Source organism: Finegoldia sp. BIOML-A4 (genome assembly GCF_009679635.1).
GTDB lineage: Bacteria > Bacillota > Clostridia > Tissierellales > Peptoniphilaceae > Finegoldia > Finegoldia magna.
Genome location: NZ_WKZC01000001.1, coordinates 1 through 57,671 on the forward strand (window position 1 = coordinate 1; position 57,671 = coordinate 57,671).

Sequence of the window (57,671 nt, forward strand, 5' to 3'; positions counted from 1 at the left end):
AAAGATGAATTAAAAAGATTACAAGATGAAAATGCAAAACTAAAAGAAGATTATTCATCTACAAAATGGGAGTTAGAGGCTGAGAAAGAAAAGACCGATAAAAACGAAAATAAAATCAAAGAAATGCAAGAAAAGCTTGAGTCTTTAGAAGTGGAACTAGCAAAGAAGACTAAAGAAATTGAGGATAAAGATAATAAAATTAAGGGTTTGGAAAAAGCTCTTGATGAAAAAGATACTAAGATAAAAGACCTAGAGTCTAAAAAGAAAGAGACAGAAAATTCTAAGTCAGAATGCTGTAAAAAAATTGAAGAGCTTCAAAAGACTATTGATAGTTTAAAAGAAACTTCTGAAAATACAAAAAAAGAATTAGAAGAGAAAATTAAAGAACTAGAAGAAAAACAAAAAGCTTCTGAAGAAGAAATTAAAAAGCTAAAAGAAGAATTAGATAAGAAAATTGAAGAAGCAAAGAAGTTAATCGAGGAAGCAAATAAAAAAGCGAAAGAAGAACTTGAAAAGCAAGCTAAAGATGAAAAAGATAAAAATATAAATCAAGACTTATCTAAAAAATTAGATGAACTTCTAAAACTTCAAAAAGAAAACAAAGAGAATAAAGAAGATAAGAAATCTCAAGATAAGAAGTGGGATGAACTTTTGAAAGCTGATGACAAGAATATCCTAAATCAATTTGATCTTAACAAGATGAGAGAGCAAGAGGAACAACAGGACAAAAAACAAGTTAAAGATGAAAAAGAATTTGCAGTTTTTCAAGTAGACAAAAACTTTTATAACATTATAAAAGATGGAAAGAAAACTACTGTGTATATGGATGTAAAAGCATATATTAAGGATAATCGCATTATGCTACCTGTTAGATATGCAGCCTATACTCTTGGGTTTAATGTAGAATATGATGATAGTAAGAGAGAGGCTATCTTTTCAAATAAAGAAAATACAGCCTTACCTAAAAAAACTCTAAGATTAAATATAGATACTGGTGTTATGAAAGATAGTCAAGGAAACATTTATCATTCTGACACTAAACCTGTAATTATAAATGGAAGAATTCACGCATCTATTTCCAATATAGCTAAAGCTTTTAATGCAAGCTGTGGGGATATAAGAGATGAAAAAGATCAAAGTATAGAATGGGATAATAGCAGAAAGGCAGTTTATGTCTTTAAGAATATAAAGTAAGAAAAGGAGATAACTATGAAGAAAAAAAGATTAGGGGTAGCCTTAGTGCTACTCCTTTTACTATTCAGTATGCCAAGCATATCCATAGCTAAGAGCAATGAAAATGAAATAAAAAATCAGTCAAATGATATTTATTTGCCAGAAAAAAGTAAAGAATTAGAAAGCTTATTTGATGAAGATGTATATAAACCATCCAATGAGAGTCAAAAAATTCCTTATCAGGAAGTGCCGAAAATACAAGAAAATAACATAAAAAATGAGCAAGTAGATAAAAAAGAAAAGCCATCTAAGCTTGTTAAAGGTGGCAATACTAAAGCAATTAATCCATTAGCCACAAAAGAAAATAAGGCAAGAGGAACAGTTATAGAAAATGTAGATAAAAATGGACAGGATATTACACCGAAAGTAGAAGATCAAACATCAAGAGATGAAAAAAAGGAAAATCCAATAGATGTCAGACAATTTTTAACCTTTCAAACAAAGAGTGGAAAAACTATGCACCTCATTGTAGATCATTCGGAAAATCAAGAAAATGTACAATTATTAACAGAAGTTGGAGAACAAGATCTACTAAATATGATTGAAGGAGAAAGTGAAGTAAAGCCAAAAGAAGAAGTAGTGAAAAAAGAAGAACCGGTGGAGGAAAAACCGAAGAAAGAGGAGAAAGAAGAAAAGAAATCAGGGATAGGACTTTATTTATTTATGGGTTTAATTATTGTTGGTGTAATGGGTGCAGGATATTACTTCAAAATCTATAAAAAAAATGAAGAAGCAAGTTTTGAAGATGAGCAAGATTATAATGAATTAGAAGATGATTATGAATCTGAAGGGGAGGATTATGATCTTGAAGATAAGGAAGATACAGAAATTATTCCAGATGAAGATGAATTTTAATCTTCTCAATGATTTAAGCGGTAGATTAAGAACAACAATAAACTCAATTATCGTGTAAATTTATAAACATACGATAGAAAAGTACAATTAGAATTCTAGAACTTTAATAAAAAAACGACGAACAAAACAACACCCAAACTTAACATATAAAAGGGAAGCTAAGTAGAAATGATTGATTGTATAATTAAGAATTCGATGATATGAAATTTCTTGATAAATTTTGAAATAAATTGGGATAGGAATTTAAAGCTTTGTTGCATACACACTCGCAAAAGTATATAATATAAGTGTAAATACAACAAGGAGATGAATATAATGAATTATAGAAAGCAAATTGAAATACATCTAAAAAAATCAGGTGGCATTATAACATCTGCTTATTGCAGAGAAAATAACATACCTACAGTATACTTAAGTAGACTAGCAAAAGAAGGAAAATTGTTTAGAGTTCAAAAAGGAATATATATTATTGAAGATGGTGACTTCGATGAGTACTATTTTTTCCAATATCAGTATAGAAAGGCGATATTTTCCTATGAGACAGCTTTGTTTCTACTTGGGGTAACGGACAAAATTCCATGGAGAATAGATGTTACAGTATACAATGGATATAAATTTAATGAGAAGCAAAATACACTTAATATCAATTATGTAAAAAAATCTATTTATAATCTAGGAATTATACAGAAAAAGACAATGTTTGGAAACATTGTGAATGTTTACTCCTACGAAAGAATACTTTGTGATTTTATTTCCAACAAAGAAAAAATGGATACTGAAGTTTATATAAAACTCATTCGTTCCTATTTTAAATATAAGGATAAGGATATACATTCTCTATATGAAATAGCAAGAAAAATGGGAATAGAAGATAAAGTAAGGGAAGTTATGGAGGTGGTATATGAATAAAACAAAGTTAACCGCCATTTGTCATAATATAAGCAAAGAATCAGGACTCCCATTTAATTCAGTAATGTTATATTATTTTTTGGAAAGCATATTAAAAAAATTAGCACAGAGTAAGTATCATGAAAAATTTATTTTTAAAGGAGGTTTTCTTTTATCTAATGTAGTAGGCATAGATTCAAGAAGTACAGTAGATATAGATCTTCTTTTAAGAAATATGCATTTATCAGAAGAAAATGTATTAAAAATAATACAAGAATTACTAGAAGCAAGTCATTCAGATGATATATCCTATAAAGTACATGGAATAAGTACAATCAAGGAAGATGACCAGTATGGAGGGTTTCGTGTAAGTATACTTTGTAGGATGGAGAATATAAGACAAATTGTACCTCTTGATATTGCAACAGGTGATGTTATCACACCACATCCCATAGATTATAAATATATAAGTGCTTTTGGGCAAGAAGATATTTTAATTAAAGCCTATCCTATTGAAACAATTGTGGCAGAAAAAATTCAAACAATATACTCTAGGGGGTTTTTAAATAGTAGAAGTAAGGATTACTATGATCTTTATATAATTTATAAATTAAAAGATAAAGAAATTGATACCAAGATATTAAAAGAAGCATGTATTAGAACTTTTGATTATAGAAAAACGGAATTTGATATAGATAAAATCATCAGTTTAATGAGAATGTTAAAAACGGATCAAGCTTTTTTAGACAGATGGAATTCTTATTCGAAGAAAAATCTTTATGCTAGAGACATAAAGTTTGAAGATGTAATAGATAATGGAATAAATATTATAGAAAAAATAAAAAATCGGTAGAGCTATAAAAAAGATGAGGGATTGAAAATTTAATCTCTCATTTTTTTATTAAAAAACTAAAGGAGGAAAAATGAAATTAGTAATCGCAGAAAAACCAAGTGTTGCAGCATCAATAGCAAAAGTTATAGGAGCAAAAAATAGAAATAATGGATATTATGAGGGGAATGGATACATTGTTTCATGGTGTGTTGGGCATTTAGTACAAATGGCAAATCCTGATGTGTATGATGAAAGATATAAGAAGTGGAGAATTGAAGATTTACCTATTATCCCAAAAGAATACAAGTATGAGGTAACGAAGACAACTAAAAAACAGTTTAATATTCTTAAAAGACTAATGAATAGTAATGAAGTTGACACCATTATTAATGCTTGTGATGCTGGTAGAGAAGGAGAAGCTATCTTTAGACTTGTATATATGATGGCAAATTGTAAGAAGAAAATGAAACGTCTTTGGATTTCCTCAATGGAAGACTCTTCCATAAAAGAAGGATTTAGCAACTTAAAAGATGGAAGTAACTATGATAATCTTTTTGATTCAGCTAAGGCTCGTGCCATAGCTGATTGGCTTGTTGGAATGAACATAAGTAGACTTTACTCCTGTCTATATAATGAAAATTATAGTGTAGGCAGAGTACAAACACCAACTTTATCAATGATTGTGAATAGAGATGATGAGATAAATAGTTTTAAAAAAGAAAAATATTATACAGTGGAGATTTCCATGAATGGATTTACACTGTCGACAGATAGAATTGATGACAAGATAGTGGCAGAGCAGCTTAAAAATTTAATCGAAGAAAAAATTGAAATAACTGATTTAATTAAAAAAGAAAAGATTACAAAGCCTAATCTGCCCTTTGACCTAACAACACTTCAAAGAGAATGCAATAAGTATTTTGGATACAGTGCAAAACAAACCCTAGATTATGCCCAAAGCCTGTATGAAAAGAAGTATATTACCTATCCACGAACAGATTCAAGATATTTGACAGTAGACATGATAGAAAGCACTGTAAATAATATTATAGGAAAAAATGATTTTGACACAGAAAGAATTAAGGTAGTTTTTAATTCTGAAAAAGTTACAGATCATCATGCAATAATTCCAACGATAAGTTCATTAAATAAGGATATTTCAAATCTCCCGGAAAGTGAAGCCAAAGTATATAGACTTATAACAAATAAACTCTATGCAAGTTTTGGATATCCTCTTGTAGAAAATACAACAAAGATAGTGGCTGAATTTGACGGGTTTGAATTTATAAACACTTATAAAATAATTGCTGAAGAAGGATTTACAAAATATTTAGAAGAATATAAATCAAAGAAGAAAGAAGATATACAACTTCCTGATGTAAAAATAGGAGATTTTTTATATATTGAAAATAAAGATATAAAAGAGAAGTATACAAATCCACCTAAACACTTCACTGAAGACACACTCTTAAAAGCTATGGAAATAGCTGGAAATGATGAATTAGTTAAGGATGTCGAAGTTGAAAGAAAAGGACTTGGTACTCCTGCTACAAGAGCGGGAATAATAGAAAATTTGATATACAAAGGTTATATAAAAAGAGAAAAGAAAAACCTAATATCAACTAGGAAGGGATTAAACCTAGTTACTATAGTTATAGATGAGTTTAAATCTCCAAAGACAACAGCAAAATGGGAAATGAGATTAAGTGATATAGCAAAGGGTAAGGAAAATAAAGAGAATTTTTTAAAAGAAATTGAAGAAGAAATAGAAAATACTATAGATAAATATTATAAGTAAATTGATTATAAAAAATTGAATACGGTTATAGGAATGAAGAAAGGAGTGATTTATGAAAGAAATAGGGTATAATATAAGTGATAAAAGAGTAGCAATTAGGAAATTTACTGATTTGACATAACTATAAATATACGTTATACTCTTATCGGATAAAGATGGTGTCCCGCTACCGTTAAAGGTGGAACATTAAAGAAGGTGTCTCACTACCTATATCCCAAAGGTGAAGCATTAAAGAAAACAGAGAGGATAAAACCTCTCTGTTTTTTTAGGATAAAACAATGCTAGAAGTTATTAAATATGGATTTTATACTGTAAATTCCGATTACCTTGAATGGCTAAATAAAGTAGATTCAGAAGTTTATTATAATCCATCGTATAGAAACAGTATAAAACCATTTGTTGGTATAGAAAATTATAATTATTTTATTCCAATTTCTTCTGCAAAGGAAAAACATAAAAAATGCAAGAATGTTTCTGATGAGCATTTTTTGATTTATGAAGTGATCGATAATAGTATTACTATAGATGGAGATATTTACAAATATTATTCTGATAGAGAAAAAATGCACATATTATCTATATTGGATATTAAGAAAATGATTCCTGTACCGACTGATTGTTATGAAAGAATTGATTTTAACGAACTTGAGGATATTAGATATAAAGACTTATTTCAAAAAGAATACGCTTTTTGTTTAAAAATAAAAACAAAGGTCTTGATAAAGGTAGAAAAAATATACAAAAAGCAAAAGAAAACAGGAATTATAAGAAGAGCAAATTGAAATTTTTCAAAGTTAGAAAAAGCAATGTTGGATTGGAAGCAATAGAATAAAGGCAGTTAAAGCGATTAGAAAAGTAAAAAATTCCAATCGTTTTTTATTGCAATAAAAAGATAGAGTAAATGACATGTTAAAGTTATCTTTTGCTTACAGAAATTTAAAAAATAGAAAGAAATAAAGTTTAATAAATAAATATATAAAAATTTAGTTCATTTTTATCACTATAATGAGGAGGGATAAAATGCCAAGATATGATATAGTAGATTTAAGCAGAACAATCTATCTTGCAAAAGAAGAATTTAAGAAAGATATAAAAAAATATGAGGAATATTTAAAGGTATCAGGCAATAACTATAAGTATCCATATATACATCAAATATCTATATACAATATGGATCCAAAAGCAACAGCCTGTGCAGAATTTGATTATTGGAAAAGTATAGGTAGAAGCGTTAAAAGAGGCGAAAAAGGAATACCACTTTTAGATATAGATAGTGGAAGGATAAAATATATCTTCGACATAAGGCAAACAGTAAGTATTAATCATAATATTTCTGAGGTAAAGTTATGGAAATATGATAGCAAAAAGCATTTAAACTTACTAGATGACCTGATAGATAAGTTTAAAGAAAAAGATAGTAAGCTTCTATTAAGCCAAGAAGATAAAATTGATGCCTTAGTAGAAAGTAATGTTAGAGGAAAATTCAATAAAATTTTAGAAAGTCTATCTGATGAAAGTTTAAAAAGCATTCAAAAGGTAGACCTTTTTAATTTGTTAAAAGAATCCGTAAAAATTTCCATAAGCGAGAGAATGGAGGTCTCATATCAGCTAAAAGAAGAAAACTTATCTTTACTGTCTAAAATATCAAGTTCGGACATAGACAAAGTATTAAGTATAAGTGCTAATATAAGTAAAAATATCTTACTTGATTTGGGAAGTGAAATAAAAAGATTAGAAATTTTAGAGAAAATTCAAGAAAGAAAAGATTTGGAGCAGACAAAAGAGCTTAAGGAGCGTTATAATAAATTAAGTTCTGATATAAACGGTGAAATAAATTTTAAAGGAGGCTTGGAAGATGAAAGAGAAATTAACATTGGCAGGCAAGGAATACCTCATGGAGGAGGGGATTTACACACCAATCGTCAAGGAGAATTCCTTCGAGAGACAGGGAGGGGCATACAAGATGGAAGAATTGGAGGAAGGAATGGAAGTCCTAGTACCCAATATGGCAATTCCCAAGGAAATAGATTTAAAGAAACTCAACAGATGGGGAAGGATGAGATTGAACTTTCTCAAGGAGAACAAAGAAGAGGATTATCAGATAATGTATTTGCAAGGGACATTGATGGATCATCTTCTATCAAAGGAAAAAGAGATAGAGGACTTTATCACGAGGGAAGAAGTCAAAATGATGGAAACTTGGGGTCTGACAGAAGAACTGAAAGAAGAAGACTATCTGAAATATCTGAGATTGAAGAAGAACATGGATATGACCCTACAAGAAATAGGGGAAAGGGAGATAATCCTAATCTAAAAAATGAGGAAGTAGAGTCTACTTCCTTTTTTTCTGCTAAAAATCAGGGAGAGCAAATATCCTTCTCAAATCCAATAAGTCAAAGAGAAATAGATACATTTTTAATACATGGAGGAAATCATGAAGATGGAAGATTAGCAGTAATAGCAGAATTTTCTAAGGGTAAATCTTTAGAAGAACAGGCAAACTTTTTGAAAGAAATATATAAGGGAGCCAATGGTCTTGAAATTGAAGGAAGAAAGATATCTGCATGGTTTGGAAAGGAAGGAGCAATTTTTAAAGATGGAGATGAGGCAAGATATAGAGAAGGGCAAATAGTTTCTTGGAAAGATTTAGCTAATAATATTAATAATTTATTAGATAGAGGAGAATTTGCTAGCAATGTGGAGGTTATAGAAAGTGCCACATATGAAAGAGAAAAAATAGCAGAAAAATTATTGTATTTAAAGAGAGATCTTACTGATGAAACTAAGGATAGATATCTATCGAGTCTTAATGATATAAAAGGAAGAGGCTTCCCAGATGAAAAAGAAAATCTCGGGAAAAAACTTGAAGATAAAAATTTTATAAATAAACTTAGAAAAGAATACGAGGTATTTTTAGAAGAATATAAGATTAATCCTGATATTTTAAGATTTCATCATTATAAATTATCTAGAATCTACAATGATATCAATGATCTAGAAATAGAAAGAAAATTATATAGGTCAAATTTAAAGGATATTGCACCTATTCAGAGTTTTATAACACAAGATGAAATAGATGAAAGCCTAAAAAGAGGAAGCGGGTTTTCTGATGGAAAGAAAAGAATATATGAATTTTTTACTAAAAAGCATGATTTGAAAGAACAAGCAGACTTCTTGAAAAATGAATATGGCGTAGGTGGAAGTTCTCATGCACTATCTGCTGCAAGAGAAAGTGGTGAGTGGCACGATGCGAAGGGAATAAAATATAATAAAGGTAATGCAAAAGAAATACTACTATCTTGGTCTAATGTTGCAATAAGAATTAATGACCTTATTAAAAAGAATAGATATATAGATGAAGAAAGTTTTGAAGAAAATAGGGAGAAAAAAACAGATCAGGAAATAAATAAAACAGAAAAAGAAAGCCAGGAGTATATAAATTATCAAGATGATTTGCCTCCAACTGATAATGATGTATATATAGAAAGAACAAATAATGGTTCTATATATTATTATCAAGGACAGTCTGTAGCAAGTATAGGTGATGATGGAAAACTTATCATTTATGATGAATTTATACCAAACTTTTTAAAAGAAGATATATATTCCATAGCCTTTGAAAAACAATTAGATATACCATTAGACCAGTTAGACGATGGAATTATTCTTGAGGGAATACATGACACTTTTTATATTAAAGAAAAGGAAGAAATAGAAGGAAGAGAATATTACCTTTTAGAAAGTCAAAGTCGATATGATGATATTCCAAATATTGTAGTTAATTCTAACAAAGAAGTTATAGATGATGATATAGTAAATGGTTTTGAAGAATTTAAGGAATTTTATACTAATAAAAATAAAGAGAATATAGATTTTGATTTAGATAGCCATATAAAAGATGATTATTGGATAATTGAGTTTAATGAGGATTCAAGTCTAATAGAAAAAGATTATGCAGGACAAAGGCTGACTAAAGAACTATTAGATGAAATAAGGGAAATAGATGAAAAAATAAGACTTCATAATAAGACCTTAGGAGAAGATGAATATGGGCAGATGACTGATAAGTGGGAGGGGTATTCCAAATTCTATTTTAACCATATAGTAGATGGGAAAATAGTTGATCACTATAAGATAGACATAGGTGATGGAAACGAGCTTAACCAAAGAGACTTTGAATTTCTTTATGAACAAATAGGAAAAAGTCAGATAGAACTTAATCAAACTATAGAAGAAAATAAGATAGATGAAAAAATAATTTCAATAAATGAAATTGAAGATAGAATTTTTGATGTATTAGTTAAGGATAAAGTTTTAGAAAATGAAATTATAAAGGCAAGAGAAAACTTAGGAAATAATACCTTAGCAAGTTTTAACTCTGTATTCCAAAGAGAATATGCAAAAATCATGAGAGAAGTTGCCGATAAGCAGGGAAATCTTCCAGATGATATGAAGTCAATAGTTAAGGTTAAAGAATTAGGCATTAGAATAGAACATAGATATAGAGAATATTTAAATAATTCACTTGAAAACAATATAGAAGATGATAAGGAAATCCTCTCTATAAAAGTGGGAGATATAGTTAGAACAGAGGATAATAAATATTTAAAAATAAAAAATATTTCCAGTGGATATGATAATAACCATAATCAAATAACATATTATTCATATGATGCTTATTTTGATAAGGACTTAAAACTATTTTCACATTCCTTTAAAGAAAGCGATTTAAAAGCTTTAGAAGTATTAAGAAATGAAGTAGAAGAAAAATTAACAAAAGAGATTGTAGAAGATAAAATAGCAGTAAAAGTAGGATATTATTATGCTTTAGTAGATAAAGAGAAAACAAAGGATATAGAACTAGAAGAAACAGGAATTAGAGTTTATCCAAGAAAGGAAAACTCACAAGGAAAGATCTATACTTTATATAAAGGGAAATCTTTTGAAGATAGCAGAAAAATAGACAGTTTGTTTGATGAAATTACTGCCAAGATGAAAGAATCAAACCTTACAAATTTAAATGATGTATTAGAATTGGAAAGGGAAGGTTTATTTGAAATTACTGATGATAAAGTTACAAAATTTGAGGAAGGCTATGATATAGATGTTCAAAGCTTTAATCAACAATTTCCAGATTATTATAATGATATATATGTTTTTAATAAAAATCTTGAAATCAGTGGTGCATATCAAAATTTAGCACATATAAATGAAGAAAATAAAATTACTTTTAATATAAATTTATCGCAAGAAGAAAAATCAAAAATTGAAGAAATAAGAGATAAAAAAGAAGTTCTTTCCAAGTTAATAGATAAGGATATCAAAGAAAAAAGGGAATACTATTTTGATCCTCAAAATGAAGAATACTTACTACTATCAAAGAAAATAGAAGAAGGACTATTAAAAATCCCAGATAGTATTAAGGAGACAATCGATGGAAAAGAAGGCTTTGATGTAGAGCTAATCTTAGATATAAAAGAAAAAACTCTAAGACAAAATTTACGATACAATGGATATATTTTAAATTCTAATCAAGCTATAAAATATAAAAGTTATAAGGACATATTAAGTAACTTACCTTATTTACTTGATGACAAACATAGAGAAGTGCTTTTAAATGGATATTTAAATCAGCAAATAGAAAATGATAGAACAAGGCAAGAAGAAAATCCATTTAAAGAAGGTATGAGTGTTAGATTCAAAGGAAAAGAATACATTATAGCTAACATTAACGATACTACAAGTCCTAAAACTATAGAATTAGAGGATAATACTGGATTAATGAATGGTTTTATTACCGGAAGCGAAATAATTCTTTTTAATGACTACAAAGATCTTGATTTGGAAGTTATAAAAAAAGAGGAATTAATTCCGTTAGAAATAGAAGATTATAGTCTTTTAGGATTACCAGTTCAATTTAGAAATAAGGAATATTTAATTAAAGAAAATGAATTTAATGAAGCTGGAATGGGTAGATTAGCTTTAAGTACAATAGATAAGAGTGGTATTACTGAAGTAATATATAGTAGAGAAAGACCTGTTTCTAATATTTTTGTAAGAAAGGAAGATTTAGAAGAATATAAATCTAGTGAAAAAGATATATTAAGTAAAAAACAATCTATCGATAAAGAGGAATTAGTAGAACAAATTAGCTTTGAAGATATTGACAATAATAACGAAGAAAAAGTTAAAAAAGACAATTCAAGGCTTTTACATAAAAGCCTTGATGTAATAAATAATAAATCTTCTCTTGTTGCTGATCAGTTTATAGTAAGAGTTGATAATGAAAAGGAAGAATTTTTAGTATATAGTTCGTCTAATCCAAAAAATTATAGGGAATTTACTCTACCTTTTTCTTACCTCAAAGGAATCGACAAAATTGACGGAGATGGTAATTCATTGAAATTAACCACTCATAGAAAAGAAACTATTGATAAGAAGTTAGAAGAATATAAGGAATGGAAAGAAAATAATAATTTAATAAGGACTGATAGAGAAAATATAGAAGGGGTTTCTGAAGTTTCTTTAGAAAACTATAAAATTATTAATGAAGAAGAAAACCTACCACCTTCACAGAGATTAAAAAACAACATTGAAGCTATAAATGTTTTAAAGGCTTTAGAAAAAGAAAATAGAAGTGCAAGAAAAGATGAACAGGAAATTTTGGCAAAATATATCGGCTGGGGAGGACTTTCTGATATATTTGATGAAGAAAAGGAAGGTCAATGGCTTGATGCAAGAAACTTTTTAAAAGAAAATCTAACTGGGGAAGAATATAATAGGGCAAGAGAATCAACCTTAACAGCTTTTTATACGCCGAAAGTAGTTATAGACGCTATCTATGAAAGTCTTTCTAATCTTGGATTTGAAAAAGGAAATATATTAGAACCAAGTGCTGGGACAGGGAGATTTATAGGGAATCTACCTGAAGAAATGAAAGAGTCAAACTTTTATGGAGTTGAATTAGATAGCATTAGTGGACAAATTGCCAAAGAACTTTACCCTAATGCCAATATACAAATAAAAGGATTTGAAGAAACCAATTTTTCTAATAACCTATTTGATGTGGCCATAGGAAATATTCCTTTTGGAGAATTTAAAGTAGCAGATCGTGAGTATGAAAGAAATAACTTTCTAATTCACGATTATTTTTTTGCTAAAACTTTAGATAAGGTTAGGGATGGAGGCATAATTGCTTTTATAACATCTTCAGGAACAATGGATAAAAAAAGTGAAGATATTAGAAGATATATATCGGAAAGAGCAGAGTTCTTAGGAGCAATAAGACTACCAAATACTACATTTAAAGGGGTAGCTGGAACAGAAGTAACTTCAGATATAATCTTTTTAAAAAAGAGAGATAGGCTATTAAAGATAGATGAAGAGTGGATAAAGCTAGACAAAGATGCAAAAGGACTAATATATAATAAATACTTTGTAGATAATCCTCAGATGGTAATAGGGACTATGGAAGAAATACCGTCAAGATTTGGGACAAGCCTTGCATGTATTGAAAATAAAGATATTTCTTTAGAAGAAGGAATAAAAAAAGCCATTAAAAATATTCAAGGTAGGTATGAAGAAGCTCAAATAAATGATGATTTAGGAGAAGAAACAATACCAGCTGATGATAGTGTTAAAAACTATTCTTTTGCTTTAGTGGATGATGAAATATATTTTAGAGAAAATTCAATTATGCAAAAAATATCCTTAAACGAAAAGGATAAAGATAAGGTAAAAGAATATTTAAGATTAAATGAAAGTCTAAGGAAAGTTATAACCTATCAAAAAGAAGACTATTCAGATGAAGAGATAAAAAAAGAACAAGAAAGTCTCAATAAATTCTACGATGATTTCAATAGCAAACATGGAAGACTAAATTCAAAAACCAATAAAAAGTTATTTAGAGAAGATGCCAATTTTTCTTTAATTTCAACTTTGGAGAAATTAGATAAAGAAGGCAACTTTATAGGAAAATCTGATATCTTTAACAAGAGAACTATAAAAAAAGCTGTAATAATAGATCATACAGATAGGGCAATAGATGCTCTGGTACTCTCTATTAGTCAAAAAGGTAAAATAAATTTTGATTATATGGAAGAATTGACAGGAAAAACAAGAGATAAATTAATAGAAGAATTAAAGGGAGAAATATTTTTAAATTTAGATTCCTTTGAACCTAATGATATAAATCCATTTAAGTCTGCTAAGGATCTAGGAGATTTTTCAAGACCTTACGTAAGTGCTGATGAATACTTGTCAGGAAATATAAGAGATAAAATTGAAGTTGTAGACTCTTATATTAAAAACATCGAAAAAGAGTTAGGAAAGGAAGAAAATCTAGAGGATAGTAAACTCTTAAAAAAAGAATTAGAAGAGTTACATTTTCAAAAAGCAAAGCTAGTGGAAGTAATGCCTAAAGCACTAGATGCAAGTGAGATTACAGTTAGAATGGGTGCAACATGGATACCGGAACAAGATTACAAAAAATTTATGTTTGATTTGTTAAAAACACCAGTTTCATCAAGGTGGAATATAGATATTAAGTATTCTGACTTTACAGGAGAATATAGAGTTGAAGGAAAAAGCTCTGATAGGGACAATGACCTTGCTTCTTTTACCTATGGTACAAATAGGGTAAATGCCTACAAATTGATAGAAGATACTTTAAATTTAAGAGATACTAAGGTATTTGACCAAGTAAAAGACAGTGATGGAAAGAAAAAATCTGTGCTTAATCAAAAAGAAACAATGCTTGCAAGAAGTAAGCAAGAGATGATAAAAGAAGAATTTAAAAGCTGGATATTTGATGATGTGGAAAGAAGAAATAGATTAGTAGAAGATTATAACGAAAGATTCAATTCCATAAGACAAAGGGAATATGATGGATCTAATCTTACTTTTGAAGGAATGAATCCTGAAATAGAATTAAGAGCACATCAAAAAGATGCCATAGCAAGAGGTTTGTTTGGTGGAAATACTTTACTTGCCCATGAAGTAGGAGCAGGAAAAACCTTTGAAATGATAGGTATAGCCATGGAGTCAAAAAGACTTGGAATGAGTAATAAGTCAATGTTTGTTGTTCCTAACCACATCGTAGAGCAATTTGGAAGAGAATTTAATGAACTTTATCCAGGAGCTAATGTATTATGTGCCACAGAAAAAGACTTCACACCAGATAGACGAAAAAGATTTTGCAGTCGTATTGCTACAGGAAGTTTTGATGCTGTTATTATAGGACATAGTCAATTTGAAAAAATTCCTATATCAAAAGAAAGACAAGAATATGAATTGCAAGGTCAAATTGATGAGATCATTGACTATATAGATGAATACAAAAGAGAAAGGGATCAAAGATTTACTGTAAAGCAATTAGAAAAAACAAAGAAAAAATTAGAGACAAAGTTAGAAAAACTAAATGCTGATTATAAGAAAGATGACGTTGTAACCTTTGAGGAACTGGGAGTAGATAAGTTATTTGTAGATGAAGCCCATGCCTACAAAAACCTCTATCTATTTTCTAAAATGAGGAATGTAGCAGGAATTACTTCTACAGATTCACAAAAATCATCAGATATGCTTATGAAATGCCGCTATATGGATGAAATAACCAATAATAAAGGATTGGTATTTGCCACAGGTACACCAGTAAGCAACAGTATGGCTGAACTTTATACCATGCAGAGATATTTACAGTATGATGAATTAAAAAAGATGAAATTGCAACATTTTGATTCTTGGGCGTCTACTTTTGGAGAAACAATAACGGCAATAGAATTAAATCCTGAGGGTAATGGTTATAGGAGCAAAACCAGATTTGCAAAATTTTATAATCTTCCTGAACTTATGAATACTGTAAAAGGATTTATGGATATTAAAACAGCTGATGTTTTAAATCTTCCTACACCAATTGCCCATTATGAAACTATAAAAACAAAGCCTACCGAAGAGCAAAAAGAAATTCTTGAAACTTTTTCCGAGAGAGCAGATAAGGTTCGTGATAAGCAGGTAGATTCAAGTGTTGATAATATGCTATTAATAACAAATGATGGGAAGAAGATGGCATTAGATCAAAGATTAATCAATCCTTTACTTCCTGATGATCCTAATAGTAAGGTAAATACCTGTATAAAAAATGTATTTAGCATTTGGGATAAATATAAAGATAAAAAATCTGCTCAATTAATATTTTGTGATATGTCTACCCCAAGTAGTGATTTTAATATCTATGATGATATTAAAACAAAACTTATAGATATGGGAGTGCCTGAAAATGAAATAGAATTTATTCATAAGGCAAAAAACAATATGGAAAAAGATGCTATCTTTGATAAGGTAAGAAAGGGAGAAATAAGAGTCTTACTTGGTTCAACACAGAAAATGGGAGCAGGTACTAATGCTCAAGACAAACTAATTGCAATCCACGATCTTGATATACCATGGAGACCGGCTGATCTTTCTCAAAGGGCAGGAAGGATTGTGAGGCAGGGAAATGAGAATAAGGAAGTCCATATATTTAGATATGTAACAGAAAATACTTTTGATGCCTATCTTTTCCAAACCTTAGAGAATAAACAAAAATATATTTCTCAAATTATGACTTCAAAGACACCTGTAAGAGTTGCAGAAGATGTAGACGAAGCCACATTAAACTATGCCGAAATCAAAGCTCTTGCAACAGGAAATCCATTAATAAAGGAGAAGATGGACCTTGATGTTGAAGTTTCTAAACTTAAAATGCTAGAGTCCAATTTTAAATCAAATCTTTACAAGCTGGAAGATAAAGTAGTTAAATTTTATCCAAAGGAAATAGAAAGATTAAAAGAAAGGATAGAGAACTTAAAGGAAGATATTAAAAATGTTGAGCCTTATAGAGAAGTAGATAAAAATTTAAAAGAAGATAATAAATTTACCTCTCTAATTATTGACGGAAAGAAGTATATAGATAAAAAAATAGCTGGAGAGTTTTTGTTGAACAAAATTAAGGGAGTTAAAATATATAGGGAAATGGATAAAGATGGAGAAAAAATAGGTGAATATAGAAATTTTGATTTATCCATAAAATATGATTCTTTTTTCAATAAATATAACTTTATATTAAAAGGTAAGGGAGAATATAGAGGAGAGTTTGGAACAGATGAAATAGGTAATATCACAAGAATGGATAATGTATTAGATAAATTACCAGAAAGATTAGAAAATACAATTTCAAAACTAAAAGATACAGAAGAGCAATTTCAAACAGCCAAAATTGAAATACAAAAGACATTTCCACAAGCTGAACTTTTAAAGGATAAGACACTAAGACTTGCAGAAGTAAATAATTTACTAGATATGGGAAAAAGTGAAGATATAAGCCAAGATAATCCATTACTAGAAGAAGTAAAGGAAGAATTGATAGACTTCCTTAACAGAGAATATGATGAAGAAAACAGGTTAGAGGACTTTGATACTATATTTCCTGACTTAACAGATATAGGAATAGCTTATACAACTACACCAGATGAAAAACATGAGATACAAATCAGTTTAGATTTGATAAATTACAAGATGAACACCTATGTAGATAAGAACCTAATTGACAGCTTTCAATACACCTATGATCCCTTAGATGCAAGTGATTTAAAAGAGCTAGTACAGATAAAGACATCTATTGGATTTTGGGATTTTAGTGAGCTTGTATCAGTAAATGAAGAAAAACTGAGAGAAGTAATGGGACTTGAGATAGATGATGATGGCAACTTCTATGATCCATTATCTAAAGATATGGATTTAGACGGAATAATAGATAGAAATGATGCTGATTTTAGAGATAGTAAAGTGCAGGAAATAGGAGATTTTGAAATGAAAGAAAAAACATCTATTATGGATAAATTAAAGGGATATAGGGAGAATTTAGCAGTAAATAATAATATAAAAGAAATAAATAATAGTGAACCATGTGGCAGATAAAACTTTAAATGATATTATTAGAGGAAAAAGAATATGGAATTTGATAGATATAGCTTTAATGAATTTATTCGAGAAAATTTTTCTTTTGATGGTGCTACTCAGAGAATAATTAACAATATAGTTGAATATGGAATTAAAAATTTTGCCACTTCAGAAGATAAATTAGTTGAATTTATTCAGACTACAATCGATGATCCAACAGTTGAAGAAATAAAACAATTTATTATTAGTGATGAGAAGGAAGAAGAAATAAAAGATTTCACAGATGAGATGGATAAAAAAATAAAAGGAGGAACAGCAATGAATATAAAAAAGGGAAATGTAATTGAAACTGAATTTGGAGACACTATGGTATTGGATGTGAAAGATAATCAAGCTACCTTATTTGACGGGAAGCAATTTATTTTAGCCACAGGAGTAGAGTTTAACAAAGAAAGTGGAAAGTATGAATGGGATTCTGTTAGATACGCAAGTGATATAAAAACAATAGCAAATATGGAAAATACAAATTTTGAAAGCATGAAAAATACAATAGATTTTTTAGCGGAATATAATCATAAAGAATTTGTAAAAGGTATTATATCTCTTGAAACAGGAGTGGAAAATGAAAATGTTCTTAATAATGCCTATGATAATTATATGAACGATTCAGTTATGGGTCTTATTGATGAAAAGTTTATTGAATATATAGACGAAGAAGAGTTAAAAGAAAACTTAGAAGTTAATCAAGAACAAGGAGATAAAGAGATGAAAGATATAGATAATAAAGAGAAGGATACATTAAATATAGATGGAAATATAGCAACTGATATAGAAATTAAAGATTTAAAATCAAAAGATGGGAGGGACTTTAAAGTAGCCTCCTTTTCTATTGCTGAAAATGACAAGGAAGGAAATGCAAAATTCATCAGCTGCTACGCCTATAATGATAAAATCAATCAAGTAAAAAATTTGAAAAAAGGAGATTTTGTACACCTATTTGGCAAAGAAAAGAAAAGTATGGGAAAGGATAATAAGGAATACACAAGTCTAAAAGTATACTCTGCAAAGTTATTAAAAGCTAAAGAGCATACTAAAGCAAAAGCATCAACAATAGGGAAATTAAAGGAATTTAAGACTAAAGGGAATATGAAAGTGGATGAAAAGAAGAAAAAGGATAATAGCATAGAAAGGTAAAAGATTATAGGGGGCAGGTTTTAGTCTGCCTCCTGTATTTTTTTTTATTGGTTGTCTTTAAGGTAAAATGATGGGTTATATTGAAAAAATATCAGCCACATCCTATCAGGAGGGCTGATACACAAAATTTTATACAGTCTCCCCTAAACAAAACTTTTCAAACTACTGGAGAATCTGATACACCAGATCCTTACTTATACAATTCATTATAAATATACTTATCAGTATTCTTTCTTAATTGGGTCAATTCATTTATCAATATATTCTCGTTGGCGTAGTCATCCATAAGAATATCTTTTTTATTTTTGTATTCATCATATAATTTTGACAACTCTTTTATACTTAGATTTTTATATTGACACTTTTCTAAAGTATTTATTGCTTTTTCATATGCGATAATTTGAGGCTTATATTCACTATAAAAATCTTTATCATTTGTGTTTTCTTTATAGGTTTTATAAATAACCTTATTTATTTTTATAGTGTTAATGTCTTCAATAACTGTGTAAATTTCACTCATAACTTTTTCAACATCTTTAATCTTATTTAAGATTTCTTGCCTATTAACAGCCTCTTCTTGGAGTTTAGTTTCCAAATCCATACTAGATGATAGACCGTATTTTCTAAGCTGATTTAAGGTCTTCGCCATAGTATTCATATTATGTTTTCTAGCCCATATTTCATAACCTTTAGAAGATTTAACATTTTCATTATTTTCTATGTCTATTATATTATCAAATTTCTTATAAGATTTCTTAGCATAATATACTTCACTATTTTTGTAATTTTCATTTGCCTTATTTTCAATTCTTTCTTTTATTTTCTCTTTTGTATAATCTTTTCCAAGAGTAGTTTCCTTCGCACGAATGAATCGCCCCTTTTCTCCTTGTTTTTTATGTCTGAAAGAAAGATATTTTCCAAGTTTAATTTCATAGCCATATTCTTCCATAAGCTTTAAGAAATTCTCATAGCTATTTGCTTTATTAATAGCATGATCAATAGAAATTTGAAGTTTATGTTTCCAAGATTTTCCTTTATTAAATTCAATATATTCTTTGTAGGATTTACCATTGGTTTTATACTTTTCTTTAAATTTTACATAATCTTCATCTATAACAGAGAGCTTATATTTTCTACATAAATCATCACTATGATTTCTAATTTGGTGGTAAGTTTTTTTGTTACTTTGATATGCTTTACCAGTTTCAAAAGAAACATTATTAAATAGTATATGGTTGTGAATATGACCCTTATCTATATGGGTAGTAAGAACATATTCATATTTTCCTTTTAAGATTTTATCGCATAGTTCTATGCCTATTTTATGAGCCTCTTCAGCAGTAGTTTCTCCAGGGAAAAAAGATTGAATTAAATGTCTTGCCAAAATTTTTGCTTTAGAATTACATTCTATTTTTGTTTGTTCAAATTCTAAATGAGCAGTTATAGGGTTACAGTTTAGGGAGGAAATTAGAATTTTTTCATCTGTTTTATCACTATTCATAATATAATCAAGCGCTGCTTTTAAAGTGGATTTTATAGGATGAATTTTAGTAATTGCCATTATTTTTTCTCGGTATTTATGCTATTAGAATTAGTAAGAGAGTATATTTTTTTACGTATAGAGAAAATATCTTTTGCCTGATTTTCTAATAAGCTTTTTAAATCTTCTACATCATCTTTATATATAATTGATGTAGTATTTATCCTTTTAGCAATTTGATTTATATTATTTGAAGTACGACTTATATTTGTTGACATTTCACGAAAGACATCCATATCTAATACATAAATATCTTTTTCTAAAATACATTTCATAATAAATTGCCTAAGAGTTTTACACTTAGATGCTTTATATTTTTCATCTAGCAATTCTAACTCCTCATCAGATAACATTAAATAGATTCCGTTATTTCTAAATCTACTTGTCATAATTTAACCTCCTCGTATATTGTAGTTGTAATAATAAATAATACATTTTGTTCTCAATCCCTCTTTATTATGTGATAATAATTATATAGATAGAGCTCGTAGTAAACTTCCTTGAAGTTCCTCTTCCTAATAAATTTATTAATGGAAATAAAAAAGAAAAACCTGCAAATTCAAGTAGGATAACTTGACTTACAGGTTTAATTTATTCTATATATTTCGTTTGGAAATCTCCTGATTTAAATTTTTATTATTCATATTTTATCACTTTTTGAGATAATATTCAAGTTTACGTTGAAGCTATTATAAGAGTTTGTTGCTGAATTTAATCATTATAAATTTAGGGGTTTGGGGATATTCCCCAACAAGTAAAATGGAAAAAATAAGCGATATAATCGTAGTATTCTTATTCCATTTTTAGTAAGTGCATATGCACTTACTGTGCTTGCTATTTTTACTATTTTTGCTATAATACACTATTTTATGATAACTTAAATTTTAAAAAATTAAAAAAATTACTTTGAAATAGATACTTTTACAACTATAATAATATGTATGATATTAAAAAATATTTTAAATTATCATATTTAAAGATATTTGATTAAATTATTAGTTAATAACAATTTAAGAGGGGGAGTAATTTATTTTACACAGGGAATTTGCTGAAGAAAATTATTTAGAAGCCATATATATTTTATCTTTGGAAAATGAAGAGGTTAGAAATATAGACATTGCTAACTATTTGGATTACAAAAGACCGACGGTTACAAGAATGCTAAAAAAACTTGACAATAAAGGCAGGATAACTTATGGAGATGATAAAATAATTCGTTTAACAGAAGAATCAAAAAAATTTTGTGAAAAGATGTATAAAAAACATATGTATCTTACTAGCGTATTCATTAAACTTGGAGTTAATCCTAAACAAGCAGAAAGTGAAGCTTGTCTTATAGAACACGTTATATCAGATGAAACGTTTAAAAAATTAAAAAAACATTTTAATGAAACCTTATAATTAATAGCATAGATAACTTTTAAATAAGTTTTTTATGCTATTTTTTTTAATTATTTTACAAAAAAGTTCAAAAACTCATTGATAAATGTTATCAAATGGTATATAATGAATAAAAGTTAGCTATTGCTAACAAAAAATATATTAAAAGGTGAATTTATGTCAAAAAATTTTGAAATGCTAAATAAAGAATTAGACGAAAACAATATTAAAGCTAGTCTTGTTATATTTCCGTTTGCAGGAGGTGGAGTATCTGCATTTAGAAATTGGAAATATGAATTTGAAGATGTAAGGATATTTGTTGCTCAATATCCAGGAAGAGAAAATAGATTTTCTGAAAAAGCTATAAGTGATATTAATATTTTAGTTGAAACATTATTCAATGATATGGAAGAAAATTTTGATTTTGGAAAACCTTACTATTTATTTGGACATAGTATGGGAACAAAAATAGTTTATGAAATAGCCTTAAAGATCAAAAATTCAAGATATGAAAATCCAAGAGGAATAATAATTTCAGGTGGACGTGCTCCAGTGTATAAAGAACCAAACCCAATCTATTACCTTGATGACGAAGGTTTTATAGAAGGGCTAAGAAGATATGAGGGAACCCCGAAAGAGATATTAGATAATAAAGAATTGATTTCAATTTTTTTACCGACACTTAGAGCAGATTTTGTAATAGACGAAGACTATCAAGATACAAAACATGAAAAATTAGAAAGTCCCATACTTGGCCTTATGGGAGATAAAGATCAAGAAATGAAATTAGAAGAACTTAAAAAATGGCAAGATTATACAACAAAAGAATTCGTCTATAAATATATAGATGGCAAGCATATGTTTGTAAATACATCTACTGATATGGTTATAAGGGAAATAAAAAGCTATATTAATGAAAACGTTAAAAATAATTAAAATTACAGAACTAACAAAATTTGACATTAATGAGGTAGTTCAATTTATACATGATGATTGTATAGCAGTAGTTGCTGTAGAGACAAATAGTTACGGAATTATAAGTGAATGTATTCCATATTTAAGTAAAGATCAAATTGAAATTATGTGGAAGTATAGAAAAGAAAGTGACAGAATTAATTATGCTGTAACAAAAGCAATAGTAAACTTGCTATTTTCTAAAATTGAGAAACTAAAATGCGAAGAGATTAGATGGCGTTACGGTAAATATAATAAACCATATATTAGAAATCATTTGAATTTACATTTTAATATATCACATACCACAGGATTTTCAATAGTAGCCTTCTCAAGAAATGATATAGGAGTTGATATTGAAAATATAGAAAGAAATATAGATTATAGTGAAATTAAGAATAATTTTTTTATTAACAATGAAAAAATATTAGGTTTGAAAGACTTTTACAAATATTGGGTTTCTAAAGAAGCTTATTTAAAATATAAAGGAGTCGGTTTAATTCAAAATTTGGAAACAGTCGATGTTATTAATAAAAATAATAATGTAATGAAAGTTATAGATAAAGAAAATAATATTCAAAAGGAGATTTTGATTTTTGAAAAAGAAAAATTTGTTTTTGCGTTATGCTATTAAAAAGGTAGGGCAAATATTATGAATTTAGAGATTAAGAGACAATTAATCAACTTTTATGATAAAGATGTTTGGGAGCATCTAACTGTTGGCGAACATTTGAAAATGTGGTCAAATACATACGCCGATAGAGTAGCAGTTGTAGATGAAAATGAAGAATTGACATATAGACAACTTAAAGATGAAGTGGATTGTTATGCTAATGGACTTTTAAATCAAGGATTCTGTAAGGGAGATAAAGTATTATTTCAACTTCCTAATAGCAAAGAATTTATTATAATTTTATTTGCAATGATGAGTATAGGAGTGATTCCTGTAATTATCTTGATGGGTCATAGATATTCAGAAGTTAAGGGAATTTTAAATAAAACAAATGCAAAAGCATATATTGGAATTAACAGGTACTTAGGATTTTCATATGAAGATATGGTGTCTAATATTATAGAAGATACGAAAGAAGATTTACAAGTTTATTTGATTGGCGAAACAGAGAAATATGAGAAGTTATGTACCTTAAGACAAAATAGAAAAAATAAATTTGTTGAAGAATTAGAGTATAAGGAAACAGCTATATTTTTATTGTCAGGAGGTACAACCGGCTTTCCGAAACTAATACCTAATAGGCATTGTGAATTTATATATTTAGCAAAAGAACTGGCAAATGTAACAGATATGAATGAAGATACAGTGTATTTGGCAGCTTTACCTATGAGCCATAAATTTGCACTTTGTTGTCCGGGAATGATTGGGACATTGTCAAAAGGTGGTAAGGTAGTTACTTGTAGAGTATCCAGTCCTGATGAAATAATACCTTTGATTGAGGAACAGGAAGTTAGCATTATGGCATTGGTACCTACTTTAGCTAATATGTGTATAGAATATCTTAAAAATGATGATGCTGATATCAGCAGTTTGAAGTATATACAGATAGGTGGATCTGTTCTTGATTCTAACTTAGCAAAAAAGATTCAGGAAGAATTTAATTGTAAATTATTGCAATTGTATGGCATGAGTGAGTCGTTGATTACTTGCTCTAGGGTTTTGGACGATGATTATGACAGATTACATACTCAAGGGAAGAAGTTAAGTGAGTTTGACGAAGCTCGTATTGTTGATGAAAACGGGAAAGAGGTTCCTGATGGAGATTTTGGAGAGCTAATAGTTAGGGGACCATATACTATTTTGGAATATTATGATTCATCAAAACTAAATGATACTCAGTTTACAGAAGAATGTTTTTTAAGAACAGGAGATAGAGCCGCTAAGTTATATGGAGACAATTATAAAATTGTTGGTCGTGTGTTGGAGATGATAAATCGTGCTGGAGAAAAAATAGTTCCTTCTGAGTTGGAAAATATTTTGCTTACAAATAAGAATATTAGAGAAGTGCAAATTGTTGGCATACCCGATGAGACTCTCGGAGAAAAAATAGGTGTATTTATTTTGAAGGGGAGTACCGTTCTTACACTTAGAGATATAAGGAATTATTTGGTAGAAAGAGGACTTGCTTCTTTTAAGTTACCGGATGAAGTACAGTATGTTGATCAATGGCCATTAACAAGCGTTGGAAAGGTAGATAAAAGTAAATTAAAACAACAAATGATTAAATAGATAAGGAGGCTACAATATGGAAACATATCAAACTAAACAGCAGGCAGTACGACTTCTTGATGAAATGTTACAAGCAAACTTAGATGGATTTAAACCTTCAGGAAAAGACAATTTGATTGAAAAGGGTTTAGGCTCTATCCAAATCATGCAAATAGTTTCAGAGCTTAAAAAATTAGGGATAAAATTATCGTTTGCAAAACTAATGGAAAATCCTACACTTGAAGATTGGATTAGACTTATTGAAAAAGCAAATATTAAAAATATTGATAAAAAGACTGAATCAAGAGAAAAGAATATTTCGGAAGAGTTCCCTTTAACGGATGTACAGTATGCTTATTTTGTAGGGAGAGAAGAAGATCAGGTTCTAGGTGGTGTTGGGTGTCACGCATACTTAGAAATTGATGGACAAGAGATTGTAACAGATAAATTAACTGCTGCTTGGAACTGTTTACAAATGGAAAATCCAATGCTTAGAGCAAAATTTAACCGTAATGGTACTCAGCAAATTATGGAAGAACCATACTCAAAAGAAGTTAAAATTTTTAATTATACTTCACTATCTGAAGAAGATGCAGACATAAAACTATTGGAAATGAGAAAAGAAATGTCTCATAGAAAATTTGATATAGAAGTTGGAGAAGTAGCTAGCCTTAGCATTGCGTTACTAAAGGATAAAAAACATAGAATATTTTTAGATATTGATATTCTAGTTGCAGATATAATGAGCATAGGCATTATAATGAGTAGACTTGTAGAGCTGTACTGCGGAGAAGATAAAGTTTCAATAGATAGCAATTATACTTTTAAAAATTATCTGGAGGAACGAAAAATAGATGACGAAATATACAAAAAAGATAAGGAATTCTGGAAGAAAAAAATTGAATCCAGTTTTCCTTTAGAGGCACCTAACTTACCCATTAACAAAAAACCGGAAATGATTGAAAAAGTGGTTTTTTCAAGAAGAAAGAAAATTATTAGCAAAGAAAACTGGATTAAGATTAAAGAAAATGCATATAAAAATAAAGTTACCCCATCAATGGTTCTGTTATCAGCATATTCAATGATTATTGAAAGATGGACAAATCAAGAAAAATTTGTGATCAATGTGCCATTATTCAATAGAGATGTAAATGATAATAGTGTTAAAAGAATGGTTGCAGATTTTACTAATCTTCTATTAGTTGAGTGTGAAAGAAAGAATGAAAAATTTTTAGATAGAGTGAAAACTATATCTGGCACATTTTTAGAAAATGCCTCTCACAGCTCATACTCTGGAGTGCAGGTACAAAGAGATGTTTATAAAGAAGTTGGAAAAACTATCAATATTGCACCTGTGGTGTTTGCTTGTAATATAGATTATCCTTTAGAGACTCAGGAAACAAGAAAAATATTCGGGAAAATAAACTATATGGTATCACAAACTCCACAAGTTTGGCTCGATTTTCAAACTTATTTAGTAGATGATGAGATTGTATTATGCTGGGATGTGGTTGATGAATTATATCCAGATGGAATGATTGATGATATGTTCGACTCTTTATACACTTTATTACAATCATTAAGTGATAATGAAAATTGGTATAGATTGCCTGAAATTCTTCCGTTGAATCAGATTGAAGATAGAGAAAAAGAATTAAAAAATATTTTGCCTATGAGTTACCCTAAACAAACTCTCTATACAGAATTTCTTGATAGGATTAAAGTAAACCCGGAAAAAGTTGCTATTGTGGATGCACAATCCGGTATTGAATTAACTTATGGAGATTTATACAAAAAGGCGTTAATTATTGCAACAAATTTAATTTCTTTTGGAGTAAAAAAGAATGACTACGTGGGAATAACATTGCCAAGGGGATATAGTCAAATAGTTGGTATTTTAGGAATTTTATTTGCCGGCGCAGCATATGTTCCTATCGGTATTAATCAACCCAACGAAAGAAGAAGGAAAATATATGAACAGATAGGAATAAAACATGTCTTATCCAATAAAAATACAATAAGGGATTTTAATTTAGATGATACAGATATCACATTTGTTGATATAGATCAATCAACTATTCAAAGTATAATTGAAAAACCTGTCAATATTAGTCCGTTTGATACAGCCTATGTAATTATGACATCAGGAACGACGGGAATTCCTAAAGGTGTGGAAATTGCACACAATAGTGCTGTTAATACAATCAATGACTTAAATGAAAGATATGAAGTAAATGCCAATGATAGCGTAATAATGGTATCAGCAATTGATTTTGATTTATCAGTTTATGATATTTTTGGAATATTATCGGCTGGAGGAACCATCATTACTTTAGATGATAATAATTTCAAAGATCCGGAACTTTGGTTAAAACTTATTGAAAAATATGAAGTAACAATGTGGAATTCGGTGCCAATTCTTTTTGATATGCTAGTAACTATGGCAGAGGGTAAAGATGTTTCTATTCCATTGAGATTAGTTTTTCTTTCTGGAGACTGGATTGCAACAACATTACCTAAAAGATTTTATAACAGAAGCAAAAATTCTCTTGTAGTTGGAATGGGAGGAGCAACGGAGGCATCCATATGGTCAAACTATATCAATATTCCAAAAGAAATACCTGAAAATTGGATTTCTATTCCGTATGGAAAAGCGTTAAAGAATCAAGTCTATAGAGTAGTTGATGGTTTAGGAAGAATATGTCCTAACTATGTTAAAGGAGAATTGTTAATTGGTGGGGTTGGTGTTGCAAAGGGATATAGGGGAGATAAGGAATTAACAGAAAAGAAATTTGTAGAATCGGATGGAGTTAAATGGTATAGAACTGGAGATGCTGGAAGAACATGGAATGATGGAACTATTGAATTTTTAGGAAGGCTTGATAATCAGGTAAAAGTTAAAGGGCATCGAATAGAACTTGGAGAAATTGAAGATGCTTTAATTGGAAATCCTAAAATTAATAAAGCTGTTGTTGATGTTATTAAGATAGGCACTAATAATCAATTGGTCGCATTTATTGAAAGTAATGAGAGTAAGGATCATGCATTAACTAGATTAAGTAGTAATGAAAAAATAAATAAACTGAAATCTGAATACATTGATTATGATGAGTATCTAAATAGTGAAAATAATATGGTTTTAGGTTTGATATTTTCTATTTTCATGGATTTGGGTATTAGTCAAGGAAAAAGGTATTCTTTTGATGAAATAATGAAATTTGGAGAAATAGATATAGGATACGAATTGCTCGTAAAAAGATGGCTATTATTATTGCAAGAGCATAGTATGATAAGTTTAGAAGATGGTATTTATTTATTTAAAAAAATAGATATAGCATTAGACACAACAGTCAACCTAGATAATTTCAAAAATAATGTGGTAGATATTATACAGGGTAAGAAACAAGCTGTTGATGTGTTTTATGCTTCTGAATCTAAACTTAGTCCTTCCAGACTTTTGAAAAAACTGAAAAATTATAAAGAAAATATAAATGAACTTATTGAAATTATAAAGATGGTATTTGATGGCAAAAATAAAAAGCTTAAGATTTTAGAAATAGGTGGAAGAAATAGCGAATTAACAGAAGAGATAATTACAAACTTTGAAGATAAAATCGAAAAATATGTTTATACCGACACTTCGCTATATTTTTCAAATGAGTTTGAAGGCATAAAAAATAAATATACTTGTTTCGAGTTTATAAAAATAAATTCTTCAAGTAAGTATTTGGAAAATTTTAAAACGGAAAAATTTGATATTGTCATATTATATAATTCGCTACATCGTTCTCATAATATTTCAGATATGTTGCGTAATATAAAAACCATATTATCTCCTATGGGCGTTGTGATTGGAACTGAAATAAATGATGAATTATTATTACCAGAAATTAGTGCATCTGTACTAGAACGTGGTTTTATTGATTTTGATTTGTTAGAGCGAAATGGAAAAATTATTCCAAATATTAAAAACATTAAAAATGCAAGTGAAAATTGTAAATATAAAATTGAGTATTTATCTAATGAGACTGAAATTAACAAAATGGGAAGTATGATATATGTTCTTAAAAATAACAAAATAGATGTTGAACAAGATGAATTAATTAAATTTTTAAAGAACAAGCTTCCTGAATACATGATTCCACTTGAGTTTATAATTGTAGAAGAAATGCCATTAAATAAAAATGGGAAAATTGACAGAAAAGCATTAAGAAAATTGATAGAAAGAAATGATGACCATAATTTTATCCATGTCAGAAAAAGGATTAATAATACAAATGAAATAGAAAAGTATGATGAAATTACAAAAAAAATAATTGATATATACAAAGAAATTTTAAATAATGAAAATGTATCGTTTACTTCTAATTATTTTCAATTAGGGGGAGATTCTCTTACAGCAACAAAGGTTGTTTCAAAAATTCAAAAAGAATTATGCGTAGAAGTATCAATTGGCGATATCTTTAAATATCCTATTTTAAGAGATTTTTCAGAGTTTATTAAGAAAATCGAAAAAGATAGACATTTACCATATAAAAGAATTGTACATGATTTTAAAAACATAAATGAGCCATTTCCATTAACGGATGTGCAATTTGCATATTGGATAGGAAGAAACAAAATGTATTCTTTAGGTTCAGTAGCAACACATTGTTACTTCGAATTAGATTGTTTGAATATTGAGCCTAATAAACTTCAAAAGGTAATAAATGATATGATTAAGTATCATTCTATGTTAAGGGCGATAATTTTAAACAATGGAACACAACAGATATTGGGAAAAGTTCCACCATTTATGTTAGATATTAATAACTTATCATGTCTTAATAAGGTTGAACAAGAGGAAGCTTTAAAACTGACTAGAGATATTATGTCTCACGAAATATTAAAGATAGATAAATGGCCTATATTTAATTTCAAACTTAGCATTTTAGATGAAATTAAATCCAGACTCCATATTAGTTTAGATAATATTATTTTAGACGGTTGGAGTATGTTCTATATTCTAGATGAATTGAAATTAAGATATAATGATGAAAATTTTTATAAGGAATTACCAGATGTTTCATTTAGAGATTATGTTTTAGAAATTAGAAAAGTAAAAAACACATCTAAATATCAAGTTGATAAAAAATATTGGCTGGATAGATTGAATGGATTTTTGGAAGCCCCTAAATTTGAAATAGCAAAGTTAGAAAGTGATATAGAAGAACAAACTTTTAATAGAAGAGAAAAAATTATTGATTCTTATGGATTGAATAAATTAAAAGGAATCGCAAGAGAAAATAACATAACATTGACAATTTTATTAATAACATTATTTTCTGAAATAATTAGGAAATATTCATTAAATGATGAATTTGTATTAAATATTACACAGTTTAACAAGGAACAAATTCATCCGGATATAAATAAAATCATAGGAGATTTTACTAACCTAACATTTCTTGAAGTAAAAAATTGTACTAGCGATTCATTGCTAGAAAAATCCAAAATGTTGCAAAAACAATTATTAGAAGATACAAAACACAATTCATATAGTGCTGTAGAATTTGGAAGAGAATTAAGAAATAAACACTCTAACAATAGATATTCTTTAATGCCTATAGTATTTACAAGTGGATTAGGTTTGTCTGAAGGCAGGAAAGATGCTTGGCTAGGAGAACTTGTATATAGTATTTCTCAAACACCACAAGTTTGGCTTGATCATCAAGTTATGGAAATGGACGGCAAATTAAAAATAATTTGGGATTCCATTGATGAAATATTTACGGCACAGTTGCTAGATAGGATGTTTGAGTCTTATGGAAACTTATTGGATACTATAATAAATAATACCAATGCGTTTTCCACTAAAATTAATTATAAGGAAAATAAAGATACTGAAAATAATGTATGTATTAGAGAAGACTTATCAGTTTATCAAAATAATGAACCTGATGAAGATATTCATAAATCAAACAAGAAAACAGAAGATAAATTGAACACTGAGCTACTTTATTCTATATCAGAAATTTGGAAAGAAATTTTAAAAATTGAAGAAATAAAAAAAGAAGATAACTTCTTTAAACTAGGAGGGAATTCTTTAAATATGATACAACTATCTAATACATTAATGGAACGATATGGTTTTCATTTAGAATTAGGGGAATTTATGGAAACTCCATATATTGAAAATTTGGTAATAAAGTTGATGGATTTTTTGAAATGATGTATTTGGAGAGAGGAACATTATGATGAAAGCGATAGTTTGTGGAACAACTTTTGGTCAATCATATATAAATGCGATAAAAAAAATAAATAATATTGAATTGGTAGGTATATTAGCTTTTGGAAGTAGTCGTTCTAAGAGGTGTGCAGAAGAACATAATGTTCCACTATATGTTGATGTAGATTCTATTCCAGGAAATATAGATATTGCATTTGTTATAATTAAATCTTCTGTATTGGGAGGTAAGGGAACTGAATTGTCAGAGAGTCTCTTAAAAAAAGGAATTCATGTGATACAGGAACATCCAATTCATTATAGGGAGATAGAGAACTGCTTAAAGTTGGCTCATGAATTCAACTCATGTTATATAGTAGGGAATTTATATAATTCATTGGAAACTATTGAAAAATTTATTGAAGCTGCAAAATATTTAAATAAAGAAGATGTTCTTGAACATGTAGATATCATGACATCTTCGCAACTTCTTTATTCTTTGATAGGTATTCTGAACGAAGCATTACCTCTTCTTAGAAGTTTTAATATAATTCCAACGTTAACAGAGAAAAGATACCCTTTTAATCGTGTTGTTTTGTCAAATGGGCAATTGGATGTAAACTTACAAATTCATAATGAGGTTTCTGATGTGGATGGGAATAACCATATGCATCTTCTTCATAAAATTACTTTTTTTTATAAAAGTGGAAGATTAGATCTTGAAGATACCTTTGGATCTGTAATATGGAGGGATAGAATGAATATATCTGATAATATTGTGTTAGATTCAAAACAAATTGATGTTAATTATTTAAATAAGCCAATAAAATTTAGCTTGGCAAATTACAGTAACTTGACATATGAAACTATACTTTATGATGTTTTTCCGAATGCCATAAGGAAAGAAATTGAAAAATTTATTGAAAATGTTAAACAAAGAAAAAATAATATTACAAGAACGCAAAAGGAAATAATAGTTTCGAAAAAATGGGGAGAAATAATGAAAGAAATAGGGTTTCCTAAAAATGTTAAATTTGGTGAAGAACATCTTAACCATTTACAAGCTTTAAAAAATTTAGGGATGAAAAAATGAAACTAAAAAATGATAGTACAGACTTAGAATTATTTGATTATGTAAATGAGCTGAGAAAACAGGGAATGTTTTTGTTTGTGGAAGATAAAAAATTAAAATATAGAATCAAAAAAGAATTATACAATGAAGAGGTAATCAACGAAATTAAAGTTAACAAAGAGGATTTACTCAGATATTTATCAAAAGCACAAGAAAACACTTTGGAATTGAGTTCACTTCAGTTGGCATATATGGCTGGACAAGTAGATGGGGAATTTTTAAATAAAGTTAATGCTCATTATTATATTGAATTTGAAAAGCAAAATTTAAATATTGCTAATCTTGAAAAAAACATTAATTTGATGATTAGAAAAAATGATATTTTAAGATTGATTTTATTATCGGATGGTAGAGGGATTATTCTGGAAAAAGTTCCTGAATATAAAGTTTTTAAATATCAATATAATTCTAAAGAGGATAGGTATAAAATGCGAAAGATTTTATCGCATATGAAGTATAATATCGAAACATGGCCTATGTTTAAATTTGTAGTTGGAAAGAAAATTAATGGCGAGAATAAAAATGATGTACTCCACATAAGTTTTGATTGTTCTATATTAGATGCGTGGAGTGCAGGTAATATGATATATAAGCTTTTTGCGTTATACGAAGGAGAAAAAATAAGTTTTTCCGATGTATCTTATAAAGATTATGTAATGAATTTAAGAATATATAAGGAACTTGCATTTAATAAGAGACTTTTAGATGAGGCTGAAAAATATTGGAATAAAATGATAAAAACACTACCAAAAGCACCGAATTTAAGAACAAAAATGCCGATTAATGACTTAGAAGAATACAATTTTAAAAGAAAAGAATATCGTTTTAGTAAAGAACAAACTGACAATTTAATACATTATTCAAAACTAAGAGGTGTAACGTTGTCTGCTATATTAATCACTATTTATATGAAAGTATTGTCTGACTTAATTGAGACTGACGAATTAACAATAACAACAACATTATTTGGGAAATTACCAGTAGTTAAAAATGCAGATGAATTGTTGGGAGAATTTACAAATATAGGATTAATTAGCTATAAAGATGAATATAAATCTATATTAGAGTCCATCAAAAAAACCCAAAAACAAATATTTAAGTTATTAGAATATAGATGTTTTGATGGGATTAATGTTATAAATAAAGCTAGGCAAGAGAATGGAATAAATAAATTGTTTCCAATAGTAGTTACTTGCATGATTGGAGAGAGTTATAGCAATTGTAAAAATGGATTTCATGAAATATGTTCATTAAGTCAAACACCTCAAGTTTATCTAGATCATCATATAAGAATGATTGATGATAGTATTGTGATTACTTTTGATTATATAGATGAGTTATTATATGAAGAGGATATTATTTGGATGGTAGGTAAGTATATTGATGTTTCAAATGAAATATGCTCTAATTTTTGATAAATCAACTATGGAGGGAATAATATGAAAAGAAAAAAGTTTAATATTGAGTATCAAAAAAGAATTTATAGTGGTAAATATAAAACAATAATCTCACAAGAAAATGTTAAAACGCTCCTGGTTGAACCAGAATTAGAGGAAGATAAATCGGAATTTAAGATAAATTATATTGATAATATTAATACAGACAATGAAGTAAAAAAGAGAAAGTATTTTGTCCAAAAATTTTTATTAGATTTATTAACTGAAATTAATGTTAAAAAAATAAAAATAGACAACAAGAATGAAAATATAATTAAATACTGGTTGAAATATGTGAAAGATTTTAAAGCAGATGAGATGAATGAAGTAAAAATCGCAGAGGATTCTTTATATAGAAAACTACAACTAAAAAAGAATTTATTTGTAGATATACTTGAGAATAATAATAAAAAAGAGCTTTTGCTTTTAGATAATGAAATATCCCCAGCAAAACTAGGCATTAGAAGTGAGTTTACTGAGGGCTTATTAGATAAATTAATTAAAAACATCAATAATGAAAGTAAAGATATTAAAAGGTTAACAATAGGCATTGTTAATGATGTAGATTGCATAATAAAAGATAACTTAGTCAGCAGAATTAAAGATTTAAACAATGTAATTTTATTAAATGATTGCAATGATAAGAAATTTTTGAAAGATAATTACTTAAGTAGATTTGATCACATTATTTCTGTTAATTTTTTACATCAAATTGAAGACGTTGAATCTTTTTTCAAAACCTCAAAACTAATGTTAAAAAGAAACGGAAAAATTCATGTAATTGATTTTGGTAAAATGGATCCAATATCTGTACTTACAGCCATATTTTTTCAAGAAAAAAATCTTGATGTAGAAACTGAAAAACGTACGCAGTTTTTTTATAAAGTTGATTACATTAAGAAAATAGCCAAAAAATATTTTTTTAAAAATACTATGTTTTTGATAGAAAATAATATTGCTTATTATCTCGAATCAGAAAACTATACAGATCATATTGAGTTGATAAATAACTTAGAAAATGAAATTGGGTTAGATTTCGATAATAAGATTGTTTTGCTGTCATTGGACTCTTTTGATGTGGATGTCTCTGATAAAGCAACAATAAAAGAACAATTAAAAAATTATAATGAAAATTTAGAAGAAATCTTAAAAATAATATGGATGCAAAATTTGGATATAGATGATGTAGATAGAAATTCTAATTATTTTAAGCTTGGAGGAAATAGCTTATCTGCAACAAAGCTTCTAGTTGAGATAGAAAGAAGATTAAAATGCAAACTCACATTAAATGAAATTTTTTCAAATCCTGAATTTGAAAAAATGTTAAATTTGATAAATTCAAAACAGTTAGGTATGGAGGTAGTAGAAGGTGAAATATGATAGGAATAATTGGAGCTACTGGAGATATTGGTTCAGAATGTACTAAAATTTTGAATGATTATGGAATCAAAGATATAAAGTTGGGATATAGAAGAAAAGAAAAAGTTTATAAGAGTAAGAATACTTTTGCATTTATAGATTTGGATGATATAAATACTTGTATTGAGTTTGTTGATGGATGTGACTGTATTATAAACTGTTCAGGGTATTCAGATTCATCAATATTTAATTTAATAGATACAGTTAATAAAAACAAATGTATTCTCATTGACTTAAGTTATTATAATTTCTATGAGAAATCTGTTTTTGAAGGAGGAACAATATATCATGGAGTTGGTTCATCGCCAGGATTAATAGAAGCATTGCCAGTTATTATTTCTAGAGTTTTTGATAAAACCCTTAGTTTTCAAATGTATTACGCCTCTAATGGAGAATTTACTTATAATGCAGCCAAAGAATACTTGAGATATTTAAGTGAAGATGGTTTTTATGCAAGATCAATCTTAAATTCAGGAAAGATAGAACCCTATTTGGCAGGAAATAAAACAATAACATTGCCAATAAGCAGCGAAAGATGGGTGCCATTTCCGTATATTGATAAAAGAACTCTTAAAGTTTGTAGGCAAATAGGTGTGGAAAATGCCATATTTTATATGTGCATAAAGAACGGATATGTTTGCAATTTTTTAAAGAATATCCGTTCTGATAACATTGAAAATATAAATGTAATGGCACAAAAATTAGTGGATTTATCCAATTTGGATAATATTGAAAAAAAAGAATTTGGAGGATTTATCTTAGAGGCAACAGGAATAAAAAATAAAAATACTATAGATGCTAATATGATTTTAAAAAGCATTTCACCAACTAGATTAACGGCTCTAACAGTAGCAGCTGTTTCTATTTTAGCTCTAGAACATGGTAATAAAACTGAAATCAAAGATATGAGTGAGTTTCCTTTATTAAATAGTTTACTTGATAAGATGATGGAAATGGATACAACATTTTATTACAAATTGATGAAAGGAACAAATTTGAAATTGAATAATATCTTTGAAGGAGAAATATAAAATGAAAAAAAGATTGAAAGCCATAGTTTGTGGCACGAATTTTGGGGAATTTTATTTAAAAGCATTAAAGAGAGCCGAATCAGATTTTCAAATTGTTGGTATTATCGGAAGAGGCAGTGAAAGGTCAAAGACACTTTCAAAGAAATATAAGGTACCACTGTATTTTAATGTTGAAGAATTGCCATCAGATATAGATTTAGCTTGCGTTATTGTTAGAAGTGAGGGAACAGGTGGGGATGGAACAGAATTGTGCATAGATTTACTAAATAAAGGAATAAACGTAATTCAAGAGCAACCTGTTTATCAAGAACATTTATATAAATGTTATAAGCTAGCAAGAGAGAAAAACCTTATTTACTTGACTGCAAATCTATATTCAAATTTATCAAATATGCAGAGATTTGCAGTGTATGCAAAAAAATTAAATATATATTCTAAGTTAGAATATATAAGCGTTTCTTTTTCTACACAATTATCATATGTAGCTTTGGATTTATTAGCTATTTCTGGTATTTTAGGTGATTTAGAGTTGGATAATAATATAATAAAGGGATTAGGCCCATTTGATATATTATATGGAAATATAGGGAAATTACCTATTTTAATAGAATTCAATAATCAATTAAATCCCAAAACACCTGATTATAATATGCAATTAATGTATAGTTTTAAACTTTATTATGAAGATGGAGTATTATCGCTAAATGATGCTTATGGAGATGTTGCTTGGCGTCCAAGAACATATTTAAAAGGAGCTAAAGACGATTTAAATATAGGTAAAGAGTCAATCTACAAGGTTTTGAATTCTTTAAAAGAAACGAGTACTTCAAAATTTTTTCAAACATACTGGATTGATTCAATAACAGCAGAATTGATTAAAATGAAGAAATATATGAATTCAGGCAAACTTGATATTCGTCGAGTAAACAGGGAACTATCAACATCTAAAAAATGGGAAATTTTGCAGAAAAAAGCGGGATATGCAACGTTTATGGAGACTAGTAAAGAGAAGCTGCTTTTGCTGAGTGATATAAAAATTTTTGATGAATAATTTAATAAGGAGGTAAATAATGGAGAACGGTTATAAAGAAATAATTGAAAAATATTCTAAGCAAGGTATTGAGTTGTATGTTGATGGTGAAAAGTTAAAATATAAATCCATAAATGGTCAGTTAGATGAAGATATTTTAATGGAATTAAAATTAAATAAAGAGGGACTTAAAGAATACATTAAAAAACTTGAGAATAAATATGATGTTAAAGATGATTACGCACCATTTCCATTATCTCCAGTTCAGACATCATATCTTTATGGAAGAGATGACTTACATTCATATGGAAATGTATCTTGTCACATTTATCAAGAATTTTTATATGATAATTTAGACGTTTCAAAAGTACAAGATACATGGAATTACTTGATAAATAAACATGAAATGCTGAGGGCAGTTATATTTAAAGAAGGATATCAAAAAATACTACAAAAAGTTCCAGAATATGAGGTTGTTACTGGAGATAGGATATCTATTAGAGAACAGTTAGAGGATAAAGTTTATCAATTAGAAAAATGGCCAATGTTTGATATTGGAGTATCAAATTATGGAGAAAAATCAATTTTACACTTTTCGATGGATTTTATGATATGTGATTGGTCAAGTATATGGCAACTTTTATTAGAGTTTGAGATGAAGTATTTTAAAGGAATAGAGAATGATAGACAATCTAAGATATCATTTAGGAATTATATAATAAGTGAAGAAAAGACAAAAGAAAACTCGGAATACAAGAATGCGAAAGCATATTGGAGTCAAAAGACTAGAAAATTAAAGACATCTCCAGTAATACCTTTAAAAACGCTAAAAGAAACGGACGTTTGTAAGTTTAAAAGATTGTCTTTAACATTAGATAAGGATATGTGGGATAAATTTAAAATTTTAGCTCAAAACCATGCTTTAACACCGACAGCATCAGTATTGACTGTATATAGTGAAGTACTAAAAAAATGGAGTACAGAAAAAGAATTTCTTATAAATTTAACTTTATTTAACAAGAAAAATTTAGGGGAAAATATAGAATCTTTAGTAGGCGATTTTACAAATACATCGGTAATTTCGATAAAAAACATAAAAGAATCTTTTTCAGAGTTAGCAAGAGAAGTTAATAAAGAATTATTCAGCTCAATAGATAATAGTGCATATCCTGGAGTTAATATATTAAGAGATATTGCTAAACTGCATAACTCCAAAGAATTTTTAGCGCCGTATGTATTTACAAGTGCAATAGGGTTAATTAAAAAGAGGTTGATAGGAAGATATGTGTATGGAATATCTCAAACACCGCAAGTATTTATTGATTGTCAAGCTATGGATACTGAATTAGGTTTACAGATTAATTGGGATGTTCGTGAAGGAATATTTGAAGATGATATGTTGGAGGATATGTTTAGTGAGTTTAAGAAGATTTTAATAAATTTATCGAACAATGAAGAATTTTGGGAGAAACGTCTTGAAATTGATCTACCTAAGTGGCAACGTGAAATTAGAGAAAAAGTTAATGCTACAAATAAAAAAATTAAGAATAAGACATTATTAGAAGATTTTATAGAAAAAGTAAAATCTTATCCAGATAAGGCGGCTATTATAGACTCCAGAGGCTCAATTTCTTATAAAGAATTATATAATAAGTCTGTATCTATAGCTTTAGCATTGAAAGAAAAAAATGTAAAAAAAGGTGAGCATATAATTGTAAAACTACCACATAATAAAAGTCAAGTTTATACTATTCTTGGAATACTTATGGTAGGAGCTATATATGTTCCGGTAGATTTTAATATAGAAGAAAAAAGATTAGAGAATATTTTAAAACAATGTAATTGTAAAGTTATTTTGACAAATGGCAGTTGTTATGATAGCAGACAAAGAAATTTTGTGAACATTGATGATGTAAATTATAGGTTAGATTTGATAAATATGTTTAATATAGAACATGTTGATTCGAATGATGCAGCTTATATCATGTTTACGTCAGAGACTACTGAAAATCCAAAAGGTGCTGTAATAAATCATGGCGCAGTATTTAATACTATATATGATATAAATCAAAAATTCGAAATATCTGAGAGAGATTGCTTATTAAGAATATCAAAATTAGATTTCGACTTATCTGTTTATGATATTTTTGGAATGTTATCAGTTGGAGGAACTATTGTATATCCTGATGAAAGTGAGTATTTAAATCCTGCTCATTGGGATAAATTGATTGAAGAAAATTCTGTGTCTATATTAAATATGGTACCAGAATTAATGAAACTATATTTAAATTATTTAGAAAATTTATCAAAAAAACAAAATTTTATTAAACTAATATTGCTATCAAGAGATTGGATCCCTTTAAATATGCCTAATGCGGTGCAAAAAACTTTTGTAGAATCTAAAATAATAGTATTGGGAGGTGCTACAGAAGCCTCTATATGGTCTAACTATCATGAATATAAAGGTATTAAAAAGGGATGGAAAAGCATTCCGTATGGGAAACCGCTCACTAATCAACAAATTTATGTATTAGATAAAAATTTTGAAGATTGTCCAGTTTATTGCGAAGGTAATTTATATATATCTGGTAGAGGCTTGGCGGAAGGGTATTTAGGAGATAAAAAGTTAACAGAAGAAAAGTTCTTTATTCATCCTCTAAAGCAGGTCAGACTTTATTCTACTGGAGATTTGGGTCGCTATTTATCAAGTGGAGAAATAGAATTTTTAGGTACGGAAGATACTCAGGTAAAAATAAGAGGCAATAGAATAGAACTTGGAGAGATAAAAAACACCTTAATGAAACAGGAAGGAATTGATGATTTAATTGTTAGAGTCAACTATAATAAGGAGGATAAACCGATTGAAGTTATTGCCAAAATAGGGGTTGATATTAGTGAGGTTGACGAACAATACGATAAATATTTTGATGGGTTTGAGGCAATAGAAGAAAATATTCAAAAAAATATAGACTATGATTGTTATCAATATATTTGCAAACAAAGGGATATAGTTTGCCTTAATTCGATGTTAAATACTTTGATAGATTTAGGGGTATTAAAAAATATTGGTTTAAATTTATATAATTATGAAAAAAATTCAACTGATATAGATTTAAAATATCATAAAATTATAAATAAGTGGATAACTCAGCTTAAAATAAATAATGTTATTTATTCAAAGGGAGAATCAATTGTAATTCCTAAAATAATAAAGAAAGAATTATTAGATAAGTTATGGAATAATTGTATTTTAATGTGGGATAATGCATTCGGAGATATTAATATAATGTATTATATTAAGGAAAATATAGATAATTTAAAAAACATTTTAACAAACAAGATTGATCCAAGAGGAATTCTTTATCCTAATGGGTCAAAGAAATATACAGAATCTCTTTATGAAAAAAGTATATTTTCAGCCTTGATTAATGACTATTATTGCCAGTTTTTAGAAAATTATTTAAAGTACAATAAAAAGAAAAAGATAAGAGTTTTAGAAATTGGTGCAGGTACTGGTGCAACAACAAAAAAACTATTAAAAATACTTGATGGTCATGACTATGAATATCATTTTACAGATTTGCAAAAATATTTTTTACCACAGGCTAAAGAAAATTTTAAAAATAATAAGAATATATTAGTTTACCAACTAGATATAAATGAAGATCCAATTAAAAATGGCCTACAACCAAATTATTTTGATATTATTATAGGAGCATATGTATTGGAAAATGTTAAAGATATTGCTAAAAGCATGTCTTACATTAAGACATTGATGGCACCTAAAGGATATTTGTTATTCTCAGAAGCTATAAAAAACGAACCTTGGCTATTGGTATCGCAAGCATTAATGATGGAAGAAGCAATTGATAGCATAAGAGAAGAAACTGTATTTATAGACACAAAAACATGGGAAAATATATTGCTTAAGGTTGATGATAGCAATAAAGTTTATAAATTTCCATATGAGAATAAATCTTTAGGGATTTTTGGGGCAACTCTTTTTATTAAAAAGTTTAAAACGAAGTTTATGGAAATAGATAGGGAAAAAATAAACGAGAGTATTAAGGGATATTTGCCAAATTATATGATTCCATCTAAAGTTTACTATGTAGAATCTATAATGTTGAATAGTAATGGCAAAATTGATCAGGAAAAGAATTTTGATATAATTAATGCTGAGAATAATGAAGAAAAAGTTTATACAGCTAACAATGAAGCGACATCTGAAACTGAAGAAAAAATTCTTAAAATTTGCAAAAATTTGTTGGAAACTGAAGATTTAACACTGGAATCAAATTTTTATGACTTTGGTGCAGATTCACTTATTATTGCAAAAATAGCAACCGAAGTGAAAAATAAGCTAAATAAGGAAATTTCTTTTGAAGAATTATTGAGAGAAATAATTAATTTTCCTTTTGTATCTGAAATTTCTGCGTTTCTGGAAAAAAGTGATGACAAGGATGTAGAAAAAGATTATAGTGATGAAGAAATGGTATATACAAAAATTTTTAAAGGTTCAAACAATTTGGAGACCTCAAGGTTAAGGGTACTTGTACACGGCGCTTTTGGAAGTTGGGAAAATTTCAAGGATTTAGCTACAGAATTATGCCAACAAAATGCAGGAGATGTTTTGATATTGGGAGTTTCAAATATAAAAAAATATTTAGAACTTGATAAGAAAAACCTGGTGCCTATGTTAGCGGATATGTATTGTAAAAAGATAGTTGGATTTGATGTCAAAGAAGTGCAGCTAATAGGATATAGTTTTAGTGGAGTCGTAGCAATAGAAATGGCAAGAAGACTTTTAGAAATGGGAATCAATGTTGTTAATTTATCTATAATTGAAGGCGGAACAATTCCAGAGAATAGTTTTGATGAATTACCACTTGAATTAATATTCATATATGCGTTTGGTATAAACTTAGAAGATTTAGGAATTAGACAAATTGATATATTTGATGATATTTATACTTCAATTGATACTAATAAAAACATACTAACGATATCAAATATTTTAGATCATTTAAATAATGAAGAAGATAAAAATCTTATTATAGAATTAAACAATATGATACAGAGTGATAGATTTATTAAGTATCATAGTCTTATTAATAAAAAGCAGAAACAGGCGTTATCTATGTACTCTTTGTTTGAACTATATAAAATATTTAGACATTCAGTAGAAGCTCAAAAATATAATCCCGATCTTTTCTTTGGGGATCTTGATTATTATATTGCTAAAGATAACAAAGGAGCATATAAATATATTGAGCATTTAGTTGATAAATGGAAAGATTCAATTATAGGCGATATAAACAAATTCTATATTGATGGAAATCACTACAGTTGTGTACAAAATAAAAATAATGCTAAACAATTGGCGATGTTAATAAAAAAATAAACGTCTAAAGGAGATGTAAATGAAGGTGTCAAATCTTTTGATATGTGGTAATCCAGAAAATTTACATTATTTGCAAGCAAAAACTAAATTATGTATATTAGATTCTGAAGATGAGTTAGCTGAGAAAAATGCTTATTTTAAAAATCTAAAACTATACAAATTTGTTTCGCAGTTACCATCAGATATTAAATGGGCGTATATTCCTCAAAAATCCTTGATAGCTTCTAACAATCCATATTTAAGAATGGAATTGTTAGAAGCCGGAATTTCTATAGTTGATCAGATGCCATTGGATGTAGATCAAATAAAAGATTGTGTAAAAATTGCAAATAATAAAAAAGTTTATTATATTCCAGAAATACCAAGTGAAAATGATATTTTTTTTAAACAGTGTACAAATACGATATATGAAGAATTTAGTAAGAACAATATTTTATATATTGATGGGTTATTTTCAAAGTTTTTGATATATTATATTTTTAAAATACTGAAAGAAGGATTGAAGACAAATCAAAAAGTAAATATAACAAATAATCATGGTAATTCAATGATAAAATCATTTTCAGGATATATTGCAAGTGTTCCGTTTTGCATAAGAATATATAGACCTAATCTTAATGAAGAATATCAATTTACTGCGTACAATGATGAGTTAAAAATTTTCACAAAAAATTGTTGCATAACAATTAACTTTATTCAGAAAAATATATTATATGGTTATAATATAATAAAAAAAACAGCAGGAAATATTAGCGGTTTTAATCAAACATTGAAGAACAATTATAAGTTGAATTTAAGTACAGTTATTGAGGAGGGCATAGATATAAATGAAATTAATTATCGCTCTCATATTCAAGAAGCATTAAACGATTTATCTTTTATTCAAGATATAAATAAAGTATTATCATGTGATAAAATGACAGGAATAGGAGAATATAAAAGAAAAAATAATTGGTTTCAAACTTTGAAACAAGGAGATGGATTTAATTATAATAATTCAGTTACAATAAATATGAGTAAAGAAATTGCTAATATAGAGAGGAATTATTCATATATCTCGAAAGAATATTTATTAAAGTATAAAGAAACGTTGGATACTTATATATTAGGAGAAATATTTAAATTCTTTAAAGACAACGGTGCTTTTAACGATCAAAATATAAAATATTCTGAGGAAAAGATCATTAAAAACTGCTTCCATAGCAAAAATAGTAAGATAGTAAAGAGATGGTTAAAAATGCTTGTTTTGCATGGATTTATAGAAAATAATGAAGGAAGTTTTTATTTGACTAAGAATTTACAAATCAATACAGAACAACTTTTTTGTGAGTTGCGTGAATTATGGGATTGGAAATTAGGTGATCCCTCTTCGATAGATTATATCAGAGAAAATATAAAAAATTTGAAAGAGTTGTTTTATGGGGAAATTGATTGTAATGCTATATTATTCCCGGAAGCTGATATAAAATATGCTACAGCTCTGTATAAAAATAATTTAATATACAGATTTTTAAACGAAATAATCGGAATTCAGGTCGCTGATTATGTAAACCGACACTTTGAAAGCAAGCTTAGGAAAATAACCATACTTGAGGTTGGCGCTGGTATAGGTGCGTCAACAGATAGTATAATTACAAAATTAAATGAATATAGTTTGATACAAAAAATAAATTATTTATATACTGATATTTCGAAGTTCTTTTTAGATATTGGAAAAGAGAAGTTTAAAAATAATTCAGCAATTAAGTATTTAAGGCTTAATATTGATAATTTAGAAGAGATAGAATCTTTAGATAAGGTAGATATTATTGTTGCAGCAGGGGTTTTAAATAATTCTAGTAATCTTGAGAAAGTAATGAAGGCATTTTTAAAAAAGATAAGACCAGATGGAGTAATGTTGATTACAGAACCAATAGGTAATCCAATTGAGATGCTAATATCACAAGTATTTATGATGGAAGAACCTGATGATATACGAAAGATTAAAAATAGCACTTTTTTAGAATTAAATGATTGGATAGAACTTATTAATCGATGTGGGGATTTTGATATTAGTATTTTCCCTAGAGAAAATTTCAATTTGAATATATTTGGGCAAAAGTTATTAATAATTAAAGATAAAGTGAGGTGAAAATATGGTAACACAAAAATATAATATTGTTTTTATATGTGGAGCATCACATGCTGAATGGTGTTGGGATGAAAATTTTACTAAATATTTTATAAAGAAAGGCTATAGTGTTAATATCCACGTTCTGTCTAAAAATGCGAGAAATGTTAGGAACTCTGTTTTAATGTTAGAAGAAATTATAAGAAAGATAAAAAGAGAAAGTAATAGTAAATTAGCGATAGTTTCTCATTCAATGGGCAATTTAATCTTAAATGAATATTTACAAGATGATAAAAATATTAATAATGTAAATGCAATAGTATTACTTTCACCTTATCCAATTAGTAATAGGTTATTGAATGCTATAAAAATTTCTTTTAATTATTACGGAAAAACGAAGGAAGAACTTTTCTTTTCTGGAAGAGTAGATAAAGCTGAAGAATATGTAGCTAAAATGAAAGAAGAAGCTAAAAATATAAGATTGTTGACATTAACATATTCTTCTATTAAATTTTTTTGCAAATTTGTACCAACTTTTATAATTGGCTCAAAAAATGATAGATGCATACCTGTAAAGTCTCTGATTGATAGTATGAATTATTATGGTGCAACTTTGAAGATTTATAATGAATTATGTCATGATTGTATGCTTGATCCACATTGGGAAAAAGTTGCCGAAGACATACATTTATTCTTACAAAATAATCGTTCATGAATATGGATGTTGTAAATTCATAAAAATCATGTCTCTTCTAAATTCTCTTGACTTAAAATGGAATATATAGTAAAATTTTAGATAACAAAGTTATCTGCATATAGGAAGAGGTGAATAACATGAAAAATCTGAAAGGATTTGATGTTACACACGAAAACATTTTGAAAAGTGGGAAAATTAATTTTTTAAATGATGGATATGAACGAGCTAATTTAAGAAAGATATGTAAAGATGCCGGTGTTACTACAGGGGCTTTTTATAGACATTTTGAGGATAAGGAAGCTCTATTTGTTGCATTAGTTGAACCACTCGCTAAAGAGATTTTAGATTTATATACAAAATTTGAAGAAGAATCATTTAGAAGTATTGATGAGAAACACATTAAAGATTTAGCTGAAATTAATATTGATGGATCAATTGAAACCGCAATATATATATTTAGAAAAAAAGATATATTTGAACTTTTAGTGTATAAAGCGTATGGAACAAAATATGATAATTTCATTGAAAAATTAGTAAAAATGGAAGATTTAAATAGAAATAAAATCTCAAAAATAGTTTTAAAAAATAATTATAAATACATTAATATATCTGAAAAATCAATGCACTTACTTAATCATGCATATATTAATGCATTGTGTGAAATTATTATGCATTCTGACAATATTGAAGAGGTTAAACAAAACTCAGAAATTGTTGCGAGATTTTTTCGTGAAGGGTGGAAAAAATTGCAAGGATTTTAAGGGTTAGTTTTTTGCATAAATGATAACTAAGTTAGCTAATAATGTTATTTTATTTGGAGGTGTTGATTATGAAACAAAAAAGTCCTGCTGCTATATTGTGGGAGCTTGCAAAAAAGGAACATTCAAAGTTAAAAACATCTGTATTTATAGCGAGTATCGGTGTTATTGCAGGGATTATTCCATATATTGCAGCAAGTCGTATTTTAGTTGAATTGTTAAAGGGAAATGAGGATTTTAAAATTTATTCCTTATGGTTAGGAATAGGATTGTTATCCTACATCTTAAAATCATTTTTATACTCTATGGCTTTATCTGTATCCCATAAAGCAACTTTTAGTGTACTGAAAGATGTTCGTTTAAGAATGCTTGAAAAACTTCCAAAGATGCCATTAGGAGAAATAATCTCTGTTCCAAGCGGAAACTTTAAGCAGATTATAGTGGATCAGGTTGAAAGTATGGAGAAACCGCTCGCTCACCTGTTGCCTGAAATGACATCGAATCTCTTAGGTTCTTTGAGTATATTTATTTACTTATTATTTCTTGATTGGAGAATGGCTCTTTTATCATTAGTATCCATTCCTGTGGGAATGCTTTTTATGGGACTCGTAATGAAAAATTATGCTGTTCAATATGAAGGATCTGTAAAGGTAAATCGAGAAATGAATTCTGCAATTATTGAGTATGTCAATGGAATAGAAGTGATAAAAACATTTAATCAAGACAAGAGATCGTACGCAAAGTACAAAGATAAAGTCATTGCAAATGCAAGATACTTTTATGAATGGATGAAGAGCTGTCAGTTACCTGTATCTTTATCTAAAAATATATCTCCTACTACAATGATAACAGTGCTTCCATTTGGTTGGTATTTTTACATTAGCGGCAGTTTAAGTGCAGAAGTATTTATATCTGTAATTATTCTATCTTTAGGTATTGCAGGACCTTTACTTGAAACAATCAATTTTGTTGATGGTCTTGCTAAGATAGGAACTATTGCTAATTCTATTAACTTAATTTTAGAAGGAAAAGAACAAAAGCATTCTGATAGAGAAGTAACTATCCAGCAATATAATATTGATTTACAAAATGTAAAGTTTGGATATGAAGAAGAAAAAGAAATTCTTCATGGAATATCCCTAAACATAAAAGAAGGGACAACAGTGGCTTTTGTTGGACCAAGTGGAAGTGGCAAGTCAACTTTAGCAAAATTAATAGCTGGATATTGGGATATTACGGAAGGAAATATAAATATTGGTGGATACAATCTTAATGAAATTCCATTAAAGCAATTATATAGTTTAACTGCCTTTGTTTCGCAGGATAATTTTTTGTTCAACGAAAGTATTAGGGAAAATATCCGAATGGGTAATCCAAGTGCCAGTGATAAAGAAGTAGAAGACATTGCTAAGAAATCGGGTTGTCATGATTTTATTATGAAAATGGAACATGGTTACGATACGGTTGTCGGAAGTAGTGGTAGCCATGTTTCTGGTGGAGAAAGGCAAAGAATATCTATAGCAAGAGCAATGCTCAAAAATGCACCTATTGTAATACTTGATGAAGCTACTTCATATATAGATCCTGAAAATGAAGTGATTATAAAGCAAGCTTTATCAAAGCTTATAAAAGATAAAACGGTGATTATTATTGCTCATAGATTATCAACTATAACAGATGCAGAACAAATATTCTTAATTGAGAATGGAAAACTTGTTTCATACGGTAAGCATGATGAATTATTAAAAGGTTGTGAATTATACCGAAATATGTGGAACGCTCATATAGGAACAAAGGATGGTGGGATGAAATGTTAAGTGCTTTAAAAAAGATTTTAGATTTCTCAGGTGATGAAAAGAAAAATGTATATCACTCTATATGGGTAAGTTTTTTGTTTGCGATTTTTCATATGCTTCAAATCAGTGCTATTTATTTTATAGTGAAAGCAATTGTCCAAAAAGACATGAGCATGATGCCTGCGTGGATCGCATTAATACTTCTTGTTATTAGCATAATCGGAAGAAGTGTTACAAATTATTTTTCACAATTACAGCAATGCCATGCAAGTTATTTTATGGTGGCAAATAAAAGAGTAGCAATAGGTGAAATGTTAAAAAAAATACCTATGGGATTTTTCAATGAAAACAATATTGGTGAAGTGGTTGGAATTTCTACAACTGTTTTAGAAGATGTAGAAAATACCGCAGCAATGGTTATGGTAAATACATTATCAGGTTTTATAAACACGATAATATTTACAATAATGATTTTAGCATTTGAGTGGAGAATAGGTTTTATTGTTGCAATTGGATGCCTATTGTACTTATTTGTTCTCTCAAAAATGGAAAGCAAATCAAGGAGTGTTCTTCCTAAAAGACAAAAAGCATCTGCTAAATTAGTTGATGCCATTTTAGAGCAAATTGGAGGAATGTCTGTTATAAAATCCTTCAATTTAACAGGGAAAGGAGATGAAAAAGTCAGAGGTGCTATTGAAAATAGTAGAAAAATAAATCTTGATTGTGAAAAACTGTTTACACCTTATACGATTTTGCAAAATATTCTTTTGGATTTGTTTAGCATTTTGATAATAGGTGCAGGTATTTTCTTTTATATTAATGGAGAACTTTCATTCTTAAATACAGTTATGACGATTATAATTTCTTTTCTTGCTTTTTCTCAAATAAAATTGGCAGGAAGTGCAACAACCTCTCTCAGAGTTGTTAGTGGATCTATTGAGCAAACAAAGAAGTTAGAGGAATTTCCACAGATGGATATTGATGGAAAAGACATAAAGCCTACTACTTTCGATATTTCTTTTGATAATGTAGAGTTTTCATATTCAGGCAAAAAAATCCTTGATGATATTTCTGTCAAGATACCACAAAACCAAATGACAGCTATAGTTGGACCTTCAGGAGCTGGAAAAACTACATTTTGCAATTTGATAGCGAGATTTTGGGATGTAGAGAAAGGAGAAATCAGCATAGGTAAACATAATATTAAAGAATATTCATTGGAGTCATTAATGAGACAAATTAGTATGGTTTTTCAAAATGTTTATTTATTTCAAGACACTATTGAGAACAATATAAAGTTTGCCAAGCCAGATGCTACACATGAGGAAGTTATAGAAGCTGCAAAGAAAGCGTGTTGTCATGAATTTATTATGAAGCTTCCTGAACAATATGAAACAGTTATAGGAGAGGGAGGTGCAAGTTTATCTGGTGGAGAAAGACAAAGAATATCAATTGCAAGAGCAATGATAAAGAATGCACCTATTATTATTTTCGATGAAGCTACTGCAAATGTAGACCCTGAAAATGAGGATAAATTGCAGGTTGCTATGGAGGAACTCACAAGAAATAAAACAGTAATAATGATAGCACACAGACTAAAGACAATAAAAAATGCAAACCAAATACTTGTTTTAGCAAATGGAAAAATAAATCAAAAAGGCACACATGAAGAGCTAATTCAAGCAGAAGGTATCTATAAAAATTTTGTTGAGGCACGACAAAAGGCAGTTAATTGGAAATTGTCATAAGTGAAAATGATTTATATGAGAATTATTCAAATATAGCTCATGTAGATTTATATTATTTTAATTTAAGGAGGATTAAAAAAATGAAAAAAGGATTGTCAGCTAAAGATCTAATCAATGTAGGAATTTATACAGCTATTTATTTAGTTCTGTTTTTTGTAGTAGGGATGATGAATGCAATTCCTATCTTATACCCAGCTATCTATCTTCTCATTCCTATAGTCACAGGAATTCCCTTTATGTTGTTTTTAACCAAAATAGAAAAATTTGGCATGGTTACGATTATGTCAATTATTATCGGTGTGTTTTGGTATTTTATGGGCTATACATGGTTAGCATTGGTAGGATATATCCCATTTGGTATTATCAGTGATCTGGTTATGAAATCAGGTGGTTTTAAGAGTTTTAAAAAGAATGTTATTGGATTTTGGCTATTTTCTTGCGGAATGATAGGTTGTCAAATGCCAATGTGGGTAATGGCAGATACCTATATGGAAGGTGTTAAGCAACAAATGGGAGAACAATATGCACTTGCACTCGCAAAATATATGCCTTCTTGGATGGGGATTGCTGCATTTGGAATTATTTTTATCGGCTCAGTTATTGGTGCAAACTTAGGGAGGAAAATGCTTAAGAAACACTTCGAGAGAGCGGGTATCATTTAATGGAAGAGTATGAGGTATATAAACCGAATAAACCAAAGGGCTTTTTCTTAGATCCTCGTACTAAAATTTTATTTATGATATTTATAACAACCATAATGTCTGTCGGATATAAGGATATTTTAGTTAGCCTTATATCCGCCATTGTGGCAATAGCATTATTATTATCTAATAAACAAGTTAAGATAGCTTTCATTTATGGAGGGCTATTTACCTTGGCTATTATGGCACACTTTACGAAAGATATGTACACATTGCCTACACTCATAAATACAATTTCAGTATTGTTGAATGCCTTAATTTTAAGACTATTTCCAATTTTTATGTTGGGATATTATGTTGTAATGTCTACAAAAACGAGCGAGTTTATAGCAGCCATGGTAAAGTGGAAAATTCCAAATGCATTTATTATTCCAACAGCAGTTGCATTCAGGTTTATTCCAACTTTGAAAGAAGAACACAATTCTATTAAGACTGCTATGAAAATGAGAGGAATTAGCTTTAAAAATAAAAAGGCGTGGAAAAATCCAAGCTTATACTTGGAATATGTAACAATACCTTTAATCGTTTCTATTGTAAAAATAGGTGATGAATTGTCGGCGGCAGCAATAAGTAGAGGATTGGGAGCTTTGAAAAAGAGAAGTACTGTAGTAAAAGTAAAGTTTACTATATATGATTTACTAATTTTACTCTTTTCAATTGCCTTTACAGGACTATTTTTATATAGGAGGGGATAGCATTGATTGAATTTAAAGACGTGTCATTTACTTATGATAGTGGGAATAAGAATGCTGGAATTTATAATATTAATTTAAAAATCAATGATGGAGAGGTGGTTGTATTTTGTGGTGAATCCGGTTGTGGAAAAACTACTATAAGTAGATTGATAAATGGACTAATTCCCGGATATTATACAGGAACTTTGACTGGAGAAGTTATAGTTAGAAACCACAAAATTTCTAAAAATTCGATTGATGAATTAAGTCGATATGTAGGTTCAGTATTTCAGAATCCAAGAACTCAATTTTTCAATGTAGATTCCACAAGTGAAATTGCATTTACCTGTGAAAACTTTGGAATTCCAAGAGAAGAAATTTGTAAAAGAATTGGTCAAGTGACAAAAGAATTAAATATAAAAGATTTGCTTGATAAGAGCTTGTTTTCTATGTCAGGAGGAGAAAAACAAAAAATTGCTTGTGCTTCTGCTGCTGTTATGGAGCCTGAAATCTATGTATTAGATGAGCCATCTTCTAATTTAGATATACAAACTATAAAAATGTTAAAAGATATCATAAAAAAATGGAAAGAAAAAAAGTCCACTGTGGTTATTGCAGAGCATAGACTACAATATTTAATAGATATTGCAGATAGATTTATATATATGAAAGATGGAAAAATTAACAAAGAATTTTCTTGTGTTGAGTTCAAGAAATTACCTAACAGCATTTTAAATAATATGGGGTTAAGGAGCATACACCCTATTGATACCAATAGCCGTATAAAAAATATAGAATCTAAGGAACTAATAGAGATTAAGAATTTTATGTTTAGTTATGGAAAAGAGCCGTTTTTTGAAATTAATGATGCTGTATTACCACAAAAATCTATTGTGGCTGTTTTAGGAAATAATGGTTCTGGAAAATCAACTTTTTCAAAATGCTTATGTGGAGTTGAAGAAAAAGCAAAAGGAACTTTAAATATACAAACAGAAAGTTATGCTACAAGAGAAAGGCTAAAAAAATGTTTTATGGTGATGCAGGATGTTAATCATCAATTATTTACCGAATCAGTTAAAGAAGAAATTCTTTTGAGTATAGAGAACGATGAAAATAAAGAAGAAAAGATCGATGAGATATGTAAAAAGTTAAATTTAATGGATTTTATAGATTGCCATCCAATGTCATTATCCGGAGGGCAAAAACAAAGGGTTGCAATTGCAAGTGCTATCGCTTCCGATAGGACAATACTGATTTTGGACGAGCCTACAAGTGGTTTGGATTTTAGGAATATGAAAGAAGTTTCTAATGAAATGATGAGGCTTAAAAAGGACGGAAAAACTATTTTTATTATTACACATGATCCGGAATTAGTAGAATGCTGTTGTGATTATTTTATGTTTATGGAGAATGGAAAAGTCAAATGGCATGGTGTTAAAGATAAAAGGAATATGGAAAAAATTAGGGAATTCTTCAATCAAACCTAAAATTTGCTTAAAAAATATGGATGAAAAAAGGAGGTAATTTTATGAAACAAGATATGAAAGAACAATTATTAACAAAAAGACCTATAGATTTACTTTTTCAATTATCTGTCCCTGCTGTAATAGGAATGATAGTAATAGGTCTTTATCCACTAATGGATGGGATTTTTGCAGGAAATATTATAGGGCAAACTGCAATGACAGCTTGTGGTGTAGCTATGCCACTTACCTTTTTTAATAGTGGAGTATCTACACTCATAGGTGTAGGTTCAGCATCAGTTTTATCAAGAGCTATAGGAAAGGGCGACAAAAAAACAGTTGATAAAATTATGGGGAATTTGATCTTTTGGGTTATTCTATTCTCATCAATTATTACAATAGGCGGAATTTTACTTGCACCACATTTTTTAGATATGGTTGGAGCAAGTGGAGAAATTAAAGAATATGGTATCAGATATTTACGAGTAATTTTCATTGGTTCTTTATTTGTAAACTTTACTCAATCAGCAAACATGGTTATGCGTGGAGAAGGGTTAATGAAAAAAGCAATGCTCATTATGGGGCTAGGGGCTTTTTTAAACATAATTCTTGATCCCATTCTAATGAAATTAATGGGAAAATATGCAATTGAAGGGGCTGCACTTGCAACTATTACAGCACAATTTGTTCAAGCAATAATAACACTCCATTACTTCAAATATAAAAGTAAAGCAGTAAAAATAAATAAAATCAAACCTGATCAGGAAATAAAAAAAGAAATGTTTGGCGTAGGGTCATCTGCTATGATGATGCAAATTTTATTTATGATTCAACAAACAATGCTATATAAAATGTCATTTAAATATGGCGGAGATACAAATGCTATCTTGATGGCAGCAACACTTAGAATATATGCCTTTTCATTCATTCCACTTTGGGGAATGAGTCAAGGTTTACAACCTGTAGTTGGTACAAATTTTGGAGCGAAAAAATACGACAGAGTAAAAGAAGCTATGAAAGTATTTTCTATCGGAGGATTAGTTCTTGCATCAATATTTTGGATACCAGCATTAGCATTTTCAAAGAATATTCTTTCTTTATTTGGAGTAGAAGAAAGTATTATAACTCAGGGAATAGGAAACTTTAGACTATTTTATTCTATCTTTATCCTATATGGAGTAATGGTAATGACTATAACATTCTTCCAATCAATAGGAAACGCTAAAAAAGCCGGCATAATAGTAATGCTAAGACAGTTATTTTTATTCGTACCTGCCATGATTATTTTACCAATGATATTTGGAGTTAAAGCAGTATGGTTTGCAGAACCCCTTGTAGATTTAATTATGATAATAGCTGGTGTAGTAATGATGTTTGGGGAATTAAATAGGATGGATAAAATTAGTTTTAAAAATTCAAGTAATGAATAATAAGTGGGTTTATTTAAAAGAATGGAGGGAAATATGCAAATAAATATAATTAAAGTACATTTACCTTTTTTCTTTGGTTTACACTATTTACAAGTTAGATAACTCAGTTAAAAAATTAAATACAATTACTATTAGAAAGAGTTTTTTTCATTCTAGAGGACTAACCATGCCCAAGAGCAGGAGTCCTCCTTTTTTTGTCTGAAAACATAAAGACAAAAAAGAATGGAGGAAACATAAATGACAAAAGAATATTACCTTTATGTCGGTGGGCAAAAAATCAAAGTAAGCGAGCAGATATACAAAGTCTACTGGCAAGAAAGAGAACATGAAAAATATTTAGAGCAGGTGGACAAGAAAAACCACTTGCTCTTTTTTTCGTCCCTAAATCATGATGGGAATTTCGAAGATAATTTAGAGGATAAAAACGTTGATGTAGAAAAAGTTGTCGCAACACAAATGATGATTGAAGCACTAAAAAGTGCTTTGTCAAAGTTAAATAGGGATGAGCGGGAAATCATAGAAAGATTATATTTCAATGATGAAACACTTCGTGCAGTAGCAAAGACTAAAAATATCTCACATCCAACTTTAATTAAAAGACGAGATAAAATTTTAGAAAAACTAAAGAAATTTATAGAAGAAATATAAATTCTGGTTACCAAAGAGGGCAAATTTTCCTTTATAAAGTGAGGGGAGTTTTGTCCTCTTTCTATTTTTAAAAAAATCTAAGTAATATTTGAACCTTAACAATTGAATAGACCAAGACAAGACATTAATCATTTTTGGAGCGTAATAACCTATCCGCCAAGATATTTCTGCTGAATAATTCGGCAAAATAAGTACTGCTAAGCTAAAAGCAAGGGAAGAAGAAAGGGAGCGATAAGTAAGAGTTTGAATATAGGGAGGGATACCCTATTCGCTATGAAGAAAATGAGGATAATGATACTTCTAAGGTTGAAGCCGGCTCATCCTGAACAGAGGCGGAGGTGAGATTCCTATGTTGCTAATCCAAGGCACTTGTCAATGTCAAAAAACTTTAAAAATATTAAAATAAATATTTTAAATATATTATTTGGAGGATTTATGATTAACGAAAATATAAAAGGTGTTCGTGTTTCTGAGAAAGCATTTCTAACATTAAAAGAAGCATCTGAATATTTTAATATTGGTCAAGATAAAGTTAGACAATTAACGGATGAAAATGATTGTGATTTTGTATTATTTAATGGAAGTAAGCGTCTTATTAAGAAAAAATTAATGGAAGAATATTTAAATAGACAGTTCTCTATTTAATCTAAAACTATATATAAAACACGCATAATGCGGTATAATAATTATAGCGTGTTCTTTTATCAAAAAAGGAGAATTTTTATGGTAAAAAGACGCAAAGATAGTAAAGGGGTTGTTTTAAAAGACGGTGAATATCAAAGGTCAAATGGCACTTATGAATTTAAGTGGCAAGACAAAATAGGTCGTAGAAAATCTATCTATGCGAAAACTTTAAAAGAATTAAGAGAAAAGGAATTAGATATTTTACGCAATACTATAGATGGAATCAACAACGAAGGAAGTAGCTTATCTGTAAATGATACTTTTAAGCTATGGACAAAGGTAAAAAGAGGTTTAAAAGATAATACCTTTAAAAATTATATCTATATGTATCAACAATTTGTCGAACCGACTTTTGGTCGTATTAAACTATCTGATATTAAAAGATCTGATGTTAGAAGTTTTTATAACAGATTAAAGGAAGATCAGGGATTGATGGTTTCTACCATAGATTGTGTTCATACTGTCTTACATCAGGTTTTAGAATTAGCAGTGGATGACGAATATATAAGATTTAATCCATCTGACAATGCTTTGAAGGAATTGAAAGTAGCTCATCGAAATGAATCTCCGAAGAAAAAAGCCATGACAATAGAAGAACAGGTGCTATTTGAAGAATATTTATCTAATAGTGATGAATATAAAAAATGGTATCCAATATTCATTGTTATGCTTTGGACGGGAATGAGAGTTGGAGAAGTCACAGGATTGCAATGGGACGATCTAGATTTTGACAATGGTCTTATAAGTGTAAATAGGACTTTGGTATATTATAGTAAAGGTAAAGGATTAAACAATAGATATGCTATTAATACACCGAAGACAGCATCAGGTAAGCGAAGTATTCCTATGGTTCAAAAAGTAAAAGATGCTTTTCTTATGGAAAGAGAGTTACAAAAGACTTTTGGAATCGAATGTTGTGATTCAATCGATGGATTTAAAGACTTTGTATTTTTAAATAGATTCGGAAAGGTTCACAATAATGGAACACTTAATAAAGCTTTAAGAAGAATTGTTAGAGATTGCAATTTAAGTATAATGGATAAAAATAAATCGAACTCTAATGATATTCTATTAGTTCCACATTTAAGCAATCACATTTTCAGACACACCTTTACTACAAGGCTTAATGAACAAAATATAAATACAAAAGCAATGCAGTCTATTCTAGGTCATTCTGATATTAGTACAACAATGGATATATATGTAGATGCAACAGAAGATTTTAAGATAGAACAGATGGGAGAATTTGAAAAAGCGATGAAATTTATATTTTAGAATTTACGACAGCTTACGACAAATTTACGACAATTTGCTAGAAATCTATAGGCACTTATAGAGAGTTAGCAAATTGTCGTAAATGGAGAAGTACCATAAAATAGACTTTTATAGAGATTTAGACAATTATCTAAGGTAGAGGGGATTTTCCCAACAATGAAGCCAGTTGGAAATAATTCTTCTAGCAATTCAAAAGATGGCGAAGATAACACAAAAGCTAAGAAATTGGACTTATCAAAAGTGAAAGTTGAACCATTATTTGAAGATTTTGTAGATTTTGACAAATTCTCGGAATCTGATTTCAGAGTAGTAAAAGTAAAATCTTGTGAAGAAGTACCAAAATCCAAGAAATTATTAAAATTTACATTGAATGACGGATCTGGAAAAGACAGAATCATATTATCAGGAATTAAAAACTACTACAGCGCAGAAGACTTAGTAGGTAAGACATTACTTGCAATCACTAACTTACCACCAAGAAAAATGATGGGTGAAGAATCTTGTGGAATGCTTTTATCTGCAATCTGCGAATATGATGGAGAAGAAGTATTGAATCTTATAATGTTAGATTCAAATATTCCAGCAGGATCAAAAATTTATTAATTAAATAAAATCCTTAGACGATAGAAATATATTCTGTCGTCTTTTTTTATTGCCATGAATTTCATATACATTTCATAAAACTTTTGTAACATATACATGTAACAAAGTTAAGGAGATATTTATGATAAAAAATGCGATTGCTTATATAACAAGAAAAAGAAATAGGACTTTGATAATACTGATAATTCTAACACTTGTCTTATCATGTTTGTATGCTTGTTTGAGCATAACGAAATCACAGAAAACACTAGAGAAATCATTGTACGAAACATCGAATTCATCTATTTCAATAACGAAAAAAGATAATAACGGATATTTTGATATAAAAGAATTTGACAAATTGAAACAGATCAAAGATATAAAAGAGGTTTCATATCATTATGAGGGATTAGCCAACGTAACAAATACTAATGTAGTTGAAAGTGATCAAAAAGTTATGCGCGAAGATTTGTCACCGAATATGAAAAACTTAGTATCGATAGATGCTATGACAGATCAAAAACGTAACACATTGTTCACAAGTAACGTATTTACTATAAAACAAGGCATGAATCTCGATAAAAATGATGACGGAAAGATATTAGTTCATGAAGAATTT

34 protein-coding genes and 1 pseudogene (1 of these 35 running past the window's edge) are annotated in these 57,671 nt (G+C 28.6%); 33 read left to right on the forward strand and 2 right to left on the reverse strand.

The annotated features are described in order from the left end of the window. The 8 genes from GKG01_RS09135 to GKG01_RS00040 all read left to right on the forward strand — a co-directional run. Positions 1–1,194 (forward strand): copper amine oxidase N-terminal domain-containing protein (locus GKG01_RS09135; RefSeq protein WP_241684761.1); only part of this gene is annotated, 1,194 nt, incomplete at its 5' end. 15 nt (positions 1,195–1,209) lie between these two features. After that, complete coding sequence (locus GKG01_RS00010; protein WP_154254035.1) at positions 1,210–2,088, forward strand: CD1107 family mobile element protein; 879 nt, start codon at positions 1,210–1,212, stop codon at positions 2,086–2,088. Between the two features lie 315 nt (positions 2,089–2,403). After that, on the forward strand, positions 2,404–2,997 hold the full coding sequence (locus GKG01_RS00015) for a type IV toxin-antitoxin system AbiEi family antitoxin domain-containing protein (protein WP_154254034.1): 594 nt from the start codon (positions 2,404–2,406) through the stop codon (positions 2,995–2,997). Further along, positions 2,990–3,829 (forward strand): nucleotidyl transferase AbiEii/AbiGii toxin family protein, encoded by an 840-nt coding sequence (locus GKG01_RS00020; protein WP_154254033.1) that lies wholly within the window; start codon positions 2,990–2,992, stop codon positions 3,827–3,829. The genes GKG01_RS00015 and GKG01_RS00020 overlap by 8 nt, the downstream gene beginning before the upstream one ends. A gap of 70 nt (positions 3,830–3,899) precedes the next feature. Continuing rightward, positions 3,900–5,606, forward strand: a complete 1,707-nt coding sequence (locus GKG01_RS00025; RefSeq protein WP_154254032.1) for a DNA topoisomerase 3 — start codon at positions 3,900–3,902, stop codon at positions 5,604–5,606. 278 nt (positions 5,607–5,884) lie between these two features. Then, positions 5,885–6,388 carry a type III toxin-antitoxin system ToxN/AbiQ family toxin gene (locus GKG01_RS00030; protein WP_154254031.1) on the forward strand — a complete coding sequence of 168 codons (504 nt, stop codon included), beginning with the start codon at positions 5,885–5,887 and terminating at the stop codon, positions 6,386–6,388. A gap of 238 nt (positions 6,389–6,626) precedes the next feature. After that, positions 6,627–17,558, forward strand: a complete 10,932-nt coding sequence (locus GKG01_RS00035; protein WP_172975112.1) for a helicase-related protein — start codon at positions 6,627–6,629, stop codon at positions 17,556–17,558. Positions 17,559–17,591: 33 nt separating this feature from the next. Beyond that, the gene (locus tag GKG01_RS00040; protein ID WP_154254029.1) at positions 17,592–18,734 is read left to right on the forward strand and encodes a single-stranded DNA-binding protein; all 1,143 of its coding nucleotides are present in this window, start codon (positions 17,592–17,594) and stop codon (positions 18,732–18,734) included. A gap of 190 nt (positions 18,735–18,924) precedes the next feature. On the opposite strand, the gene GKG01_RS00045 is transcribed toward GKG01_RS00040, so the two are convergent. Both GKG01_RS00045 and mobC read right to left on the reverse strand, forming a co-directional pair. Then, positions 18,925–20,295, reverse strand: coding sequence for a relaxase/mobilization nuclease domain-containing protein (locus GKG01_RS00045; protein ID WP_154254027.1), 1,371 nt, complete (start codon positions 20,293–20,295; stop codon positions 18,925–18,927). Next, a complete protein-coding gene (mobC, locus tag GKG01_RS00050) occupies positions 20,295–20,663 on the reverse strand; it encodes a plasmid mobilization relaxosome protein MobC (protein WP_154254025.1) in 369 nt (122 codons plus the stop codon). The genes GKG01_RS00045 and mobC overlap by 1 nt, the downstream gene beginning before the upstream one ends. 640 nt (positions 20,664–21,303) lie before the next feature. Between mobC and GKG01_RS00060 the strand changes: the two genes are divergently transcribed. The 25 genes and pseudogenes from GKG01_RS00060 to GKG01_RS00180 form a co-directional block, all read left to right on the forward strand. Further along, entirely contained in the window at positions 21,304–21,675 is a 372-nt protein-coding gene (locus tag GKG01_RS00060) for a metal-dependent transcriptional regulator (protein ID WP_084572474.1), read from the forward strand. A 156-nt stretch (positions 21,676–21,831) separates the two neighbouring features. Further along, positions 21,832–22,590, forward strand: a complete 759-nt coding sequence (locus tag GKG01_RS00065; RefSeq protein ID WP_036764333.1) for a thioesterase domain-containing protein — start codon at positions 21,832–21,834, stop codon at positions 22,588–22,590. Then, complete coding sequence (locus GKG01_RS00070; protein WP_036764335.1) at positions 22,568–23,242, forward strand: 4'-phosphopantetheinyl transferase superfamily protein; 675 nt, start codon at positions 22,568–22,570, stop codon at positions 23,240–23,242. The genes GKG01_RS00065 and GKG01_RS00070 overlap by 23 nt, the downstream gene beginning before the upstream one ends. A gap of 18 nt (positions 23,243–23,260) precedes the next feature. After that, complete coding sequence (locus tag GKG01_RS00075) at positions 23,261–24,850, forward strand: AMP-binding protein (RefSeq protein ID WP_022620596.1); 1,590 nt, start codon at positions 23,261–23,263, stop codon at positions 24,848–24,850. Between the two features lie 16 nt (positions 24,851–24,866). Continuing rightward, entirely contained in the window at positions 24,867–31,040 is a 6,174-nt protein-coding gene (locus tag GKG01_RS00080) for a non-ribosomal peptide synthetase (protein WP_154254024.1), read from the forward strand. Between the two features lie 22 nt (positions 31,041–31,062). After that, positions 31,063–32,127, forward strand: coding sequence for a Gfo/Idh/MocA family oxidoreductase (locus tag GKG01_RS00085; protein WP_094210132.1), 1,065 nt, complete (start codon positions 31,063–31,065; stop codon positions 32,125–32,127). After that, the gene (locus tag GKG01_RS00090) at positions 32,124–33,581 is read left to right on the forward strand and encodes a condensation domain-containing protein (protein ID WP_108830669.1); all 1,458 of its coding nucleotides are present in this window, start codon (positions 32,124–32,126) and stop codon (positions 33,579–33,581) included. The genes GKG01_RS00085 and GKG01_RS00090 overlap by 4 nt, the downstream gene beginning before the upstream one ends. Positions 33,582–33,605: 24 nt before the next feature. Continuing rightward, positions 33,606–34,982 carry a phosphopantetheine-binding protein gene (locus GKG01_RS00095; protein ID WP_154254023.1) on the forward strand — a complete coding sequence of 459 codons (1,377 nt, stop codon included), beginning with the start codon at positions 33,606–33,608 and terminating at the stop codon, positions 34,980–34,982. Then, a complete protein-coding gene (locus tag GKG01_RS00100; protein WP_004838460.1) occupies positions 34,979–36,052 on the forward strand; it encodes an NAD-dependent epimerase/dehydratase family protein in 1,074 nt (357 codons plus the stop codon). Before GKG01_RS00095 ends, GKG01_RS00100 begins: the two co-directional genes overlap by 4 nt. Position 36,053: 1 nt before the next feature. Then, positions 36,054–37,103: a Gfo/Idh/MocA family oxidoreductase gene (locus GKG01_RS00105; RefSeq protein WP_154254022.1), complete on the forward strand. Its 1,050-nt coding sequence runs from the start codon at positions 36,054–36,056 to the stop codon at positions 37,101–37,103. Between the two features lie 19 nt (positions 37,104–37,122). Further along, positions 37,123–42,486, forward strand: a complete 5,364-nt coding sequence (locus GKG01_RS00110; RefSeq protein WP_154254021.1) for a non-ribosomal peptide synthetase — start codon at positions 37,123–37,125, stop codon at positions 42,484–42,486. Positions 42,487–42,505: 19 nt separating this feature from the next. Continuing rightward, positions 42,506–44,617, forward strand: a complete 2,112-nt coding sequence (locus GKG01_RS00115; protein ID WP_154272013.1) for a class I SAM-dependent methyltransferase — start codon at positions 42,506–42,508, stop codon at positions 44,615–44,617. A gap of 4 nt (positions 44,618–44,621) precedes the next feature. Next, positions 44,622–45,311 (forward strand): alpha/beta hydrolase, encoded by a 690-nt coding sequence (locus tag GKG01_RS00120; protein ID WP_004838464.1) that lies wholly within the window; start codon positions 44,622–44,624, stop codon positions 45,309–45,311. Between the two features lie 119 nt (positions 45,312–45,430). Beyond that, positions 45,431–46,054 carry a TetR/AcrR family transcriptional regulator gene (locus GKG01_RS00125; RefSeq protein WP_154254019.1) on the forward strand — a complete coding sequence of 208 codons (624 nt, stop codon included), beginning with the start codon at positions 45,431–45,433 and terminating at the stop codon, positions 46,052–46,054. A gap of 68 nt (positions 46,055–46,122) precedes the next feature. Beyond that, positions 46,123–47,868 (forward strand): ABC transporter ATP-binding protein, encoded by a 1,746-nt coding sequence (locus GKG01_RS00130; RefSeq protein ID WP_154274617.1) that lies wholly within the window; start codon positions 46,123–46,125, stop codon positions 47,866–47,868. Then, complete coding sequence (locus tag GKG01_RS00135) at positions 47,862–49,595, forward strand: ABC transporter ATP-binding protein (RefSeq protein WP_094205833.1); 1,734 nt, start codon at positions 47,862–47,864, stop codon at positions 49,593–49,595. Before GKG01_RS00130 ends, GKG01_RS00135 begins: the two co-directional genes overlap by 7 nt. A gap of 80 nt (positions 49,596–49,675) precedes the next feature. Continuing rightward, positions 49,676–50,257: an MptD family putative ECF transporter S component gene (locus GKG01_RS00140; protein ID WP_010815644.1), complete on the forward strand. Its 582-nt coding sequence runs from the start codon at positions 49,676–49,678 to the stop codon at positions 50,255–50,257. Continuing rightward, positions 50,257–50,991 carry an energy-coupling factor transporter transmembrane component T gene (locus GKG01_RS00145; RefSeq protein ID WP_094205832.1) on the forward strand — a complete coding sequence of 245 codons (735 nt, stop codon included), beginning with the start codon at positions 50,257–50,259 and terminating at the stop codon, positions 50,989–50,991. Before GKG01_RS00140 ends, GKG01_RS00145 begins: the two co-directional genes overlap by 1 nt. 2 nt (positions 50,992–50,993) lie before the next feature. Next, on the forward strand, positions 50,994–52,457 hold the full coding sequence (locus GKG01_RS00150) for an ABC transporter ATP-binding protein (RefSeq protein ID WP_094205831.1): 1,464 nt from the start codon (positions 50,994–50,996) through the stop codon (positions 52,455–52,457). A 41-nt stretch (positions 52,458–52,498) separates the two neighbouring features. Next, positions 52,499–53,863, forward strand: a complete 1,365-nt coding sequence (locus GKG01_RS00155; protein WP_154272208.1) for an MATE family efflux transporter — start codon at positions 52,499–52,501, stop codon at positions 53,861–53,863. Positions 53,864–54,100: 237 nt separating this feature from the next. Continuing rightward, a complete protein-coding gene (locus GKG01_RS00160; RefSeq protein ID WP_154274618.1) occupies positions 54,101–54,511 on the forward strand; it encodes a sigma factor-like helix-turn-helix DNA-binding protein in 411 nt (136 codons plus the stop codon). A gap of 435 nt (positions 54,512–54,946) precedes the next feature. Continuing rightward, positions 54,947–55,156, forward strand: a complete 210-nt coding sequence (locus GKG01_RS00165; protein ID WP_009345237.1) for an excisionase — start codon at positions 54,947–54,949, stop codon at positions 55,154–55,156. 78 nt (positions 55,157–55,234) lie between these two features. Next, on the forward strand, positions 55,235–56,470 hold the full coding sequence (locus GKG01_RS00170; protein ID WP_094205822.1) for a tyrosine-type recombinase/integrase: 1,236 nt from the start codon (positions 55,235–55,237) through the stop codon (positions 56,468–56,470). Between the two features lie 219 nt (positions 56,471–56,689). Continuing rightward, a pseudogene (locus GKG01_RS00175) lies at positions 56,690–57,073 on the forward strand (hypothetical protein); the annotation flags it as partial. Positions 57,074–57,194: 121 nt separating this feature from the next. Further along, positions 57,195–57,671, forward strand: partial view of an ABC transporter permease gene (locus tag GKG01_RS00180; protein ID WP_154271066.1) — the start only. Its footprint extends 801 nt past the window's final position; the window shows 477 of its 1,278 coding nt (coding positions 1–477); the start codon lies at positions 57,195–57,197; its stop codon lies off the right edge, out of view.

Excerpts from the sequence above, each read along its gene's own strand:
- GKG01_RS00010 (WP_154254035.1), top strand. The coding sequence starts at position 1,210 with ATGAAGAAAAAAAGATTAGGGGTAGCCTTAGTGCTACTCCTTTTACTA.
- GKG01_RS00015 (WP_154254034.1), top strand. The coding sequence starts at position 2,404 with ATGAATTATAGAAAGCAAATTGAAATACATCTAAAAAAATCAGGTGGC.
- GKG01_RS00020 (WP_154254033.1), top strand. The coding sequence starts at position 2,990 with ATGAATAAAACAAAGTTAACCGCCATTTGTCATAATATAAGCAAAGAA.
- GKG01_RS00025 (WP_154254032.1), top strand. The coding sequence starts at position 3,900 with ATGAAATTAGTAATCGCAGAAAAACCAAGTGTTGCAGCATCAATAGCA.
- GKG01_RS00030 (WP_154254031.1), top strand. The coding sequence starts at position 5,885 with ATGCTAGAAGTTATTAAATATGGATTTTATACTGTAAATTCCGATTAC.
- GKG01_RS00035 (WP_172975112.1), top strand. The coding sequence starts at position 6,627 with ATGCCAAGATATGATATAGTAGATTTAAGCAGAACAATCTATCTTGCA.
- GKG01_RS00040 (WP_154254029.1), top strand. The coding sequence starts at position 17,592 with ATGGAATTTGATAGATATAGCTTTAATGAATTTATTCGAGAAAATTTT.
- GKG01_RS00045 (WP_154254027.1), bottom strand. The coding sequence starts at position 20,295 with ATGGCAATTACTAAAATTCATCCTATAAAATCCACTTTAAAAGCAGCG.
- mobC (WP_154254025.1), bottom strand. The coding sequence starts at position 20,663 with ATGACAAGTAGATTTAGAAATAACGGAATCTATTTAATGTTATCTGAT.
- GKG01_RS00065 (WP_036764333.1), top strand. The coding sequence starts at position 21,832 with ATGTCAAAAAATTTTGAAATGCTAAATAAAGAATTAGACGAAAACAAT.
- GKG01_RS00070 (WP_036764335.1), top strand. The coding sequence starts at position 22,568 with ATGAAAACGTTAAAAATAATTAAAATTACAGAACTAACAAAATTTGAC.
- GKG01_RS00075 (WP_022620596.1), top strand. The coding sequence starts at position 23,261 with ATGAATTTAGAGATTAAGAGACAATTAATCAACTTTTATGATAAAGAT.
- GKG01_RS00080 (WP_154254024.1), top strand. The coding sequence starts at position 24,867 with ATGGAAACATATCAAACTAAACAGCAGGCAGTACGACTTCTTGATGAA.
- GKG01_RS00085 (WP_094210132.1), top strand. The coding sequence starts at position 31,063 with ATGATGAAAGCGATAGTTTGTGGAACAACTTTTGGTCAATCATATATA.
- GKG01_RS00090 (WP_108830669.1), top strand. The coding sequence starts at position 32,124 with ATGAAACTAAAAAATGATAGTACAGACTTAGAATTATTTGATTATGTA.
- GKG01_RS00095 (WP_154254023.1), top strand. The coding sequence starts at position 33,606 with ATGAAAAGAAAAAAGTTTAATATTGAGTATCAAAAAAGAATTTATAGT.
- GKG01_RS00100 (WP_004838460.1), top strand. The coding sequence starts at position 34,979 with ATGATAGGAATAATTGGAGCTACTGGAGATATTGGTTCAGAATGTACT.
- GKG01_RS00105 (WP_154254022.1), top strand. The coding sequence starts at position 36,054 with ATGAAAAAAAGATTGAAAGCCATAGTTTGTGGCACGAATTTTGGGGAA.
- GKG01_RS00110 (WP_154254021.1), top strand. The coding sequence starts at position 37,123 with ATGGAGAACGGTTATAAAGAAATAATTGAAAAATATTCTAAGCAAGGT.
- GKG01_RS00115 (WP_154272013.1), top strand. The coding sequence starts at position 42,506 with ATGAAGGTGTCAAATCTTTTGATATGTGGTAATCCAGAAAATTTACAT.
- GKG01_RS00120 (WP_004838464.1), top strand. The coding sequence starts at position 44,622 with ATGGTAACACAAAAATATAATATTGTTTTTATATGTGGAGCATCACAT.
- GKG01_RS00125 (WP_154254019.1), top strand. The coding sequence starts at position 45,431 with ATGAAAAATCTGAAAGGATTTGATGTTACACACGAAAACATTTTGAAA.
- GKG01_RS00130 (WP_154274617.1), top strand. The coding sequence starts at position 46,123 with ATGAAACAAAAAAGTCCTGCTGCTATATTGTGGGAGCTTGCAAAAAAG.
- GKG01_RS00135 (WP_094205833.1), top strand. The coding sequence starts at position 47,862 with ATGTTAAGTGCTTTAAAAAAGATTTTAGATTTCTCAGGTGATGAAAAG.
- GKG01_RS00140 (WP_010815644.1), top strand. The coding sequence starts at position 49,676 with ATGAAAAAAGGATTGTCAGCTAAAGATCTAATCAATGTAGGAATTTAT.
- GKG01_RS00145 (WP_094205832.1), top strand. The coding sequence starts at position 50,257 with ATGGAAGAGTATGAGGTATATAAACCGAATAAACCAAAGGGCTTTTTC.
- GKG01_RS00155 (WP_154272208.1), top strand. The coding sequence starts at position 52,499 with ATGAAACAAGATATGAAAGAACAATTATTAACAAAAAGACCTATAGAT.
- GKG01_RS00160 (WP_154274618.1), top strand. The coding sequence starts at position 54,101 with ATGACAAAAGAATATTACCTTTATGTCGGTGGGCAAAAAATCAAAGTA.
- GKG01_RS00165 (WP_009345237.1), top strand. The coding sequence starts at position 54,947 with ATGATTAACGAAAATATAAAAGGTGTTCGTGTTTCTGAGAAAGCATTT.
- GKG01_RS00170 (WP_094205822.1), top strand. The coding sequence starts at position 55,235 with ATGGTAAAAAGACGCAAAGATAGTAAAGGGGTTGTTTTAAAAGACGGT.